This window comes from Frigoribacterium sp. Leaf263 (assembly GCF_001422285.1).
Classification (GTDB): Bacteria; Actinomycetota; Actinomycetes; order Actinomycetales; family Microbacteriaceae; genus Frigoribacterium.
Window position 1 is genome coordinate 974,517 of sequence record NZ_LMMO01000003.1, and the last position, 56,368, is coordinate 1,030,884.

Below are 56,368 nucleotides of genomic sequence, written 5' to 3' on the forward strand. Positions count from 1 at the left end.
CGGCGATCGTAGGAGGCCCGCGCCTCGGGAGTGCCGATCTGCTCCCACGCGAGCTGCAGCGCCCGGAACGCCGAGGCCGTGCCGCCGAGGTCGGGGTGGGTCTCGCGGGCCAGACGACGGTACGCGCGGCGCAGGTCGTCGTCCGATGCGGACGAGGGGACGCCGAGGACCTCGTACGGGGTCGAGGAGGCGGGGCTGGGCGTCACGACGACGAGGATACCGGCGGCGGGCTGAGTGTCGGGAGGGTGGCGTCAGCGCATGGCGGGCTTCGCCGAACGAGCCGCTCGAGCGACCCGCCAGGCGCGCCACCGCAGGTGGAGCCGGCGGGCGAGCCGCCGCATGGCCAGCGTGATGCGGTGCGCCAGGGGGAACTCCGTGCCGAGGACGGCGACGCCGACGAAGACGATGAGCCAGCCCGGACCCGGCAGCGGGACGAGGATGAGGCCCAGACCGACGACGAGGAGACCGACGACGGCCACGCCGAGCTTGTAGATCCAGCGCAGCCTCGGGAACGCGTCGAGACGGGCGCGCTGCCGACGGTACGAGGCCCGGAACCGCCTACCTCGAACGCGCTCGTCTCGGGCACGGCCGTCGGAGGCGAGGGGGGTCGTCGGGACGATCGGCGCCGGGTCGCCGGATGCGCCCGGCGCGGTGGAGGTCATGCCAGGACACTAGAGGCCGCCCCTGGCAGGCACCGCCGTGGTGACTGCCAAGCGTCTGAGTGCCGGGCCGAGGAGGCGCGGGAGGCGTAGTCAGGACCGATGGACTACACACATCTCGGCCGGACGGGGCTGTCCGTCTCGCGGGCCGTCCTCGGCACGATGAACTTCGGGCCGCAGACCACCGAACCCGACTCGCACGCGATCATGGACCGGGCCCACGAGCTCGGCGTCAACTTCTTCGACACCGCCGACGTCTACGGCTGGGAGAAGGGCGAAGGCGTCACGGAGCGGATCATCGGCCGGTGGTTCGCGCAGGGCGGCGGTCGACGCGACAAGACCGTGCTGGCGACCAAGTTGTACGGCGACATGGGCGATTGGCCCAACGAGGGGCGGCTCAGCGCGCTGCACATCCGACGCGCGCTGGACGCGAGCCTGTCGCGTCTGCAGACCGACCACATCGATCTGTACCAGTTCCACCACGTGGATCGGGAGACGCCCTGGGACGAGATCTGGCAGGCCATGGAGGTCGCGGTCCAACAGGGGAAGGTGCTGTACACCGGCAGCAGCAACTTCGCCGGCTGGCACATCGCCCAGGCGCAGGAGGCCGCCCGCAGCCGTCACTTCACCGGTCTCGCCAGCGAGCAGTCGATCTACAACCTCATCGTGCGGGACGTCGAGCGGGAGACACTGCCGGCCGCCCGTCACTACGGACTCGGCATGATCCCGTGGTCGCCGCTGAACGGCGGACTGCTCGGCGGAGTGATCGAGAAGACCGAGGAGGGGTCGCGCCGACTCGAGGGTCGGAGCGCGGACTACGTGGCCGAGCACCGCGACCAGCTCGTGGCCTACGAGGACCTCGCTCGAGAGCTCGGGCACGCCCCCGGCGAGATCGCTCTCGCGTGGCTGCTGCACCAGCCGGGCGTCACCGGCCCGATCACCGGTCCGCGGACCATGACGCAGCTGGAGTCGGCCGTCGCGGCGGTCGACGTGAGGCTGGACGAGGCCGCGCTGACGCGGCTGGACGAGATCTTCCCCGGGCACCGCACGGCGCCCGAGGACTACGCGTGGTGAGAAGGAGAACCCCATGAGAACCAGAACCATCGGAGACGTCACGGTCAGCGCGATCGGCCTCGGGGCGATGCCCCTGTCGATCGAGGGTCGACCCGACGAGCGTCAGGCCGTATCGACCATCCACGCCGCCCTCGAGCAGGGGATCACCCTGATCGACACGGCGGACGCCTATCACCAGGCGGGTGCCGACGAGGTCGGGCACAACGAGGAGCTCATCGCCCGGGCTCTGGCGAGCTTCCACGCCGACACGTCGGAGGTGCTCGTCGCGACGAAGGGCGGGCACCTGCGCCCGACCGCCGGCGCCTGGACCCAGAACGGCGACCCGGCCTACCTCAAGGAGGCCGCAAGGGCCTCGGCCAAGCGCCTGGGCGTCGACGCGATCGGGCTGTACCAGTTCCACCGCCCTGACCCCGCCGTGCCCTACGCCGACAGCATCGGCGCACTCGCCGAGCTGCTCGACGAGGGCGTCATCCGGATGGCGGGCATCTCGAACGCCACCGTGGATCAGATCCGCGAGGCGAACACCGTCCTCGACGACCGTCTCGTCTCGGTGCAGAACCAGTACTCCCCCGCGTTCCGCTCGAGCGAGGAGGAGCTGGTGCTGTGCGACGAGCTCGGCATCGCGTTCCTGCCGTGGAGCCCGCTCGGCGGCATCACCGACGCGGCGGAGCTCGGATCCAAGCACGCCGTCTTCGCCGAGATCGCGAACGCCCGCCGGGTGACGCCGCAGGTGCTCACCCTCGCCTGGGAGCTCGCGAAGTCGGAGCTCGTCATCCCCATCCCCGGTGCCCGGCGCCCTCAGACGATCATGAACTCCGCCACCGCGCCCACCATCAAGCTCTCGGCCGACGAGATCCAGCGTCTCGACGCCGCCTGACCTCCCGGCCGGTCGACGACCCGTCGGCGACCGGCCGGGTGGCCTCGGAACTCCGAGGCACCCCCGATCGATCCACCGCACGCTCAGAGGAGAACCATGCCCGAATCGCACTTCGACCGCCCCTACGACATCATCGCCGAGGTGCCGTCGTTCGAGCTGACCAGCACCGACGTCGAGGACGGCACCGAGCTCGGCCGCGGCCAGGTCAGCGGACTCATGGGCCCCGGCGGCGACGACGCCAGCCCGCAGCTGAGCTGGAGCGGCGCCCCCGAGGGGACCAGGAGCTACGCCGTCACCGTGTACGACCCGTACGCCCCGACCGGCTCCGGCTTCTGGCACTGGGCGGTCGTGGACCTGCCCGCGAGCACCACCTCGCTCGCGACGGGGGCGGGTGACGACGAGGGCTCGGGCCTGCCCGAGGGCGCCTTCCAGCTGAAGAACGACGGAGGGATGGCCCGGTTCGTCGGAGCCGCCCCGCCCGAGGGACACGGCCCGCACACCTACTTCGTCGCGGTGCACGCCCTCGACGTCGACACGCTCGGGATCGACGCCTCGGCGAGCCCCGCCTACCTGGGTTTCAACCTCCACTTCCACACCATCGCCCGGGCCGTCATCCGAGCGACGTTCGAGGTGCCCGCGGCGTCGTGATCCGAACGGCGCCGTCGACGAGGGCGACGTAGCCCGAGGGGGTGCGGTACCAGACGGCGCGGAGGGCCAGTGGCCCTCCCGCCATCCGGTCGATCAGGCCGTCAGCCCAGACGCCGACGGCGACCCGGTCGGGCACGTCGTCGTCCACCGTCTGCCAGACCAACGCGACCTGCCGGGCCCGCACCCGCAGACCCTGGTGACGCAGCATGTCGACGAACTGGTCCAGCTCGGCCTCCCGAGGGAGCCGCGGGGCGTTGTGCAGCCGGCCTGCCGGAGAGAGCTGCGAGCCCTCAGCGTCGAGGAAGACGACGTGGACGACCTCGCGGTCGCAGGGCTCGTCGCAGAGAGCGTCGGCGTAGGCCGCGGCGGTGTCGGCCTCGGCGTCCGGTGCGAGGTCCGGGAGGCGCAGAAACCGCGGTTCGGGATCGAGCGGAACCCCCGGGCCGGTGAAGCGCACGCCTCAGCCCGCCAGGACGAGTCGGGCGACGTCGGAGGGCGTCCGTCTCATCGGCGGATGGACGATCAGGCCGCCCGGACGCAGACGCGACAGGAGCGCCTTGGCCCAGCGCTGATCGTCGAACGACGCCGACAGGGACTCGTCGTCGTTCTGCCACACCAGCAGGATGGACGACGCCTCGATCCACCCCGCGACCTCGACGATCCGCGTGGCGTAGAGCTCCGCATCGGCCAGGGTCGGCTCGACCGGACATCCGCTCACGGCGATCGGGGGCGCCAGGGGCACGCCGTACTCGTCGAGGAACATCCAGAGGAGGGCGCGCTCGTCGCAGGGGTCGAGACAGAAGTCGTCGACGAAGCGCTCCAGCTCGTCGTCGGTCGGTCGGTGGGCCAGGGCGGGCGGATAGGTCTCGAGTGCTGTCATGGGAACGAGGATGCCGAGGGCCCTCCGGCGGCCGTCGGCTCAGGCCAGGTCGCTGGGGAGAGCGCCGACGTCGACCTCCACGGTGAGGGGAGGACACGGGACCGCCTGTGGACGGTCGTGACGGGTCGACCGGCCGCACCCGCGCCTCCTCGGATCGATACGCTCTCGGTGTGGATGCGGTCAGGGAGTTCTTCGCGGGGGTGGCCCTGCTCGGTCGCGGCCTGCGGCTGTGGGGGACCTCGCCGCGGCTGATGCTGCTGGGCGCCGTGCCCGCTCTCGTCGTGGGGGCGGTCTTCGTCGGCCTGATCATCGCCGTCGGCCTCACCGCCGACGACATCGCGGTCGCCGTCACCCCGTTCGCCGCGGACTGGTCGGACCTCTCGCGGTCGGCGGTCCGTCTCGCCGCGGGTCTCGCGGTCGTCGCCCTCGCGGTGCTGCTGGCCGTCGTGACGTTCACCGCGGTGACGCTGCTGGTCGGCGATCCGTTCTACGAGCGCATCTGGCGCCGCGTCGAGGAGCGCGAGGGCGACGCGCCGGCCGAGATCGAGCGCGGCGTCTGGGCCGGGATCGCCCGGAGCGCCGGCGACTCGCTGCGCCTGCTCGTCGCGACCGCCGGTGTCGGGATCCTCCTCTTCGTCGGCGGATTCGTCCCCCTGCTCGGCCAGACGCTCATCCCCGTCGTGGGCGCGCTCGTCGGCGGCTGGTTCCTGGCCGTCGAGCTGACGGCCTACGCCTTCGACGCGCGCGGACGCACTCTCCGCGACCGGCGCCGCCTGCTCGCGACCCGACGAGCCCGGACCCTCGGGCTCGGAACGGCCACGTACCTCCTGTTCTTCGTGCCCCTGGGCGCCGTGGCGGTCATGCCGGCCGCCGTCGCCGCGGCCACGCTGCTCAGCCGCGACGTGCTCTCGGAGGGAGCCCGCGACTACCATCGCCCGGCATGACGACCCCCGCCTCCCCCACCAACCCGTCCGTCCCGCTGCCCGACGGCCGCGTCGTCCCCGCGCTCGGACAGGGCACGTGGCGGCTCGGCGACGATCCCCGGCGACGCGAGTCCGAGATCGCCGCGCTGCGGGCGGGCCTCGACGCCGGTCTCACCCTGATCGACACGGCCGAGATGTACGGGCAGGGCGCCTCGGAACGCCTCGTCGGCGAGGCCATCGAGGGTCGCCGCGACGAGGTCTTCGTCGTCGGCAAGGTGCTGCCCGACAACGCCTCGCGGCGCGGCACCGTCGAGGCCTGCCACGCCAGCCTCGAACGCCTGGGTCTCGAGCGCCTCGATCTGTACCTGCTGCACTGGCGCGGCCGGCACCCGCTGACCGACACCGTCGAGGGGATGGAGGAGCTGGTCGCCGAGGGCGCGATCGGGGGCTGGGGCGTCAGCAACTTCGACCTCGAGGACATGACCGAGCTCGTCGGACCAGCCGGCGGCGTCAACGTGCAGACGAACCAGATCCTCTACAACCTCGCGCGCCGCGGGCCGGAGTTCGAGCTGCTGCCCTGGGCGCGCGACCGGGGCATGCCGCTCATGTCGTACTCGCCCGTCGACGGCGGCGAGCTGCTCGACCATCCCGTGCTGCGCACGGTCGCCGCCGAGATGGGCGCGACGCCCGCGCAGGTCGCCCTCGCCTGGGTGCTCCGACTCGCGCCGGACATGCTGGCGGCGGTCAAGGCGGCGACGACCGAGCATGCGCTCGAGAACGCCGCCGCCCTCGCCATCGACCTGGACGACCGCGCCGTCGTCCAGCTGGAGCGTGCGTTCCCCGCGCCGACGGGACCGGAGCCGCTCGAGATGCGCTGAGCCGCGCCTCCTCGGCATCCCTCCCGGCCGGGCCCGGCCAGGGCGTCCGCGGGAGTCGAGGAGGCGCGGGTCGACTCAGTCGCCCGCGTACGCCTTCTCGAGATCCGCGACCACGAGCCGGGTCATGCCCATCATCGCGGCCAGGGCGCGCGCCGCGCCCGCCGGATCGTCTCCGCCGATGGTCGACTGCATGACCGAGGGCACGATCTGCCACCAGAAGCCCCAGCGGTCGCGCACCCAGCCGCACCGCCCCTCCTGACCGCCGTCGGCGACCAGGGCGTCCCAGTGACGGTCGAGCTCGTCCTGCCCGCCCACCGGGACGGAGAGCGACACGGCCTCGTTCGGGGTGAATCCGGGCCCGCCGTTGAGCGCCTGGAACGGCTGACCGCCGAGCTCGAACTCGACGACCAGGGCCTGACCCGCGAGGGTCGGATCGGGCAGGTCGTCGGGATAGCGCGACACGTTCGTCACGCGCGAGTCGGCGAAGAGCGACGTGTAGAACGCGGCCGCCGTCTCGGCCTGGCCGTCGAACCACAGGACGGGGGTGATGCGGGGCACGGGGCCTCCTCGGGTCGTCGAGCGCGGCGTCGTCGTCGTCGCGAGCCCCAGGCTAGCCCCGCCCGGACCGGAGGGACAGGGCGCCCGGATCGCCGGACGGGACCGCGGCTCAGGCCAGGAACGCCTCGATCGGGCCGCGGACGAAGTAGACCAGGAACCCGGCGGCGACGATCCACAGCAGGGGGCTGATCCCCCGGGCCCGACCCGAGAGCGCCCGGACGAGCACCCAGCTGATGAAGCCGGCGCCGATGCCGTTGGCGATGGAGTAGGTCAGCGGCATGACGATGATCGTCAGGAAGACGGGCAGGGCGACGGAGAAGTCGGTCCAGTCGATGTCCTTGATCTGCGACACCATCAGGGCGCCGACGATGACCAGCGCCGCCGAGGCCACCTCGAGGGGCACGACCTGCGTCAGCGGCGTGAAGAACATCGCGAGGATGAACAGGACGCCGGTGACGATCGAGGCGAAGCCCGTGCGGGCGCCCTCGCCGATGCCCGACGCCGACTCGACGAAGACGGTGTTCGACGACGAGCTCGTCGCGCCGCCGGCGACCGCGCCGATCCCCTCGACCACGAGCGCCGACCGCAGACGCGGGAACGTGCCCTTCTCGTCGGCCACGTCGGAGGCCTTCGCGAGCCCCGTCATGGTGCCCATCGCGTCGAAGAAGTTCGTGAACACCAGGGTGAAGACGAGCATCACGGCCGACAGCACCCCGATGCGCGCGAACGCCCCGAAGCTGACGTCTCCGATCAGAGACAGGTCGGGCAGGGCGACGACCTGGGTCGGCAGCACCGGCGCGTTGAGGTTCCATTTGTCGGCGTCCTGACCGAGCGACGGGCCGACGCGGAAGATGGATTCGAGCACGATCGAGATGACGGTCGTGCCGACGATGCCGATCAGGATGGCGCCCTTGACGCGGCGGGCCATGAGGACGGCGATGGCGATGAGGCCGATCACGAAGGTCAGGGTCGGGAGACTCGCGATCGACCCCGCGTCGCCGAGCTGGACCGGGGGCGACGCCGAGCCGCTCGGGCGGACGAAGCCCGAGTCGACCAGGCCGATGAACGCGATGAACAGACCGATGCCGACCGTGATGGCCGTCTTGAGCGCCGCGGGAACGGCGTTGAAGATCAGTCCGCGCAGCCCGGTCACGGCGAGGATCGTGATGACGAGGCCGTTGATCACGACGAGCCCCATCGCCTCGGGCCACGTGACGTCGTTCACCACGTTGACGGCGAGGAAGGAGTTGATGCCGAGGCCCGCGGCGAACGCGAACGGGAGGCGCGCGACGGCTCCGAAGAGGATCGTCATCACACCGGCGGTCAGAGCCGTGACCGCTGCGACCTGATCGTTCTGCAGCCAGCCGCCCGTGACGTCCTGGGCGGCCTGGTCGGCGCTGAAACCGCCGAGGATGAGCGGGTTGAGGATCACGATGTACGCCATCGTGACGAAGGTCACGATGCCGCCGCGGAACTCCCGGGCCCACGACGAGCCCCGGGCCGTGATCTCGAAGTAGCGGTCGAGTCGACCGTCGGGCCGGGTCGGGGACGTGGCGGGGCCGGTGGGCGCGGACGTGGTCATGAGGCGACTCCGAGGTGAGGGGCGTAGCCCGGCGGCCGCGGGCAGACGCCCAGCTTACGGCCGCGCGGAGTGGTCGACGGGCGCGGTCGTCGCGGCGGCCGTGTCCGCCGCGGCGACGACGGCGGCGACCACGTCGGTCGCCGACAGCGCCGCCGCGAGGGTCACCTCGAGCCGCTCGCCGTCGACCTCGATCCAGGTCCGCAGCAGATCGGCCGACCGCCCCGGCCCCGGTGTCGAGACCGCCAGGGCCTCCAGCCCGTCGAGCTCGGTCTCGACCCACCGCGTGTGGACGGCGAACCGCCCCCCGTCGGCGGTGAAGGCCGGTTCGTCGATCAGCAGACGGTGGAAGGGCGCCGTCGTCGCCGGCCCCTCGACCGTGAGAGCCGAGAGCGCCCGACGCGCCCTCCGGAGGGCCTCGTCGCGATCGCGACCGCTCACCGTGAGGGTCAGGAGGAGCGGGTCGCGCCCGATCGGCGCCGTGCCCTCGACGCCGACGCCGGGATCGATGCGGACGCCGGGCCCGCCCGGCAGCGACAGGGCCGTCACGGCGGTCGGGGTCGGGAGGAACCCGCGACCCGGATCCTCCGCGATGACCCGGAAGGTCAGGGCGTGGGAGATCGCCTCGGGCAGGTCGTCGACCTCGAGGGGACGACCGTCGGCGACGAGGAGCTGCTGCCGGACGAGATCGACCCCGGTCGACTGCTCGGTCGCCGCGTGCTCGACGGCGAGAGCCGTGCCGAACTCGAGGAACGACACCGCGCCCGCCTGCGACACGAGGAACTCGACCGTCCCGGCGCCGCGGTAGGCCACGGCGACGGCGAGGGAGCGCGCGGTCGCCACCACCTCGTCCCGCTGCTCGTCGGTGAGGAACGGCGCCGGCGACTCGGCGACGAGCTTCTGGTGCCGTCGCTGGACGGAGCAGTCGCGGACGTCGACGACGACGACGCCGCCCCGTCCGTCGCCGAGCACCTGGGCCTCGACGTGGCGGGGCCGGTCGAGGTACTGCTCGACGAAGCACTCGCCGCGCCCGAAGACGGCCGCGGCCTCGCGGACGGCCGAGTCGAGGAAGTCGGCGACCTCGTCGAGGCGGCGGGCGACGCGCAGGCCCACCCCTCCCCCGCCGTGGGCGGCCTTCAGCGCGATGGGCATGCCGTGGCGCTGCGCGAAGACGACGGCGTCGGACGCCCGCTCGATCGGGCCCGCCGTGCCGACGACCAGCGCCGCCCCGACCGAGTCCGCCAGGGCGCGGGTGGCGATCTTGTCGCCGAGCGTCTCCATCGACTCGGGGGTCGGTCCGATCCAGGTCAGCCCCGCGGCGACGACGCGACGGGCGAACTCGGCGTTCTCGGAGAGCGGCCCGCACCCCGGATGCACGGCGTCCGCCCCGCTGCGGCGCGCGATGTCGAGGAGGGCGCCCATGTCGAGGTACGCGTCGACCTCGCCGCTGGACGGGAGGGCCCACGCCTCGTCGGCGGATCCGACGTGCAGGGCGTCGGCGTCGTCCGCGGCGTGGACGGCGACGGATCCGAGGTCGAGCTCGGCGCAGGCGCCGATGATGCGGACGGCGATGAGACCGCGCTCGGCGACGAGGACCTTCCTCATGCCTCGTCACCCCTCTCGGGGACGGCGGCGGGGGTCGGCGTCGCCACCGGACGCCCGGAGGCCGTTCGCGCACGGAGGTCCGGCCCCGGCACGGCGCGGAACCGCACGCGCGCCCCGACGGGCACCTGCGCGGCCCGGTCGAGCTGATCGCCGACGACGCAGGCGACGACCGGGTAGCCGCCCGTCACCGGGTGATCGGCCATGAACAGGACGGGCTGCCCGTCGGGCGGGACCTGCACGGCACCGGAGACCGTGGCCTCGCTGTCGAGCTCGCGCGCGACGGCGCGCTCGAGCGGGACGGCGCCCTCGAGACGCAGACCGATGCGATTCGATCGCGGCGTCACGGTCCACTCCTGCTCGGTCAGCCGGGCGAGGGCCTCCTCGGTGAACCAGTCGTCGCGGGGCCCGAGGACGACGTCGAGGAACGTCACCTCGTCGGGCGCGGAGACGGTCCGCTGCACGTGCGGGCCGGCGGCGGCGACGGACTCCGACCAGCCCCGCGCCACGACGAGCTCGTCGCCCGCCCGCAGACGCTCGGGGCCGAGCCCCGCCAGGACGTCGCCCGACGCGCTGTCGAGGACGGGATCGACCAGCCAGCCGCCGCGGACCGCGAGATACGAGTACACGCCCCGAGGAGGCGCGCCCACCTCGAGTACGTCGCCGTCGTCGAGCGCGAAGGGGGTCCCGACGACGAGGTCGCGCCGTTCGCCGCCGTGATCGACCGTGATCGGCACGGGGGCGCCCGCGATCGCGACCACGAGGTCGCCGCGCGCCGCCGCCACCAGACCGCCGTAGGCGAGCTCGAGCGCCGCCGACCCCGTCGACGAGCCGACCAGCCGGTTCGCCTCGCGGAGGGCGCGGTGGTCCATGGCGCCCGACCGCGAGACGCCGAGACCCGAGCGGCCGGGACGGCCCAGGTCTTCGATGATGCTGAACGGCCCCGGCTCGGACACGACGAGCGCCCGGGTGGGCGAGACGGCCGGGTCCGCGGCGTGCTCGACCGTGGCGGCCCGGAGCCGGACGGGAGCCGTCGTCGGCTGGCCGACCCGCGCCTCCTCGGTCCGGTCGTCGCCGTGCGGCGTGCTGACGGACTCGGGCGTGACGGCGCCCGCGTGCTCGGCGACGGCGACGAAGCGCACGCGCATCCCGGGCTGGAGCAGGGCGGGGACCCGCTCGGAGAGATCCCACATGGGGACCGTCGTGCGACCGACGAGCTGCCAGCCGCCCGGGCTCTCGCGCGGGTAGACGCCCGAGAAGCCCGCCGCGAGGGCCACGGCCCCGGCCGGGACGCTCGTGCGGGGGACGTCGCGACGGGGCACGTCGAGCGCCGGGTCGCCGCCCGACAGATAGGCGAAGCCGGGCGCGAAGCCCGTGAACGCGACCGTGTGCACGGCCGAGGTGTGTCGGCGGACGACCTCGTCGACGCTCAGGCCCGTGAGACGCGCGACCTCGTCGAGATCCGCCCCGTCGTAGTGCACCGGGATCTCGACGAGGCGACCGCTCGTGGCGGCGTCGCGGGACTTCGGCAGCGACCGGATGACCGCCAGCAGCGACCGGACGGGCAGAAGACTCGGGAGGAACCGCACCGCGACGGTGCGGGCGGCGGGCACGACGTCGAGGAGACCCGCGACCGGCTGGGCGAGGAGGGCGCCGAACACCGCGAGCGACTCGTCGAGACCACCCGTCTCGATCAGGATGCCGTCGGTGCCGAGCGGCAGGACCCGCAGATGCGCGATCGCCGACTCGAGATCGACCCCGTGGTCGTCGGTCACGTCGCCGAGCCCCCCGACGGAGGCGAGACGAGCCCGCTGGCGGCCGACGGGGCCCTCGGGGGCTCGCCCTGCTCGGTCGCCGCCACCTGACGCGGCGTCGCCACGAACGAGCGGACGGCGACGCCGGCCGACTCGAGGCCGCTCCGCAGGCCTGCGGCGATGGCCGCTGCGCCGGGGGTGTCGCCGTGGACGCAGACCGACTCGGCGTGGAGCTCGAGGTCGGTGCCGTCGACGGCGCGCATGCGCCCCGTCTCGACGAGTCGCAGCACGCGGTCGACGATCTCGGCGGGGTCGTGCAGCACGGCACCCGGCCGCGTGCGCGGCACGAGTCGGCCGTCGGGTGCGTAGGCGCGATCGGCGAAGGCCTCGGCGATGGTCGCGAGACCCGCCTCGGACGCCCGACGGAGCACCGCCGACCCGGCCGGACCGACGAGCACGAGCGCCGGGTCGACCCGCGTGACGGCCTCGATGACCGCGTGCGCGTGCCGACGGCCCCGCTCGTCGTCGACCGCCGTGACCGTGTACAGGGCGCCGTGCGGCTTGACGTAGCGGACCGCCGCCCCGACCGACGCCGCGACCCCGGTCAGGGCGCCGATCTGGTAGACGACGTCGCCGATCAGCTCGGCCTCGGAGGCGTCGACGAAGCGGCGCCCGAACCCCGCGAGATCGCGATACGAGACGTGGGCCCCGATCGCGACGCCCCGGCGGTGCGCCGCGTCGACCGTCGCGGTCATCGTGAGGGGGTCGCCTGCGTGGAAACCGCACGCGACGTTCGCACTCGTCACTGCGGCGAGCAGGGCGTCGTCGTCGCCGAGTGTCCAGCGACCGAACCCCTCGCCGAGGTCGGCGTTCAGATCGATGCTCGTCATGCGGGGCCTTCCGGGCTGCTCGGGGCGATGCGTCGGGTGCGCAGAGGGGTCGTTCCCCACCGTAGCGGGGCGGGCGCGACGACCGCTGGGTGCGAGCCGGTCAGGAGGCGCGGCGCACGAGCAGGGCCCGGGTCACCAGCGGCCACTGCAGGGGCAGCCGCGCGATCGCGATCGCCGTCCGGGCCGAGGAGGCGCGCTCGCTGCGGACGGACCGCGTCGCCATCGACACGTTGGCCGGGAACACCGCCACGAACAGCGCCGCCGCGAGGCCGCCGCCCAGACGACGGGTGGGGCGGGACGCGAGGAGGGCCGCGACGACGACCTCGGCGAGCCCGGAGACGATCGTGTAGGAGCGGGCGGAGCCGGGGAGCGACCGCGGCACGATCGAGTCGAACACCGCCGGGCGCACGAGGTGCAGGACCCCGCTGACGCCGAGGGCCCCGGCGAGCGCCCGGGCCGTGGTGCGGGCTCGGGCGGCGTCGGGGTGGGTCGACCCGGGGGCGGGGCGGAGGGGGTCCGGGGTGCGGGAGAAGCGGCGGGTCATGGTCCCCATGGTGCTCGCCCGCGCCTCCTCGGCCGGTCAGCGGAGTCGGCGTGGCCCGAGTCGGGGGCCCTGCGGTCCGGCTCGCGAGAGGGGGGCGGTCAGACGGCGCGACTGACGCCGCGGCTCATGATCGCCGTGGTCAGGGCGTCGACGGTCTCGCGGGGCGCGGCGGGGTTCGCGACGAGGACGTAGTCGACGTCGCCGAGGTCGGGCAGCGAGAAGCGGCGGCTGACCTTGACGAGGTCGGAGGGGATGAGCGAGAAGGGGAACGCGGCGACGCCCATGCCGGCGCGGACGGCGGCCAGCATGCCGTTCACGTCGCGGGTGTTGCAGGTGATGCGCCAGGTGCGGCCGGCGGACTCGAGGGCGTCGATGGCGAGCTGGCGGCTGAGGCTCGGCGCCTGGTACGCGATGAGGGGAACGGGCTGGCCGGTCTCGATCTGCAGCTTCTCCTGCGCCATCCAGACCATGGAGTCGCCGGCGACGCGGGTGCCCTCGGCGCTCTCGCCCGCGGTCTGCTTGACGAAGATGAGGTCGAGATGCCCGGCGGCGAGCCGTCTGCGGAGCGGGGCGCTCTGGTTGACGGTGAGCTCGAGGTTGATCTGCGGGTGGAGCTGACGGAAGTGGCGGAGGATGCGGGGCAGCTGCGTGATGGCGAGGTCGTCGGCGGCGCCGAAGCGCAGACGCCCGCTCATGGCGGAGCCGCTGAAGTAGCTCTCGGCGGCGCTGTGCGCGGCGAGGATGGTCCGCGCGAAGCCGGCCATGGCGTCGCCGTTGTCGGTGAGCCTGACCTCGCGGGTGTCGCGGGTGACGAGCGTGCGACCGGCGGCCTTCTCGAGCCGGCCGATGTGCTGACTGACGGTGGGCTGGCTGATGCCGAGCCGGAGCCCCGCGTTCGTGAAGCTGCGCGTCTCGGCGACGGCGAGGAACGTGGCGAGCAGCGCGGGGTCGAACATCGGGATCCTCTCGTCGTCGCACATTGCGATATCGGATGACACTGATTGCGACCATAGCGGGTCCGAATGACGATCGGGCCCGTACCGTCGTGAGGGATGTCAGTCCCGCCTCGCACGATCGCCCCGCCGCCCGCCACCGAACCCGTCCCCGTCATGACCCGGCGTCCGCCGTGGCGCCACACGTTCATCGCGCTCAGCGTCCCGAACTTCCGTCTCTGGACGGCGGGCAACGTCGTGGCCATGACCGCCGGGTGGATGCAGCGGATCGCGCAGGACTGGCTCGTGCTCGAACTGACCGGCAGCGCGACGGCCGTCGGCGTCACGGTGGCGCTGCAGTTCGCCCCGATGCTGTTCTTGGGACTGCTGGGCGGGGTGATCGTCGATCGGTTCTCGAAGCGGGCGCTGATGATCGCGACCCAGAGCGTCTTCGCCGTCTTGAGTCTCGGGCTGGCGGCCCTGACGCTCTCGGGCGTCGTGCTGCCCTGGCACGTGTTCGCGATCGCGTTCGCCACCGGTCTCGTCACCGTCATCGACAACCCCGCCCGGCAGGTGATCGTGTCGGAGCTCGTGGGGCACCGGTACCTGCGGAACGCCATCAGCGTGAACTCGAGCGTGTTCCAGCTCGGCGGCATGATCGGACCGGCCGTGAGCGGGGTGCTGCTGCTGGCGGTCGGCGCCGGGTGGGCGTTCGTCGTCAACGGGGTCGCCTGCCTGCTGGTGGTCGTCATGCTCGGTCTGCTGAGGACGGCGCAGATGACCCGCACGGCGCCGGGCCCGCGCAGTCGCGGTCAGCTGCGGGCGGGCCTCGCCTACGCCCGGGCGAAGCCGACGATCCTGGTGCCGGTCGTGCTCGTCGCCTCGTACGCCGTGTTCGGCCTCACCATGCCGGTGCTGCTGGCCTCGTTCGCCGACGACGTCTACGACGTGGGGGCGGGCGGCTACGGGCTCTTCAACTCGATGATCGCGGTCGGCGCCCTCACGGGGGCCCTGCTGTCGACCCGACGGGCGACCATCCGGCTGCGGACGATCGTGCTCGGTCTGCTGGCGACGGGCGTGCTGCAGGCGGTCGCCGGCTCGATGCCGTCGGTCGGGCTGTTCGCCGTCACCCTCGTCGCCGTCGGCTTCGCGTCGCTGCTGTTCCTCACGGCGGCGAACCAGCTCGTGCAGCTGTCGAGCAACATCGCCATCCGCGGGCGGGTCATGTCGCTCTACGTGCTCGTGCTGCTCGGCGGCCAGGCGATCGGCGGGCCGCTGATGGGCCTCGTCGTCGAGTCGTCCGGCACGCATGCGGCGATGGTGCTCTCGGGCGGGGTGCCGGCGCTCGTCGCGGCGATCACGGCGCTGGTGCTCGCCCGCCGCGGGCAGCTGACCCTGCAGATGCGCGTCCGCAGGTTCGTGCCGGTGGTCGAGATCGCGCACCGCTAGCCCGACGCGTCGGGCCCGACGGGTGCCCGCGGCGGTGGACGACCACGGCTCGGTCAGACGGCCGGCGAGCGCCGGGTGCCGCCGAAGGCCAGCGCGACATCGAGCCGCCAGGAGGTCGGCTCGCCCGACACGTGGGTCGTGCCCACGAAGCGCAGCAGGTCGCCGGCCCGCAGGCTGAGCACGCCATGGACGTCGTCGCTGCCCTCGAGCCAGAACGCGATGTCGTGCTCGTCGAGCAGGTCGTCGTCGACGGTCGCCCCGAAGGAGGCGCCGTCGAACTTCAGGGGCACGTCACGGAAGCGGAGCCGCGGGGGCGACTCCGTCCAGTCGGCGACGGCGGGCACTCGCTCGGCCACGATGACGGCGTCGATGACCCCGTCGTCGTCGAGCGTCACGCTCGAGGCCTGCAGGTCGACCCCGAGGTCGTCGTCGTCGATGCGAAACCGATTCTCCACACCCTCACGGTACCGAGGTGCGGAGCCCGGCGGAACGGGCTCGCCCGACCGGCCGCGGAATGGGTGGGGCGTGCCCGTGGTTCGCCCGGGCATGAACAAGCGCATCGGGTTCCTGTCGTTCGGTCATTACCAGGACGTCCCCGGCTCGGCGACCCCGACCGCCCGGGAGGCGCTGGTCCAGTCCATCGAGCTGGCCGAGGCCGCCGAGGAGATCGGCATCGACGTGGCGGCGGTGCGCGTGCACCACTACGTGCGTCAGCTGGCGAGCCCGTTCCCGCTGCTCGCGGCGATGGCGGCCCGCACGAGCAGGATCGAGCTCGGCACCGGTGTCATCGACATGCGCTACGAGAACCCCCTCTCGATGGCCGAGCAGGCTGCGGCCGCCGACCTGATCAGCGCCGGGCGGCTGCAGCTCGGAGTCAGCCGGGGGTCGCCCGAGCCCGCACTCCGAGGCTGGGAGGCCTTCGGGCACCTGCCGGCCGACGGCGAGAGCGACGCCGACCTGGCGCGCCGTCACACCGAGGAGTTCCGCGCCGCCATCGCCGGAGCCGACGTCGCCCGCTCCGACCCGAAGATGACCGGCTGGTCGCACGGGCTCCCGATCGAGCCGCAGTCCCCCGGTCTCGGCGACCGCATCTGGTGGGGCTCCGGCACCCGCGCCACCGCCGCCTGGACCGGCGAGCAGGGCATGAACCTCATGAGCAGCACCCTGCTCACCGAGGACACCGGGGTGCCCTTCGACGAGCTGCAGGCCGAGCAGATCGCCGTCTACCGCCGGGCGTGGGCCGACGCCGGGCACGACCGCGAGCCGCGGGTCTCGATCAGCCGCAGCGTCATCCCCATCACCACGGACGAGGACCGCCGCTACTTCGGCGTGCGCGCCCAGGCCGACGGCGGCGACCAGGTGGGCCTGCTCGACGGCGTGCAGTCGCGCTTCGGCAAGAGCTACATCGGCGAGCCCGACGTCATCGCCGCGCAACTGGCCGCGGACGCCGCCGTGCAGGCGGCCGACACGGTGCTGCTGACCGTGCCGAACCAGCTCGGCGTCGAGTACAACGCCCGTCTGCTGCAGACGGTGGCGGAGCACGTCGCCCCCGCGTTCGGCTGGGAGGCGGACCTGACGCGCACCGCCTGACCCGCGCCTCCTCGGCGGGTCGACGGGTCACGACCTGCGGCACCCCGTCGAGGCGCACGGCATGTCGTGACACCCCGGGGCCGCGGCCGACGGGTAGACAGTGAGTCATGTTCACCGACATGCCCGAGACCGCCCTCTGGGAGCACCGCAGCACCCAGACCGAGCCCGACGACTTCGACGCGTTCTGGGCCGCCACCCTCGACGAGACGCGGACCCACCCGCTCGACGTGCGGATCGAGGCCGTCGAGACCGGCCTCGCCACCGTGGACGTCTACGACGTGACCTTCGCCGGCTGGGCCGGTCAGCCCGTCCGCGCCTGGCTGCGCGTGCCCACCGGGGCGACCGGGCCGCTGCCGGCCGTCGTGCAGTTCGTGGGCTACGGCGGCGGACGCGGAGCCGCCGTCGAGAACCTCTTCTGGTCGGCCGCGGGCTACGCGCACCTGCAGATGGACACGCGGGGCCAGGGCTCCGGCTGGAGCCGCGGCGACACCCCCGACCCCGACGGCTCGGGCCCCGCCCACCCCGGCGTCATGACCCGCGGCATCGACAGCCGCGAGACCTACTACTACCGGCGCGTGTTCACCGACGCCGTGCGCGCCGTCGAGGCCGCCCGCTCGCTCGAGGCCGTCGACGCCTCCCGCGTCGCGGTCGTCGGCGGCAGCCAGGGCGGCGGCATCGCCCTCGCCGTATCGGCCCTCGTGCCCGACCTCGCCGCCGTGGCGGCGTACGTGCCGTTCCTCTGCGACTTCCGCCGGGCGAGCGTGATCACCGACGCCGACCCGTACAAGGAGATCGGACGGTACCTGGCCGTCCACCGGCACCGCGCCTCCTCGGTGCACGAGGTCCTCACGTACTTCGACGGGGTCAACTTCGCCCGCCGCGGCACCGCGCCCGCCGTCTTCACCACGGCGCTGATGGACCCTGTGTGCCCGCCGTCGACGGTGTTCGGCGCCTTCCACGCCTACGCCGGACCGAAGGACATCACCATCTGGCCGTACAACGGGCACGAGGGCGGCGGCGTCGAGGACGATCTGCTGGCGCTCGCCGCGTTCCGCCGCGCGTTCGCCTGAGCGGCGCACCGCACCGGACGCCCGAGCCGCACGCCGAGCCGGTCGCCTGAGCGGCACGCCGCGCCGGTCGCCCGCGGGGTCGCCCGGCCTCGGGCGGGAACACGGAGCGGCCCGGTCTGGTTGGCTCCGGGCATGAAGTCGATCGTGTACACCGAGACCGGACCCGCCACCACCGTGCTGCAGCTCGTCGACCGCGAGGTGCCCGAACCCGCCGCCGGCGAGGTGCGGGTGCGCGTCGTGTGGTCGGGCGTCAACCCCACCGACTGGAAGTCGCGTGCCGGTGGTGAGCCCGGCGAGAGCCTGCCCTTCGACGAGGTGACCCCGAACCAGGACGGCTCGGGCATCGTCGACGCCGTGGGCGAGGGCGTCACGGGACTCGCGGTCGGCAACCGCGTCTGGACCTACCTCTCGGCCTATCAGCGACCCACCGGCACCGCGCAGGAGTTCACCGTGCTGCCCGCCCGCCTGGTCGTGCCGCTGCCCGACGGCGTCGGACTCGACGTCGGCGCATCGCTCGGCGTGCCCGCCATGACCGCGCACCGCGCCCTCACCGTCCGGGAGGACGGCCCCCGCCGCCTCGCGCCCGGCAGCCTCGAGGGCGTCACCGTGCTCGTCGCCGGAGGCGCGGGAGCCGTCGGGCACGCCGCCATCCAGCTCGCCCGCTGGGCCGGCGCCACCGTCATCACCACCATCAGCTCGGACGCCAAGGCGGCCCTGGCCACCGCGGCCGGCGCCCACCACGTCGTCAACTACCGCACGGGCGACGCCGCGGCCGAGATCCGCGAGATCGCCCCCGACGGGGTCGACGTCGTCGTCGAGGTCGCCATCTCGCAGAACGCCGACCTGCTCGCCGAGGTCGTCGCCCACCGCGCATCGGTCGCCATCTACGCCGACGACGGAGGCGACTCGACCACGATCCCCATCCGCGCCAACATGATCACGAACACGCGGTTCCAGTTCGTCCTGCTCTACACGGTCGGCACCGAGGCGCTCGACGCCGCCGTCGAGGACGTCTCCGCGGCGCTCCGCGACGGCGCGCTGCCCGTCGGCGAGGCCGCCGGTCTCGCGCTCCACACGTTCCCGCTCGCCGAGACGGCCGCCGCGCACGAGGCCGTCGAGGGCGACGTCGTCGGCAAGGTGCTCATCGAGGTGTCGGCCGAGTAGTCGGAGATCGACCGGGAGGAGGCGCGGTGCGGGGAGTCCGGCACCGCGCCTCCTGCCCGTGGAGGGCGCGGTTAGGCTCGGCGGGTGACCGACGCCGCCTCGCGACCCGTGCCTCCCGCCCCCGTCAGCGCCGTGCAGGCCCTGGCTCTCGAGCAGGGGGCGCCTCCGCCGCTCGAGGAGGTGCGCCATGGGGTCTGGTCTCTGGCGTTCCCGTTCGGAGACGGCGACTACTCGCTCGGCTACCTCATCGAGGGCTCCGACGGCGCGCTGACCCTCATCGACCCCGGATGGGACGACGACGCCAACCTCGACCGCCTCGACGCCGCCCTGGCCGACGTCGGTCACGCGATGGAGGACATCTCGCTCGTCGCGGTCACCCACCTGCACGCCGATCACCTGGGCGGCGCCGATCGCGTGCGCCGCGCCTCCGGAGCCCGCCTCGCGCTGCACGCGGCCGAGCAGCGGGCCCTCGACCGCCGGGCCGCCGAGGCCCTCGAGGCCGACGCCGACATCGCCCGCTGGGGCGCACCCGCCGACGACGAGGAGGCGCTGGTCGCCGCCTGGGGATCGGGCCGCCGACTCCCCCACGTCACCGCCGACCTGCTCCTCGCCGACGGGGACGAGCTCCCGCTCGCGGGCCGCCGCCTGCGGGCCGTCCACACGCCGGGTCACACCGCCGGGCACCTCTGCTTCGTCGAGCCCGAGCAGCGGCTGATCTTCACGGGCGATCACGTGCTGCCGCGCATCAACCCCGGCATCGGGCTCGGCGGTCGGACCGACGCGAACCCGCTGACCGACTACCTCGCGTCACTCGACCGGGTCATGGCGCTCGACGTCGCCGGGGCCGACGCGCTCGAGGTCTGCCCGGGCCACGAGTACCGCTTCGTGGGGCTCGTCGAGCGGGCGCGGGCGCTCGTGGACCACCGCGCCGACCGGACCGCCGACGCCGTCGCGGCTCTCGACGCCCTGGCCGCCCTCGCCTCTTCCACGTCGAAGGCGCAGCGCTCGACCGTCTGGCAGGTCGCCGAGCGCATGTCGTGGACGGGCGGGATCGCCTCCCTGCACGGCTACCGCCTCGGCTCCGCCCTGGCCCAGACCGAATGGCACGTGCAGGCCCTCGGCCGGGCCGGCGAACTCCGACCGTCCTCGTAGGCGAGGGGCCTACCGTCGCCCCCGGCGCCGGATCCGGCGCCGCGAACGCCACGACCTGGAGCGACATCCCATGAGCAGCACCGCCCCCTCCCGTCCTCGCACCGCCCTCGTCCTCGGCGGCGGCGGCATCACCGGCATCGCCTGGGAGCTCGGCGTCCTGTCGCGTCTGCTCGAGGCCGGAGTGCCGGTCGACGAGGCCGACCTGGTCGTCGGCACCTCGGCCGGCTCCGTCGTCGGCACGATGGTGCGGCTCGGACGCGTCGACGACGGACTCCGCGAGCAGTACGAGGCGGTCACCGAGCTGCCCACCGGCTCCATCGACCCCGAGGCGTTCCAGCAGACGCTCGGCCAGGCCCTCCTGGGCGTGACGGACCAGCAGGAGGCGCGGGCCCGGATCGGCGCCCTCGCCCGTCGGACGCCGGTCGCCGGCGTAGAGCCCGCCCTCGTCAGCACCATGCGCGAGCGGTTCGGCGACGTCGCCTGGCCGGACGCCGGGTTCACGGTCTGCACCGTCGACGCGACCGACGGGACGTTCCGGCCCCTCGACGCGGACTCGGGCGTCGACCTCCACCGGGCGGTCGCCGCGAGCTGCTCCGTGCCCGTCGTCTGGCCAACCGTCGAGATCGACGGCCGCCCGACGATGGACGGCGGCGTGCGGTCGGGCACGAACGCCGACCTCGCCGACGACTGCGACCGAGTTCTCGTGCTGTCGTGCGGCCCCGAGCTCGCGGTCTCGCCGCTCGGACCGACGCTGCCGCAGGTGGTCGAGGCGCGACGGACAGCCGGGCGCGAGGTGCTGGTCGTCGAGGCCGACGCCGACGCCCTGGCCGCGTTCGGCGCCGACGTCCTCTCGAGCGCCACCCGTCGACCCGCCGCCGAGGCCGGTCGACGTCAGGCCGAGGCCGTGCTCGACGAGGTCCGCGCGTTCTGGACGGGTTCGGCCGCCTGACCCGCGCCTCCTCACCCGTCCGCGTCCACAGGGCGGGAGGCGGCGGGGCCGGTACCCTCGGGAAGTGACCACCGCCTCCTCCCCCCTCCGCATCGCGCTCGTGTCGCTGCACACCTCCCCCGGCGCCGAGCCGGGCTCCGGCGACGTCGGCGGGATGAACGTGGTCGTCCGCAACCAGGCGGAGGCGCTCGGGGCCGCCGGACACCACGTCGACATCGTGACGAGGCGCTCGTCCCCCGATCAACCGGACCGCGTCGAGCTCTCGCCCGGCGTCACGCTGACCTTCATCTCGGCCGGACCCGCCGAACCCGTCGCCAAGGGTCGCCACGAGCTGTTCGTGGACGAGTTCCGCGACCGCCTCGCCGACCTCGGCCCGTGGGACGTCGTGCACTCCCACCACTGGTTCTCGGGCATGGCCGCCCTGCCGGTCGCCCGCGCGCTGGGGGTGCCGCACGTGCAGAGCTTCCACTCGATCGCGGCGGCGGACTCCACGCCCCTGTCGCACGGCGAACGCGCCGAATCGCCTGGTCGACTCGCCGGCGAGCGGCACCTCGCGGTCGAGTCGGACGCCGTCGTCGCCATCAGCCACGCCGAGGCCGAGACGGTCGTCACCCGCCTGGGAGGTCGCCCCGACCGGGTCGCGGTCGTGCTGCCCGGGGTCGACGCCGAGCTCTTCCACCCCGCCCAGACGACCGCCGAGGAGGCGCGGGTCGACGAGCCCCGCCCCTACGTCGTCGTCGCCGGACGACTCGAGCCGCTCAAGGCCCCCGACCTCGCCATCCGGGCCATCGCCGCCGTCGACCCCGCCGTCCGGCCCGATCTCGTGATCGCCGGCGGCGCCTCGACCGAGTTCCAGGGCTACGAGGACGACCTGCTCGCCCTGGTCGACGAGCTCGACCTCACCGTGCACCTCGTCGGCCCGCGCACCCGACGGGGTCTCGCCTCGCTGCTCCGCGGGGCGCGTCTCGTGCTCGTCCCGTCCCACTCCGAGACCTACGGCCTGATCGCGCTCGAGGCGGCCGCCAGCGGCGTCCCCGTGATCGCCGCCGCCTCGGGGGGCCTGCGCGAGAGCGTCGTCGACGGCGTCACGGGCGTCGTCCTCGACTCGCGCGACCCGCTCGTCTGGGCCGACACGGTGACCGGCATCCTCCGCGACCGCGACCGGGCCGATCGACTCTCGCGCGCCTCCCGCGTCCGCGCGCTCGACCACCCGTGGGCCCTGTCGGCGGCCGAGCTCGCCGACGTGTACTGCCGCGTCGCCGGCAGCACCGACTGCTCGGAGCTCGCCGCAGCCGGCGGCCGCCGCTGAGGCCGGCAGGCTCAGACGCATCGCGATCATCCGGCTGTCGGGCGGGTCCCCGTCATCGGCGGCGCGTCAGCGCCGACCCGCCCTCGACGACGCGAACCCGCCGCAGCCCGCTCGGGTGCTCGCCGACCGGGATGTCAGCGGCCCGGCCTATGCTCGACGACGACCAGACGACCCCTTCCACCGGAGGCCCTCATGCCCGACGACACCCTGCTGACCGAGCTCGCCGAGCAGGAGGAGCGCCTGGTCTTCCGCCGCTTCACGACCGACACGGCTCTCGACCTCGGGGCGTTCCTGCTCGCCGAGGCCCGTCGCCGCGGTCTCGCCGTCACGGTCACCGTGCGGAAGGGCCGCCAGCGGGTGTTCCACGCGGCGCTGCCCGGCACCTCGCTCGACAACGACGAGTGGCTCGACCGCAAGGCCCGTGTCGTCGAGCGCTACGGTCAGAGCTCGTTCCGCGTCGGCGAGTCGTTCCGGGTGGCGGGCGGCACGTTCGACGAGAAGTCGCGGCTCGACACCGACCTCTACGCCGCGCACGGCGGGATGTTCCCGGTGACCGTCGTCGGCGTCGGCGTCGTGGGCGCGGTCGGGGTGTCGGGGCTGCCGCAGGCCGACGACCACGCCCTCGTCGTCGAGGTGCTCGACGACTTCCTGGCGCACGGCTACGACTCCTGACCCGGTGATGGCGCCTCAGGAGCCCGATGCGTCGGGGCCCGTGCCGTCGGCGTCCGTGCCGTCGGCGGACGACGAGCGTGCGGCCGAGGCGCTCCGGACCCTGATCGCCGACACGACCCGCGATCTCGCCGCCCGAGGGGCCCGCACCGAGGCACTCGCCCGCTACCGCCCCTCGCGACGCATCGTCGTCGTGAAGACCGCGGAGTCGCTCGAACCCGTGGGTCGGGCCTGGCGGCTCGGCGTGCTGCTGCTCGAGACCGACGGGCGCGTGCACGAGACGGGCCGCATCACCCGGGCCCTCGAGCCGACCCGCTCGCAGAACCTCTCCGCCTCGGTCGAGAAGCGCAAGGCCGAGCGACGGGCCGCCGCCCGGGGCCGCTTCGCCGAAGGCGAGGTCGTCGACTACGCGTACCTGCCGATCGATCTGTCGACCGAGGCTCTCGTGGCCGGCGACCAGCGCCTCCTCGTGGCGGACGGCCGGGCGCTCGTCCGCTGGGGCACCACGGCCGCCGAGGTCCGCGAGGCGGCCGCCTATCTCGCCGACCGGGGCGACCTGCTCTAGTCGCCCGCGCCTCCTCGGCCTCCGCCCAGGGTGCCCCCGGGCAGCGGGTTATCCTCGAACTCCGGCGAGCCCGCCGGACCGGACTCCGACCGAGAGGACCCCTGTGCGCCGCGTCGCCATCGCCGCCTCGGTCGTCTTCTGCGCCGCGGTCGTCGCTCTGATCGTCGCTCTCGTCCTGGTCGTCTCGTCGCTCGCCTCGCCCCGCGACGAGACGGCTCGCCCCGTCGACCCTCCGGTGACCTGCCCGGCCGTCGACCCCGTCATGGTGGGTGACATCCCGGTGCCCGCCGGGCCGGTCGCGGGCTACTGCCAGGACCGCCTGATCAACGCGGCGTGGATCATGCAGGCCGCTCGCGCCCAGGGCATCGGAAAGCACACGCAGGCGATCGGGGTGATGACCGCGATGGGCGAGTCGAGCCTCCGCAACATCGACCACGGCGACGCGGTCGGCCCGGACAGCCGCGGACTCTTCCAGCAACGCGACAACGGCGCCTGGGGCACCTACGCCGAGCGCATGGACCCGTACACGGCGGCCACCCGGTTCTTCTCGAAGCTCGTGGCGATCCCGGGCTGGAAGGAGCTCACGCCGACCCAGGCGGCCCACGCCGTGCAGATCAACGACGACCCCGACCACTACGCGCGCTGGTTCCCCGAGGCGGAGCAGGTCGTGGCCGCTCTGTCGGGCGACGCCCCCTCCTCCTGATCGAGCCTCCTCCTCCGCGATCGGCTCGTGTGGTCGGCAGATGCGCGTCAGACGCGCTCGAAGAGCATCTCCCGACCACTCCACACCGCTCGGCGGGGACGAGGAGGCGCGGCTCACCAGCCGAGGGTGCCGGGCGGTCCCTTGAACGGGCCGACGATCGCGTCGGTGATCCAGCCGCCGTAGAAGTCGCCCTCCTGAGCCCGCACGGTCTCGCCGTCGATCTCGATCGAGTCGACGCGGCCGGGGTAGAGGGCCACGTGATCGACGAGCTGCTCGTAGCCCGCCCAGGGCGACGGGTAGAACCACCCGGCTCGGGGCGACCGCTCCGCGCCGCCGCGGAGGTCGACGTAGCCGGCGGAGCCCTTGAACTCGCACAGGCTCGACCCGTCGCCTCGGGTCAGGGCGCCCTCGACGAACGCGTCGCGGGGCAGGTAGTAGACCGGCGGGTGACTCGTCTCGAGCACTCGGAACGAACGCGTCGCGTCCGCCACGACCTGACCGCCGAGCCGCACGACGATGCGTTCGCCCCGGGCCTCCACGCGCGGGGGTCTGGGGTAGTCCCAGACGGACTCCTGTCCGGGGCCGGGCGTTTCACGGGCGGGGGTTCGGACGCTGCGTCTCATGTCGCCATCGTGCACCCGCGGGTCGGCGGGCACGGGGGTGACGCTCAGGCGCGGACGACGGCGGGTGCCCCGCGGAGCGTCGCCGACAGGTCGCCGAGCGCGACGGCGCCGTCCGAGGTGCCGTGGGCGGACGCGACGAGCAGCTCGAGGGCGGCCCGAGCCGTCGACGGCGACACGTCGACGTGCTGCGCGACGCTCAAGGCGAGATCCTCGAGGTCACGGGCCAGGAGGTCGACCCCCGCGGCGCCCGGGTCGTCGGCGAGCCCACCCCCGGGGACCCTAAGAGCGAGCAGGTCGACGAGCCGTCGCGCCTCGGCCGCCGTCGTGGCCGCCGTCGGTCGGAGCACCAGAGGCACGCGTGGCCCGGCCCCGTTCACGAGGGCCGCGCGGCGCAGCCCCTCGACGAGCCCGGTGGCGACGTCGCGCACCCGCAGACCGTCGTGCACCGACGGGAGGTTCCAGGCGCTCGCCAGCTCGGGTCGGCCGAGGAGCTGTGCAGCCACGGAGGCGCAGGCCATGAAGGCCGATCGGGTGTCGGTCACGCTGACCATCCTCGCATCGAGGCCGCCCTGCGACGACCCGCCACCCGACCCGCCCGACGTCTCGATCGCGATTATTTGCCGTACTGGCAACACCGCTTGCCGGAGAGGATCTTCACGGGCACGCTGGCTCCAGGAGGTCATCACCATGACGCACGGCACCACGAGCAGCACCGACCACTCCCGACCGGCCGACGGGCGCGAGCACGGGCACGAGCACGGGCCCGAGCACGAGCACGAGCACGACGCCGTCGTGATCGGCGGCGGGGCCGCCGGTCTCAGCGCCGCCCTGACGCTCGCCCGGGCCCGCCGCGACGTCGTCGTCGTCGACGCGGGCGAGCCCCGCAACGCGCCGGCCGAGGGCGTGCACGGGTTCCTCGGCCTCGACGGCGTCTCGCCGCTCGAGCTCGTCCGCCGGGGACGCGCCGAGGTCGAGTCGTACGGCGGGGTCGTCGTCGACGGCACGGCCACGGACGTCCGCCGGACCGGACGAGGAGGCGCGCCCGGCTTCGCCGTCGAGGTCACCACGCCGGGCGGCCGGCACCGCACGCTCCGCGCCCGCCGCCTCGTCGTCGCCACCGGTCTCGTCGACGAGCTGCCTCCGGTGGACGGACTCGCCGATCGCTGGGGCCGCGACGTCGTCCACTGCCCCTACTGCCACGGCTGGGAGGTTCGCGACCGCGCCATCGGCGTGCTCGGCACCGGGCCGATGAGCATCCACCAGACCCTGCTCTTCCGCCAGTGGACCGACGACGTCACGCTCTTCACGAACGACCGGCTCTCCCCCGGCCCCGACGACCTCGCGCGACTCGAGGCCCGGGGCGTCCGGGTGGTCGAGGGGCCCGTCGCCTCCGTCCGGGTCGACGACGACCACCTCACCGGGGTCGTCCTCGCCGACGGCACGACCGTGGCGGTCGGCGCCGTGGCCGTCGCCACGAGCGTCGCCGCCCGAGGCGGCGTGCTCGCGACGCTCGGGCTGGAGGCCGAGGCGCACCCGTCGGGCATGGGCACGGTCGTGGCGGCCGACCCCGTCACCGGGCAGAGCGCCGAGCCCGGCGTCTGGCTCGCCGGGAACCTCGTCAACCCGGGTCACCAGGTCGTCATGGCCGCCGCCTCCGGGGTCATGGCCGGCGCGGCCCTGAACATGGACCTCGTGACGGCCGAGACCGCGGCAGCCGTGGAGGCCGTCGCGACCTGGCGCGCCGACGCGTCGCATCGACACGGCTCGGCACCGCTGGGCGCGAGCCCCGAGGGGGACCTCGACGAGAGCCCCGACGAGAACTCCGCTTCCGAAGCGTTCGACGCCGCGTACTGGGAGGACCGCTACGGCTCGGAGGGCTGGGCCTGGAGCGGGGACCCCAACGCCGTTCTCGTGGACGAGACCGCGGCACTCACCCCGGGCCGCGCCCTCGACATCGGGAGCGGCGAGGGCGGCGACGCGATCTGGCTGGCCCGGCGGGGCTGGTCCGTCACGGGCACCGACATCGCCGCGAACGCCCTGAACAAGGCACGGGCGCGAGCCGAGCAGACGGACGGCGAGGCCGCCGACCGGATCACGTGGGAGCAGCACGACATCACCGAGTGGACGCCGCCCCGCGCCTCCTTCGATCTCGTCACGTCGCACTTCATGCATCTCCCCGCGGCCGATCGGGGCCGGGTGTTCCGGGGGCTCGGCGAGGCGGTGGCGCCGGGCGGCAGCATCCTGATCGTCGGGCACGACCTGTCGGATCTCGACTCCGACGCCCACCGTCTGCACCATCCCGAGCTGATGTTCGGGGTGGACGAGCTCGTCGCGCTCTTCGACCCGGAGGAGTGGACGATAGCCACGGCCGAGACCCGGGAACGCGAGACCGCCGCCGGGCACGAGGGCCCGGCGACGGTCCGCGATGTGGTCGTCCGCGCGGTCAGAGCCCTCTGACGCGCAGCCGGATCGCCCGAGCCGAGGGCCGGAGCACGTGCGGGGCCGAGACGTCGGGCCCGCACGCCCGCGAGCCGACGCCGTTCTGCGCCGCGTCGATCCAGAGGTACGTCGCCTCGGGCTCGGGCAGCTCGTGGGGGTGCTCGGCCGCGTCGACCTGCTGCGCGGTGTGGCGACGCAGAGAGAAGCCGGGGCGGCGACCCGAGGTGTCGGGCGTCGCGTCGAGACGCAGCCAGGGGCTCCCGTCGCCGGTCCGCAGCTCGAGGCTGCGGAGGTCGCTGCGGTGGCCGCTCTCCTGCGGCCGGGCGTAGTCGACGGTGAGGTCGTCGACGCTCGACTCGAACCGGCCCACCCGGGCCGCCTCGCGGCTGTCGGGGTACGACTCGAGCGGACCGGTCCCGAACCACGATGCCGAGCCGATATCGAGGGGCAGATCGAAGCGCACGCCGACGCGGGGCCACGAGAGGTCCCAGCCGGCGGTGGGCACGAGATCGAGCGACAGCCACAGCTCGCCGCGCTCGAGGGTCCAGCGCTCGTCGACGGTCACCGACTGGCGGCTGTCGGCGGCGGCCCAGCGGGTGCGCACGGCGACGTGACCCGCCGACGACCGCACCGACTCGACGCGCGAGGTCAGCCGGTGCAGGCCCGCCCGCTTCGCGATCGTCTCGGCGCTCGGCAGCAGCTCGTCGGTCGGCAGATCGGTGCGGTGGCGATCCCGCATCGGGTCCGCGTCGATGTCGCGCGGGGCGTCCCAGTGGCCCCGCTCGTTGTCGGTCGTCGCCCGCCAGAGCTCGAGGCGCGGCCCGGCGACGGGTCGCCCGGCGAGCGAGACGAGACGGCCGTCGACGAACGTCGCGGGGCCGAGCTCGAGGTCGCCCGAGGAGGCGCGGGTCGACGGATCGACACCGGCACCCGGTGCGACCGGCCGCGGGTAGGCGGCGACGTGATGCACGGCGGCCGGGGCGCTGAGGTCGACCTGGGTCGTCGCGAGCACGTGCCCGGCATCGGCCCAGCCGTGGTCGGCGCGGAGGGCGACCTGCACGGTCAGCCACGTCTCGCCCGTCGTCGAGACCTCGAGGTCGGGCAGGGCGAGGGCGACCTGCTCCCCCGCGGCGAGGGCTCGGCCGCGGTCGTCGAGCGCGTCGAGGCGCCCGGACGCGACGACGTCGCCGTCGTGCTCGAGCGACCAGAGCAGCTCGACGTCGGCCGTCGTCGCGGTGTGACGCCGGTTCTCGACCAGCACGGAGGCGCCGGTGATGCCGTCGTCGCCCCGGGGGCCCGCCGCGCGGCTGGCGGTCAGACGGATCGGCGACACGACCTGGGCCCATTCGTGGAGACCGGGGCTCGGCGTGCCGTCCGAGAGCACCATGCCGTCCATGACGAAGTTGCCGTCGTGCACGACCTCGCCGAAGTCGCCGCCGTAGCCGAAGAACTCGACGCCGTCGGCCGTGGTCGTCCGCAGGCCGTGGTCGCGCCACTCCCACACGAACCCGCCGTGCAGGCGCGGGTGCTCGTCGACGAGGCGCTCGTACTCGTCGACCGCCCCGGGGCCGTTGCCCATGGCGTGCACGTACTCGCAGAGGATGAAGGGCTTCGACCGCTGACGGGCCGCCTCGGCGGCCGTGCAGCCGAGCAGCCGGACGGACTCGTCGCCCGCGCCGATCGCCCGGGTCTCGTCGATCCACGAGTACATCCGCGAGTAGACGTCGGTGTACGAGCCGGTGTAGTCGCCCTCGTAGTGGACAGGACGACCCCGGTCACGCGCGTGGGTCCACGCGGCCATCGCCGCGAGGTTCCGACCGGTGCCCGCCTCGTTGCCGAGCGACCACATGACGATGCTCGGGTGGTTCTTGTCGCGCTCGACGGTGCGGACCATGCGGTCGACGTAGGCGTCGTGCCAGTCGGCGTCGTCGCTCGGGTTGCCGACCCACCGCTCGCGTTCGAAGCCGTGCGTCTCGAGGTCGCATTCGAGGACGACCCAGAAGCCCAGCTCGTCGGCGAGGTCGAGCAGGCGCGGGTGGGGCGGGTAGTGCGAGGTGCGGATCGCGTTGACGTTGAACCGCTTCATCAGCTCGAGGTCGCGACGCGCGTACTGCTCGTCGAAGACCCGGCCCTGATCGGCGTGCACCTCGTGGCGGTTCACGCCATGGAAGACGACCCGCCGGCCGTTCACCTCGAACCGGTCGCCCACGATCTGGACGGTGCGGAAGCCGAGTCGCTGCGAGATCGTCTCGGTCGACCCCGCGCTCGTGACGGCGGCGTCGTAGAGCCGCGGCACCTCGGCGCTCCACGGCTCGACGTCGATAAGCTCGATCGGGGCGACATCGGCGGGCGACTCCCACGTCACGTCGACGCCGAGCTCGGGGACGGCGAGGGTGACCGGCCACGCGGCGGAGCCGGCGGTGATCTCGGCGACGATCGTCGCGCCTCCTGCGGTCTCGCTGGCCGTGCCGTGCCATTCGCTGCGCAGCCAGACGTCGTCGATGCCGCCCACGGGCCGGGCCTCGAGGCTGACGCTCCGGAAGACGCCGGGCAGCCACCACTGGTCCTGGTCCTCGACGTAGCTCGCCGCCGACCACTGGTGGACGCGGACGACCACGGTGTTGGCGCCGGGGCGCACGAGGTCGGTGACGTCGTACTCCTGCGCGAGACGGCTGCCGACCCCGACGCCGACGTGGACGCCGTTGACCCATACGACGGCCGTCGACTCGACCCCGTCGAAGCGCAGCAGCACGCGCTCGGCGCCGGCGAACGACGCCGGCAGCTCGAACGTGCGCCGGTGGTCGCCGGTCGGGTTCTCGTCGGGCACGTGGGGCACGTCGGTCGGGAACGGGAACTGCACGTTCGTGTAGATGGGGGCGCCGCGGCGCCCCTCGCCGGTGAGCACCCAGTGCGACGGCAGCGTGATGGTCTCCCAGCCCGAGTCGTCGAAGTCAACCGCCGCGACGTCGTAGGCGCCCTCGCCGGCGGGCAGCACGCCGCGGCCGCCGGGCATGCCGGGGACGCCCGTGAGCAGCCGGAAGGACCACTCGCCGTCGAGCAGGAGCCGCGGGGCGTCGGTGTGCAGCCACGAGCGGGCGGGCGAGCGACGACCGCTGCCGGGGCCGGTGGCCCGCAGATATCCGGCCGGAGGCGCGGCGACGTCAATCGGGGACGCCGGGGTGGACGAGGCGGTGGCGGTGGGGATGACGTCGGTCACTTCACGGACCCTTCGGTGAGGCCGCCGCGCCAGAAGCGCTGCAGCACGATCATGGCGATGACGAGCGGGATGATCGACAGCAGGACGCCGCCGGTCGTCAGTTGGTAGAACTCGGGCAGACGGTCGGTCTGGCTCAGCCAGTTGTTGAGTCCGAGCGTGACGGGGAACTTGTCGACGTCGCTCAGCATGACCAGCGGCAGGAAGTAGTTGTTCCAGATGCCGACGAGCTGGAACAGGAACACGGTCACGAGCGCCGGGGTGAGGATGCGGAGCCCCAGCGTGTGGAAGATGCGCAGCTCGCTCGCCCCGTCGAGGCGCGCGGCCTCCATCAGCGAGGTGTCCACCGTGGCCTGCGCGTAGATGCGGCAGAGGAAGAGCCCGAACGGCGACACGAGCGACGGCAGCAGGACGCTCCAGTACGTGTTCGCGAGCCCCATCTGGCTGAAGAGCAGGAACAGCGGCAGCGCGGTCGCGGTGCCCGGCACGAGGACGCCGCCGAGGATCGTGCCGAAGACGAGGTTGCGACCGCGGAACTCGTACTTGGCGAGGGCGTAGCCGCCGGCCGCGGCGAAGTACGTCGCGACGAGGGCGCCGACGCCGGCGTAGAGCACCGAGTTGCCGAGCCAGCGGACGAAGACGCCGTCGCCGTAGGTGAGCACCTGCCCGAGGTTGTCCCAGAGCGCGAACGACGGGGCGAACCAGAACCCGAAGGTGCCGAACAGGTCGCCGGTGGTCTTGGTCGCGGCGACCACGACCCAGTAGACCGGGATCAGGAAGTACAGCGCGACGACCACCAGGACGGCGGTCACGATGATGGTGGAGGCGCGGCTGCGGCCGGCGGAGCGGTCCGGCCCGGCTCCCCGCGAGCGTCGGACGGAGGCCCGGCCCGCGCCGCGCCTCCCGCTCTGCCCGGCGGTGACGATCGACTCGGTCTCGGTGGCGTGCTCGGCGACCGTGGCGCGGGGGCTCATGCGGACTTCCTGTTCGTGATGGTGAGGAACACGATCGACAGCGTGAACGCGACGAGCGCGATCAGCACGGACTGCGCAGCGGCGACGTTGTAGTCGTTGTAGGCGAAGGCGGTCGTGTAGGCGCTGAGATTCGGCGTGTACTGGCTGTCGATGGCCGGTGCGACGCGCTGCAGCACCTGCGCCTCGGCGAACAGCTGGAGGGTGCCGATGATCGAGAAGACCGCGGTCAGGAGGAGCGCGGGCCGGATCAGCGGCAGCTGGATGCTCGTCGCGACCCGGAGCGGCGTCGCCCCGTCGACCTTCGCCGCCTCGTAGAGCTCGACCGGGATCGACTTCAGCTGGGCGATGATGATCAGCATGTTGTAGCCGGTGTAGCTCCAGGTGACGATGTTCGCGATCGACCAGAGGACCGTGTTCGGCCCGAGGAAGTCGGGCGAGACGCCGAACGTCTCGGCCACGTCGATGATCGGGCTGAGACCCGGCACGTAGAGGAACGACCAGAGGATGGTCGCGATGACGCCCGGCACCCCGTACGGCAGGAAGTACGCGGCGCGGAACAGCCCCGGCCACTTCGCCGACGCCGACTCGAGCAGCAGGGCCAGCACCGTGCAGAGGATGAGCATGAGCGGCACCTGCACGATGCCGAACAGGAACATGCGACCGATCGAGGCGGTGAAGTTGGGGTCGCCGAGCACCTGCGCGTAGTTCGAGAACCCCGCGAACTGCGTCACGACGCCGGTCTCGCCGAAGAGCCCGCCGCGCCTCACCTGCGTGAAGCTCGACACGAGGGCCATGAGGATCGGCACGAGGAAGGTCAGCAGGAACAGCGCGAGGAACGGGAACAGCAGCACCCACGGGGCGCGTTTCGTGGCGGCCGACGAGGCGCCCCTCGCTCGTCGCGACCCGTCCGAGTCGCGCCCTCGACCGGGCGCGGTGGCCCGGGTCGCCGCCGCGGTCTCGGGGCGCGTCTCCATCCCGGCGCTCATGCGTCGGCCTTGCGGATCGAGAGGCCCTTGTTCTTCATGACCGTGATGATGTCCTTCTCGGCCTGCACCACCGCGTCGACGAGGGTTCCGCCCGAGGCCTTGCCGCGGAATCCGTCGCTGAGGATGTTGAACGACTGCTGCGTGACGGGCCACCAGCTCCAGTCCTGGTTCTGGCTGGACTCCTTCGTGGCGGGCACGAACACCTCCTGGTTGTAGTTCTGGCCGCTGAAGAACTCGCTGGGCTTCTCGCGGAGGTCGCCCACGACGTCGCGCGCCGGCGACCAGCCGATGCCGCAGTACTCGATCAGCGCGTTGACGCCCTCGGGGGTCGTCGTCATCCAGACGGCGAAGTCGAGGGCCTCCTTCGGGTGCTGGCTGTTGGCCAGGATCGCCGCCGTCGACCCGCCGAGGAACGACGACGCGTAGCCGCCCTCCCAGGTCGGCAGGGGCGCGGCACGCCACTTGCCCGAGGCGCCGCTGACGCCCTCGATGAGGGCGTCGCCCCACGAGCCCGTCGCGACCGACGCGATCTTCCCGTCGGCCGCGGCCGAGAACCAGGCGGGCGTGTACGCGCCGTAGGCGGTCGTGACGATCCCGTCGTCGATCGCCTCGTCGAAGAACGCCGCGACCTTCATCGTCGCCTCGTCGGTCATGTCGATGACCCAGCCGTCGTCCTCCGCGCGGAACCACGAGGCCCCGGCCTGGGTGGCGTACGCGGCGAACGGCGACGCGTCGGCGAGCGGGAACGAGTCCATCAGCACGCCCGCGCCCTTCAGCTCGGCCCCGACGGCGGCCCAGTCGTCCCAGGTGGCGGGAACGGAGGCGCCGACCCGGTCGAAGACGGCCGGCTGGTAGAACATGCCCATGGGGCCGCTGTCCTGCGGGACGGCGTAGACGCCGCCCGTGTAGCTGACCTGGTTCCAGAGGGTGGGGTCGTAGAGCTCGCGGTACCGGTCGATCCCGTAGCGCGAGAGGTCGACGACGCCGTTCGCCAGCAGGAACTCGGGCAGCGACCGCAGCTCGACCTGCGCGATGTCGGGTCCGGCGCCCGCCGCCAGCGCCGAGTACAGCTTCTGATAGCCGCCGGCGTTGCCACCCGGGATGAAGACCGTGTCGACCTGGACGCGGTCCTGGCTGCGGTTGTACAGGTCGGTCACCTGGTCGAGGCCCTTGAGCCAGGCCCAGTACTCGAGGCGGACGCGGCCGGTGGCCGGCGGGATGGTCGGCAGCGTGTTGACCGAGGTCGTGCCGGGCGTGGCGCACCCCGCGAGCAGCGCGGCGGCGCCGGCGCTCAGGCCGAAGCCGAGCAGTTGACGTCGACTGAGAGGGCTCATCGTGACTCACTTCATCGTGGACGGGACCCGCCGAACCTAACACAATTCCGAGTGCTCACTCGGATTTGACCCGAGGAGGTGCGGGTCGGCCGTAGAGTTCCCGTCATGACCGCAGATCCCGCCCCCGCCGAGACCGACGCGCCCGCCGCCCCGCGCAGCGCCCGGGGACCTCGCGGCCCGTACGCGAAGTCGACGGAGCGGCGTGCGGCGATCGTCGACGCCGCCTTCGAGGTGTTCTCGACGCGGGGCTACCGCGGCGGCTCGCTCCAGGAGGTCGCCGACCGGGTCGGCGTCAGCCAGACCGGACTGCTGCACTACTTCCCGTCGAAGCGCGCCCTGCTGCGCGCCGTCCTCGAGCGCCGTGACGCGATGACGAGCGGCATCCCGCTCGACGCCGCCCCCGATCAGGACTTCCGGGAGGGGGTGCTCCGCCAGGCGCGCTACAACGAGACCGTGCCCGGGCTGATCGCCCTGTACGCCGTGCTCGCCGGCGAGGCCGCGACGGAGGACGCACCCGTGCGCGGCTATGTGGCGGCCCGGTTCGAGGGCCTCCGGGCCGAGTACGCGGAGGGGTTCCGCGATCTCGAGTCGAGAGGCCGCCTCCGGCCCGGTGTCGACCCGGCCCGGGCCGCCGCCGGTCTCGTCGCCCTGTGGGACGGCATCCAGCTGCAGTGGCTGATCGACCCGAGCAGCGTCGACGTCGAGCAGCAGCTGCGCGACCACTTCGATTCGCTGGTGCTGCCCGACTGAGCCGTGCCGCGCCTCCTCGGCCGTCGCCGCCGGAGGCGACTACTTCGAGCGCGTCAGCTGCGAGCGGAGCGCCGCGCGGTCGCGCCAGGCGCCGGTCGACCAGAGCGCGAGGAGGACGAGGAGGGGCTGGCCGATCAGGCGGACGGCCCGCTTCGTGTCGGTGTCGAGACCGAACGCGTCGGTGTGCGTGACGAGCTGCGAGATGTTGCCGGGGAAGATCGCGACGAAGAACGCGGCGACGACCCAGCCCACCGCCACGCGCTTCTTTCCGAGCACGAGGAGCGCCCCGCCGAGCGTGATCTCGACGACCCCGGACGCGAGCACGACCGCGTCGTCGTCGAAGGGCAGCCACTCGGGCACCTGCGCCTGGAAGTCGTCGCGGGCGAAGCTCAGGTGGCTGACGCCCGCGAGCACGAGGACGGCTCCGAGGGCGAGACGGCCGATCAGGCGCGGGACGGACGTGGGGCGGGGGCGCGGGGCTCGACGGGACATCCCGTCAGTCTGCTCCTCCCCCGGCCCCCGGCCGCCCCGTGTCGCTGCACGTCCGTGCAGCGCGGCGACCGTCACTCGGGCAGCGCGGCCTGCCCTTCGCGCTCGTCGCCCGCGACGCCGGCCCGCAGCCCCTCGCCGCGGAAGAACGCCGGCCGCAGTCGCGCGTTGACGAGCATCACCACGACGCCGGCCACGAGGATCAGCACGCCCAGCACGAAGACCAGGCCGACGCCGCCGATCTGCGAGCCGCTGCCGTACTCCGGATCCATGCTGTCGATCAGCGTGGTGACGAAGAGGACGGCGAGGATGATCCCGCCGACGCCCGGCGCGACGATCTGGAAGAACAGGTTGCGCGCGCCCGTCCGCCACTGGCGACGGAAGTACCAGACGCAGGCGAAGGCCGTGAGCCCGTAGTAGAAGCAGATCATCATGCCGAGGGTCGTGATGGTGTCCCAGAGCACGTCCTCGCTGATGAACCGCATCACGGCGTAGAACACGCTCGCGACGACCGCCGAGGCGAGGGTGGCGTAGCCGGGCGTGAAGAACCGGGGCGAGACGCGGGCGAACTTCGGCGAGAGGGCTCCGTAGTGCCCCATCGCCAGCAGGGTGCGGGCGGGCGAGACGAAGGTCGACTGCAGCGAGGCCGCGGAGCTGCTGAGCACGGCGAGCGACATGAGGATCGCCAGCGGACCGAGCACGGGGCCGGCCAGGGCCGAGAAGGCGTTGCCCTGGATGTCCGGATTGCCGAGACCGACGCCGTCGGCCCCGAGACCGGCGAACGACATGGAGGCGAGCGACACGAGCAGGTAGACGAGCACGATGATGACGACCGTCAGCGTCGCTGCACGGCCCGGGGTGGTGCGCGAGCCGCTGGTCTCCTCCGACATCGTCAGCGTGACGTCCCAGCCCCAGAAGATGAAGATCGACAGCGACAGTCCCGCGGCGAAGGCCGAGAAGGTCGGCACGCTGAACGGGTTGAACCAGTCGAGGGAGATCCCCGTCGCGTCGAACGCCGATCCGCCGCCCACCCGGACGAACGCGACGACGGCGAAGCCGATCAGCACGATCAGCTGGAAGCCGACGAGCCAGTACTGGACCTTCTGCGTCGTCTGCATGTCGCGGTACGAGATGATCGTGGCCCCCGCCATGAACGCCAGACAGGTCACGACGTTGACGACCGGATCGGCGGCCAGGTCGGCCAGCGCGGGGTTGCCGAAGAGCTGACCGAGCAGCAGGTAGAAGAAGTCGACGGCGATGCCGGCCAGATTGCTCAGCACCACGATCGTGGCGACGACGAGCCCCCAGCCGGCCATCCAGCCGATCCACGGCCCGAAGGCGCGGACGCCCCAGGTGAACGACGTGCCGCTGTCGGGCATGGCGCTGTTGAGCTCGCGATAGCCGAACGCCACGAGGAGCATCGGGATGAAGCCGACGAGGAAGATCGCGGGCAGGTGCGTGCCGACCTGCGCGATGGTGGGCCCGAGGGCCCCGGTCAGCGTGTAGGCGGGCGCGATGCACGAGATGCCGATGACGACCGCGCCGATCAGGCCGACGCTGCCGGCGCTCAGACCCTTCGAGGAGATCGCCCCGTCGGCGGTCACTCCGGACTTCTTGAGGATGCTCATGGGGTGGTCCCTTCGTGCACGACCCCGTCGGATCCGGGGTCGGGTCGGGTGCTGCGGGGATCGTGGTCACGAGGAACCACCACGAGGGGGACGGGCACGCCGCGCACGATCTTCGCGGCGACGCTCCCGAGGAACAGCCGGTGGGGCTGCGCCAGACGACTCGACCCGACGAAGACGAGCTCGTCGGCGGTCCAGGTCAGATCGCGGATCGCGTCGCCGATGCGCGGGCCCGCGGCGATCTCGACGGTGACGTCGACGCGATCGGGCACGGTGCGGAGTGCCACGTCGCGGAGCCCCTCGGCGTGCTCGCGGGCGACGGCGTGCCGGTCGTCGGCGCGATCACGGGTGTCGACCGAACCGGTGCCGTCGGCGACGTCGAGGGGGACGAGCGACACGAGTCGGAGCGGGAGCCGCGCGGCCGAGGCCACGGCGATGGCCGAGTCGACGACCGCCCGGGCGCCGGCGCGCGTGCCGACGGCGGCCGTGATCGTCCCGAAGCGGTGCACCCCGCGGCCGGCGAGACCCGCCGGGGCGATGGCCACGGGCACCGGCGCCGAGTGCACGAGCACCCCGCCGACGCTGCCGAGGTGCAGACGGCCGAAGGCGCCCTCCTTGCCGGCGCCGATGACGATGGCGTCGGCGCCGAGATCCCCGGCAGCCGTCACGAGACCCTCGGCGAAGGTCTCGGCCCGGACGACGTGCGCGGTCGACGCGACGGACTCCGGGAGCCCGGCCCGCGCCTCCTTCAGCCACCCCTCGGCGAGATCGTCGAGATGTCGCTCGTACGACGGACCGACGGGCACGAGGGAGGCGCGCCCCTCGTCGTGCAGGACGAGCACGAGATCGAGACGCAGACCGAGCGTCGCCGCGAGGGCGGCGCCGAGGGCCAGGGCGTCTCGCCCGGCGGGGGTGTCGAGGTAGCCGACGATGACGGATCTCACGGGGTGGCGCCTTCCGGATCGGGTGGGACGGGGCGGTGCGCGAGCGGGTGCGGGCGGGGTGCGGGCGGGGTGCGGGGCGGAGCGGGTGGTGCGGACCGCGGCGCGGTCAGGCCCGGTGGTCGGCGACGATCTCGGCCGCGACGTCGTGGCCGACGCGGATGGCCCCGTCGACGTGCTGGAACCCCTCCGCCGCGATGTCGCTCGACGAGAAGCGGATCGGGCCGACGGGCACGCGCTGGTCGTGCCCCCAGCGCGAGAGCCCGCCGAGGTCGAAGCTCGTGGCGTAGGCGCCGCCGGTCCACTCCTCGGAGACCCAGTCGCTCTCGTAGTAGACGGCCGGAGAGAGGGCCTCCTCGCCGTAGTACGACGCCAGCGACCCGAGGATCTCGTGGCGTCGCTCGTCGGCCGGCAGGGCCAGCAGACGGTCGGCCTTCTCGTCGCTGACGAACCCCACGAGGGTGCCGCGCGGGTCGTCGTGGTTCGAGTTGTCGTACGCCTCGTGCACCACCTGATAGGGGCTGAACGCGGTGCCCGACAGACCCGACTCGCGCCAGAACGGCGTCTCGTAGACCGCGTGCACCTTGATGACGAGACCGAGCGAGACGTGCTGGTGCCACTGCAGTCGCTTCGCCGGCAGGGCGGGGACGTAGTCGATCCGCGAGTACAGGTTCGGCGGCACCGCGACGACGGCGTAGCGGGCCTCGACGCGCAGCGAGGGGGTGGTGGCGACGACGCCGGCGTCGGACCACTCGAGCCGGTCGACGGGCTGCCCGAGACGGACGTCGCCTCCGAGGGACGCGGCCAGCGCGAGGGGCACGCCCTGGAGCCCGCCGACGACCCGCTTGTCGAGGATGAAGTCGGCGTCGACGAGGTTGCTGAAGCTTCCGGCGCTCGAGGCCATCTGGAGGGCCTGCAGCAGGGAGAACGCGTGGGCGGGCTTCGTGAGCATCGCGTCGGCGATGAACAGCGCGATGTTGTCGCGCGCCTCGACGTCGTCGGTCTGCTGCTCGAGCCAGCCGGCGAACGACACGTGGTCGTACTCGTGGGCCCGGGGATGCGACCACGGCGCCGCGACGTCGATCTCGGCGACGAGGGCGTCCATCACCTCGATGAGGCGCTCGATCTCGGACTGCGTGACGTCGGAGGCTGGGAAGATGTCGCCCGTGAAGCGCGAGGCCGTCCCGTCGGGTGAGACGTAGACGCTATCGCCGTCGCGCCAGCGCGAGTAGGTGGGGAGCCCGAGGTCGTCGAGGGTGGCGATGAGCGCCGTCTGGTCGGGAGAGACCCACTGCCCGCCGAGCTCGAGCATCGCCCCGTCGATCGTCTCCGTCCGGAGGCGTCCGCCGACGCGATCGCGGGCCTCGAGCACCGTGACGGTCAGGCCGGCGGCGCGGAGGTCGGTGGCGGCGGTGAGCCCGGAGGCTCCGGCGCCGATGACGACGACGTCGCTGATGAGGGTCTCGGTCATGATGCGTGCTCCGTCGGTGGTGGTGTGGTCGGTGGGCGTGGTCGGGGAACGGGCGGCGGGTGGGGCGCGTCGGTGCGCGTCAGACCCGGCGGGGCGAGGCGTGCGCGCTCATCACGTGCTTCACCCGCGTGTAGTCGTCGACGCCGTGGGCGCTGAGGTCCTTCCCGTAGCCCGAGCGCTTGAACCCGCCGTGGGGCATCTCGGCCGCCAGCGGGATGTGCGTGTTGATCCAGACGCAGCCGAAGTCGAGGTCGCGGGCGAAGCGCTCGGCCGTGGTGTGGCTGTCGGTCCACACGCTCGAGGCGAGAGCGTAGGGCACGCCGTTGGCGAGCTCGAGCGCCTCGTCGGCGGTGCGGAACGACTGCACCGTGACGACGGGGCCGAAGACCTCGCTCTGCACGACGTCGTCGTCCTGGCGGACCCCGGTCACGACGGTCGGCGCGAAGAAGAGACCGGCGTCGCCCACGCGGACGCCGCCCGTCGCGACGGTGGCGTGAGCGGGCAGCGCGTCGATGACGCCGCTGACCGCGGCGAAGTGCCGCGCGTTGTTCAGCGGCCCGTACGAGGCGTCGTCGCCCGCGTCGGGGCCCGTCGTCGTCGCCTCGGCGGCGCGGACGAGCGCCTCGACGAGGGCGTCGTGCAGGGATTCGTGGACGATGACCCGGGTGACGGCCGTGCAGTCCTGACCCGCGTTGAAGAACGCCGCCTCGGCGAGCGCCGGGCCGACGACGTCGACGTCCACGTCGTCGAAGACGACCGCCGGGGCCTTGCCGCCGAGCTCGAGGTGCACGCGGGCGACCCGGTTCGCGGCCGAGGACGCCACGGCGACGCCGGCCCGGACCGAACCGGTGATCGCGACGAGACCCGGGACGGGGTGCTCCACGAGGGTGCGGCCGGTCGACGCGTCGCCCAGGACGACGTTGAGGACGCCGTCGGGCAGGATCCCCCGGGTCAGGCGAGCGAGCACGAGGGTCGACTCGGGTGTCGTGTCGCTCGGCTTCAGCACGATGGTGTTCCCGGCAGCGAGCGCCGGGCCGATCTTCCAGAGGGCCATCATCAGCGGGTAGTTCCAGGGCGTGACCTGGGCGACGACGCCGATGGGCTCCCGTCGCACGGTCGAGGTCAGACCGTCGAGGTACTCCCCCGACGCGATCCCGTCGAGCCGGCGGGCCGCGCCGGCGAAGAACCGGAGCTGGTCGGCCCCGACGGCGACCTCCTCGGCGGCGATGATCGCCTTGGGCTGGCCCGTGTTGCGGTGCTGGGCGTCGACGAGCTCGTCGCTGTGCTGCTCGAGCGCGTCGGCCAGGGCGAGCAGAGCCGCCTGGCGGACGGACGGCGTGCTGCGCCCCCAGCCCGCGAAGGCCCGTCGGGCCGCGTCGACGGCCCGGTCGACGTCGACGCCGTCGGAGATCGGCGAGACGGCGACGATCTCGTCGGTGACGGGTGAGACGAGATCGAGGGTCTCGACGCCGTGGGCGTCGACGAGCTCTCCGTCGATGAAGTTCTGCAGCGTCGGCATGGTGTCCTCTCGGGGTGGAGCGGCGGGCGGGTCGGCGGGGCGGGTCGGGTTCGCGGGCGTGCGCAGCCCGCTCTCAGCCGGTCGGCACGAGCGCGTACGTGGTGTCGAGGTACTCGTGGATGCCCTCGCGTCCGCCCTCGCGGCCGACCCCGGACTGCTTGACGCCGCCGAAGGGCGCCGCGGCGTTCGAGACGAGGCCGGTGTTGACGCCCAGCATGCCGGTCCGCAGGCGCCCGAGCAGGCGGTGCGCCGAGGCGAGGTCGGTCGTGAACAGGTAGGCGACGAGACCGTACGGGGTGTCGTTGGCGAGGGCGACCGCGTCGTCCTCGTCCGAGAAGGTCGTGATCGGGGCGACGGGGCCGAAGACCTCGTCGTGCAGGACGGCGGCGTCGCGGGGGACGTCTGCGAGCACGGTCGGGGCGAAGAACGATCCGGGGCCGTCGAGGGCAGTCCCCCCGACGACGACGCGGGCTCCGCGTCGGACCGCGTCGTCGACGAAGGCCGCGCACGATGCCACGGCGCGGTCGTGGATGAGCGGGCCGATGTCGACGCCGTCGTCGGTGCCCCGCCCGACGACGAGCGCCGAGACCCGCTCGGCGAGACGCCGGGTGAACTCGTCGGCGATCGACTCGTGCACGAGCAGCCGGTTGGCGGCCGTGCAGGCCTGCCCCGTGTTGCGGAACTTCGCGAGCATCGCGCCGTCGACCGCGGCGTCGAGGTCGGCGTCGGCCAGGACGATGAAGGGGGCGTTGCCGCCGAGCTCCATCGAGGTGCGCAGCACGTTCTCGGCGGCCTGGGCGAGCAGGACGCGGCCGACCGCGGTCGACCCGGTGAACGAGAGCTTCCGGAGGCGCGGGTCGGCCAGCAGCGGAGCGGTGACGCCCTTCGAGTCGGTCGTCGTCAGGACGGTCAGCACGCCGTCGGGCAGACCCGCCTCGGCGAGCAGCTCGGCGAACCGGATCGTCGTCAGCGGGGTCAGGTCGGCGGGCTTGATCACGACCGTGCAGCCCGCGGCGAGCGCCGGGGCGATCTTGCGGGTCGCCATGGCGAGCGGGAAGTTCCACGGCGTGATGAGGTAGCTGGGGCCCACGGGGCGGTGGGTGACGACCATGGTGCCCGTGCCCTCGGGGTTGGGGCCGAAGCGTCCGTCGATGCGGACCGCCTCCTCGGAGAACCAGCGGAGGAACTCGCCGCCGTAGGTCACCTCTCCCCGGGCCTCCGCGAGCGGCTTGCCCATCTCCTGCGACATCAGGAGGGCGAACTCGTCGCGGCGCTCCATGAGCAGGTCGAAGGCTCGGCGGAGGATCTCGCCGCGCGCTCGTGGAGGGGTCGCGGCCCAGGCGTCCGCGGCGGCGACGGCCCGGTCGAGGGCGCGGACGGCGTCGGCCGGCGTCTGGTCGGGGACCCGGGCGAGTTCGTCTCCCGTGGCGGGGTCGTGGACGGCGAAGGTCGCCGCGCCTCCTGCGAGGGTGCTCATCGGTTCGCCGCCAGTGCCTCGGCGACGACGTCGAGGCCGTCCTGGAGCAGGTCGTCGCCGATGGTGAGCGGCGGGAGGAACCGGATGACGTTGCCGTGGGTGCCGCAGGTGAGCACGATGACGCCGTTGGCGTGGCAGTGGGCGACGACGCGGCCGGTGAGCCCCGGGTCGGGTTCGCCGCTGAGGGGGTCGACGAGCTCGACGGCGATCATGGCGCCTCGGCCGCGGACGTCGCCGAGGCGCGGGTCGGAGGCCTGCAGGCGGTGCAGTCGGTCGAGCAGCAGCTCGCCGATGCGCTCGGCCCGCTCGACGAGGCCGTCGTTCTCGAACGAGTCGATGGCGGCGAGGGCGGCGGCGCAGGCGAGGGGGTTGCCGCCGTAGGTGCCGCCGAGGCCGCCGACGTGCGGGGCGTCCATCATCTCGGCGCGGCCGGTGACGGCCGACAGCGGGAGACCGCCCGCGATGCCCTTGGCGGTGACGACCAGGTCGGGGACGATCCCCTCGTGCTCGCTGGCGAACATCCGGCCCGTGCGGGCGAAGCCGGTCTGGACCTCGTCGGCGATGAAGACGACGTCGTTCGCGCGGCACCAGTCGACGAGGGCGGGGAGGAACCCCTCGGCGGGGACGATGAAGCCGCCCTCGCCCTGGATGGGCTCGATGACGACCGCGGCGAGCGAGCCGGCGCCGATCTGCTTCTCGATCTGCGAGATGGCCCGGGCCGCCGCCTCGGGGCCGCTCAGCCCGCCGTCGCGATACGGGTACGACAGGGGCGCCCGGTAGATCTCGGGGGCGAAGGGGCCGAAGCCGGTCTTGTAGGGCATCGCCTTGGCGGTGAGCGCCATCGTGAGGTTGGTGCGGCCGTGGTAGGCGTGGTCGAAGGCGACGACGGCGGTCTTCCCGGTGTACGAGCGGGCGATCTTGATCGCGTTCTCGACGGCCTCGGCGCCGGTGTTGAACAGGGCGGTGCGCTTGTCGTGATCGCCGGGGGTGATGCGGTTCAGGGCCTCGCAGACCGCGACGTAGCCGTCGTACGCGGTGATCATGAAGCACGAGTGGGTGAAGCGCTGCACCTGCTCGACGACGGCGTCGACCACGGCGGGGGCGGAGTTGCCGACGCCGGTGACGGCGATGCCCGAGCCGAGGTCGATGAGGGTGTTGCCGTCGACGTCGGTGAGGACTCCCCCGCCGGCCGCCTCGGTGAAGACCGGGAGGCTGACGCCGACGCCGGCGGCCACGGCCTGCCGTTTGCGCTCCATGAGCTCGCGGCTGCGCGGGCCGGGGATCTCGGTGACGAGGCGCCGGCGCTGCTCGAGGCCGGGCCCGCCGCGCGGCGTGGTGACGGTGGTGGTGCTCATGCGGTGCTCCATTCGACTTGCGGCGACTCTAGGGAGGCGGGGCGCGCCTCCTGAACTGCCGATCCGTCGCAATTCGCCGTCCGAGCTGCCGGATCGGCACACCGGAGCGCTAACGTCGGGGCATGCGACCGACCGTGCGGGCCCTCGTCCGCGAGCAGGCCCTCGGGCTGCGACTGCTGGACCCGACCACCCGTCTCGACCTGCCCCTCTCGTGGGTGCACAGCTCGGACCTGCTCGACCCGTCGCCGTTCGTCGCCGAGTCGACGATGCTGCTGACCACCGGCACCCAGTTCGACGACGCCGCCGGGCCGCCCGACTACGACGCGTACGTCGAGCGCCTCGTCGTCGCGGGCGTGGTGGCCCTCGGCTTCGGCACCGAGGTGCGGCACCGCGGCACGCCCGTCGAGCTCGTCGTGGCCGCCTCGGCCCGTGGGGTGCCCGTCGTCGAGGTGCCGTACCGCACCCCGTTCATCGCCGTCGTCCGCTGGGCCGCCGACCTCATCGCCCAGGAGGCGCGGGCCAGGGATCTCTGGACGCTGCGGGCCCAGCGCGCCGTCTCGGTCGCGGCGATCGGCGAGGGCGGGCTCGAGGCGGTGCTGCGGGTGCTCGCCGAGCAGCTCTCGGGCGCGGTGCTGCTCTTCGGGTCGGACGGCGCTCGCCGGCACGCGGCGGCGCCCGACCGGAGCGGCCCCGCGCCGGAGGGGCCGCCCGCCGGAGCGATCGCGCCCGACGACCCGCGACGGGTCGACGACGAGGCCGTGCGCCTCCTGCGCCGGGGGGCGCGCGCGAGCAGCACGGTCGTGGGGCCCACCTCGGTGACGACGCTGCAGACGCTCGGCCGCCGCGACGAGCTGCGCGGCGTGCTCGCCGTCGTCACGAGCCGTGATCTCGACCTCGCGGCCCGGGCCGTCGTGACGAGCGTCGTGGCCCTCGCCGAGACCACCCTCGACCGCGACGCCGCCCGACTGCGCGGTCAGCGCGAGCTGTGGGCGCAGGTGTGGGCGCTGCTCGTGTCGGGACGCGTCGACGTCGCTCGGGCCATCACCCGCTCCGTGGGCGTCGGACTCGCGGACGGCCCCTCCGTCGTGGCCCTGATCGCGCCTCCCGAGCGCTCTGCCGCCCTCGCGATCGACGCCGTCGAGCGCGTCGCCGCCGGGCGCTCCGACGTCTTCGTCGCACCGCTCGGCGATCAGCTCGTCGTGCTGGCGACCCCCGGGGCCATCGACCTCGTCGCCCTGGCCGCGGCGCACGGCCTCCGGGTGGGCGTCTCGGACGTGGTCGGACACGACCGGCTGGCCGGGGCGCTCGGTCAGGCGCGACGGGCCCTCGCCCTCGCGCAGGCCGGGGCCGGCGCCTCCGGGGACGAGGAGGCGGTGGTCCCCTGGTCGCGCGTCGCCGCAGGCGGTCTCGTGGCCGCCCTCTGGACGGACGAGGCCGCGCGACTGGCGGACACGCGCCTGGCCCCCGTGCGCGCCCTCGACGACGGCGACGAGCTGCTCGCGTGCAGCCGCGTCTGGCTCGAGCACAACGGCGCCTGGGAGCCCGCCGCGCGGCAGCTCGGCCTGCACCGCCACAGCCTCCGCGCGAGGGTCGCGAAGGTCGAGCGCACGCTCGGCCTGTCGCTCGACGGATTCGCCGATCGGGCGGAACTCTGGGCGCTGCTGCAGGCGACCGGGTAGGAAAGTCTGATGAGCCTTGCATCGACACTCCTCCGCGTGACCATCGGCGGCCTCTTCGTGGGCCACGGCCTGCAGAAGCTGACGGGCGCCTTCGACGGCCCCGGGCTGGAGGGCACCGAGCAGATGATGGCCGGGACGGGCATGCACCCCGCCGCCCGCAACGCGCGTCTCGTCGCGATCTCCGAGACGGCCGGCGGAGCGGCTCTCGCGCTCGGCGCCGCGACCCCGCTCGCCGCGGCCAGCGTCGTCGCTACGATGGTCACGGCCGTCCGCAAGGTGCACGGCTCCAAGGGCCCCTGGAACACCTCCGGCGGTTTCGAGTACAACGCCGTGCTGATCGCCGCGGCCGCCGCCGTCGCCGCGGGCCCCGGCGGCCCCTCCGTCGACCAGGCCTTCGGCAGGAAGACCTGGGGCACGCCGGGTGCGCTGTTCGCCCTCGTCGCCGGGACGATCGGATCGTTCGTCGTGGTCGAGCTCGGCCGACGCGCCGCGCCCGACGCCTGACCCCGCCCCGCGGGACCGCCGAGGAGGCGCGGCGCGGCCCCCGACGGCGCCGCGGCTCTGTCGGTGGCGTCTGACAGCATGACGGCATGACCTCGACGAGCACCACGACCGACATCGACGCCGAAGCCCTCGAACTTCTCCGGGCGCTGACGGGTCGCGACGACGCGGTGTTCCACGACGGTCAGCTCGAGGCCATCAGGGCCCTCGTGGCCGACCGTCGCCGGGCCCTGGTCGTCCAGCGCACCGGATGGGGCAAGTCGGCGGTCTACTTCATCGCGACCCTGCTGCTGCGCCGTCGGGGCACGGGCCCGACGCTGCTCGTCTCTCCCCTGCTCGCGCTCATGCGCGATCAGGTCGCCGCCGCCGCGCGAGCCGGGGTCCGGGCCGTGGCGGTCAACTCCGCGAACGCGCACGAGTGGTCCGACGTGCAGCAGCAGCTCGTCGACGACGAGATCGACGTGCTGCTCGTCTCGCCCGAGCGACTCAACAACCCGCGCTTCCGCGACGAGCAGCTGCCGGTGCTCATCGCCCGCCTCGGCATGCTCGTCGTCGACGAGGCCCACTGCATCTCCGACTGGGGCCACGACTTCCGCCCCGACTACCGGCGACTCGCCGATCTCATCCGCACCCTGCCCGCGGGGGTGCCCGTCCTCGCGACGACCGCGACGGCCAACGCCCGCGTCGTCGCCGACGTCGCCGAGCAGCTCGCGGTGGGGCCGGGCGACGACGTCCTGACCATCCGCGGCTCGCTGGCCCGCGCCTCCCTCCGGCTCGGCGTGCTGCAGCTGCCGACGTCGCGCGACCGGCTCGGCTGGCTCCTCAGCCACCTGGCCGACCTTCCGGGCAGCGGCATCATCTACACGCTCACCATCTCGGCGGCCGACGACACCGCCCGCCTGCTGCGCGAGGCCGGCCACGACGTCCGCTCGTACTCGGGCCGCACCGACCCCGAAGAGCGCGAGCAGCTCGAGCAGCGGCTGAAAGACAACGATCTCAAGGCGCTCGTCGCGACGAGTGCCCTCGGCATGGGGTTCGACAAGCCGGATCTCGGCTTCGTCATCCACCTCGGCGCCCCCTCGTCGCCCGTGGCGTACTACCAGCAGATCGGTCGCGCCGGTCGCGCGACCGACAACGCCGACGTGCTCCTGCTGCCCGGCACGGAGGACGCCGAGATCTGGCAGTACTTCGCCACGGCCTCGATGCCGTCCGAGGCACGGGCCTCGGCCGTGCTCGCCGAGCTGAGCGAGACGCCGCTGTCGACACCGGCCCTCGAGGCCCGGGTCGACGTCAAGCGCACCCCGCTCGAGCTGATGCTCAAGGTGCTCGACGTCGACGGGGCCGTGCGGCGCGTGCAGGGCGGCTGGGTGAGCACGGGGCGACCCTGGGTCTACGACGCCGAGCGCTACGACCGCATCGCCACCGCTCGGGTGGCCGAGCAGCAGTCGATGCTCGACTACCAGCACGCCACCACCTGCCGCATGCAGATGCTCCAGGTCGACCTCGACGATCCCGACGCGAAGCCGTGCGGTCGGTGCGACGTCTGCGCCGGCGCCTGGTACCCCACCGGCGTCGACGGCGCCGCCGCGTCGTCCGCCTCGACCTCGCTCGACCGCGTCGGGGTCGAGATCGACCCTCGCGCGCAGTGGCCGACCGGCGCCGATCGCGCCGGCGTGCCCGTCAAGGGGAAGATCGCCGACGGCGAGCGCCTCGAGCAGGGTCGCGCTCTCGCCCGCCTGACCGACCTCGGCTGGGGCACGACGCTCCGCGAGGTGTTCGCCGTGTCGGCACCCGACGCTCCCCTCTCGAAGAACCTGCTCGACGGGGTGGTCCGCGTGCTCCGCGACTGGCCCTGGGCCGAACGCCCCGTCGGCGTGGTCGCCCTGCCGTCGACGTCGAGGCCCCTGCTGGTCGGATCGCTCGCCGAGGCGATCAGCACGGTCGGGCGGCTCCCCCTGCTCGGAACGCTGACGGCGACCCGGCCCTCGACCGGTCGGGGCCAGGGCGGCAACAGCGTCTACCGCCTGGCCGACGTGTGGCAGTCGTTCGAGGTCGGACCCGAGCTCGCCGCGGCGCTCGCCACGGTCGAGGGGCCCGTGCTGCTCGTCGACGACCTCGTCGACAGCCGCTGGACGATCACCGTCGCCGGTCGTGAGCTGCGGCGGGCCGGCGCCTCGGCGGTGCTGCCGTTCGCCCTGGCCGTCGTCGGCTAGCCGCGACTCGCGACTCGCGACGCCCGACGCCCGGCTTCCAACACCCGGTTCCCGGCTCCCGGCGCCCCGATTCAGCGGCCGAAGCGCATGCCGTCGCGGGTGAGGCTGCTGAAGCGCATCGACAGCACGTCGCGCGGGTAGTTCTGGTGCATCCGCCACGGTGCCCGGACCCCCTGACGGGGCAGGAGGTGCCGACCCCGGGCGACGTAGCCGCTCGAGAGGTCGATGAGCGGCATCGTCCGCCCCTCCCGGGTCGGCGACGACGGCGCGGCCCACCGCCACCCCCGCCGGTCCATGTGCCGGAGCAGCCGCGAGAGGTACCGCCCGACGAGATCGATCTTCAGGGTCCACGAGGCGTTCGTGTACCCGATCGCGAACGCGAAGTTCGGCACGTCGGCCAGCATGAACCCCTTGTACGTCAGCTTCGTCGCCGGGTCGACCGGCGCCCCGTCGACCGACAGCCGCATGCCGCCGAACAGCAGCAGGTTGAGCCCCGTCGCCGTGACGACGACGTCGGCGGGCACGACCCGCGCCTCCTGCCCGTCCCGCCCCTCGACCCTCACGCCCTCCGGCACGAAACGCTCGACGCCGTCGGTGACGATCGACGCCGTTCCGGCCCGCAGCGCCGCGAACAGGGCTCCGTCGGGGGTGACGCACAGGCGCTGATCCCAGGGGTCGTACGACGGTTGGAAGTGCCGGTCGACGTCGAACCCCTCGGGCAGCCGCCGTTCGACGCCCGATCGGAGGAACGCCTTCATGCGGGCGGGCGATCGCCGACTCGCCTGATAGCTGAGCAGGGCCATGCCGATGCTCCGCCACCGGGTCAGCGCGTCGTCGATCCCCACCGGGAGCAGCCGCCGCCAGAGACGGGGCCGACGACGGCGGGACGGCAGCGACAGCACGTACGTCAGCGAGCGCTGCAGCATCGTGACGTGCTCGGCCCGCTCGGCGAGGGCCGGGACGAGCGTGATCGCGGTCGCGCCCGAGCCGATGACGACGACGCGTCGTCCGGTCACGTCGAGGTCGTCGGGCCAGTGCTGAGGGTGGACCACCCGGCCGGTGAAGTCGTCCTGCCCGGTGAAGACGGGGGTGTAGCCCTCGTCGTAGCGGTAGTAGCCCGAGCACGCGACGAGGACGCCGCAGGTCACGGTGACCCGGCGGGGCGCGGCCGGGCCGGGACGGTCGGTGGCGTCGACGGTCGCCGCGCGGTCGTCGACGCGCGCCTCCGCTTCCGCCCGGTCGGCGGCCTCGACGTCGACGGTGACCGTCCAGAGCGCCTCGGCGCTCGACCAGTCGGCCGACACCACCCGGTGCCCGTAGCGGACGACGTCGGCGACGCCGGACTCGTCGGCCGTGTCGCGCACGTAGTCGCGGATCGCCTCGCCCGGGGCGATCGAGCGGCGATCGCGCCAGGGCCGGTCGGCGTAGCCCAGGGTGAACATGTCGCTGTCGGAGCGGACGCCCGGGTAGCGGAAGAGGTCCCAGGTGCCGCCCATCGCGTGACGCGCCTCGACGACGGCGAGGGTCCGCCCGGGGAAGTCGCGCAGCAGTCGCGCCGCCATGCCGACCCCCGACAGGCCCGCGCCGACCACGAGCACGTCGACGTGCTCGGGCAGCGGGTCGCCCGCCGCGGTAGCGCGGGCCGAGGAGGCGGGTGTCGAGGAGGCGCGGGTCGTCCCGGTCACGGCACCAGCACGATCCGGATCGGGTCGCCCTCCTTGCGCTCGAGCATCTCGACCGCCCGGGCCGCGTCGGCCAGGGGGACGGTGGCGCTGACGGATCGCGAGAAGTCGAGTCGGCCCTGACCGGCGAGCGCCACGAGCGTGGTCACGTCGGCGGGCTCCGAGCCGTAGTGTCCGAGCACCTGCTGCTGCAGATAGCTGAAGCGCGTACCGTCGGCGACGGTGAGGGGCGCGTCGGTGAGGCCGACGAGCGTGAGTCGTCCGCGGTATCCGAGGCAGGCGATGGCCTGCTCGCGGACGGCGGGCACCCCGGCGAAGTCGAAGGCGCGGGCGAGCCCCGCACCTTGGGTGGCCCGGCCCAGCTGCTCGGCGAAGGTCGGGTCGGCCGGGTCGAGGACGAGGTCGGCGCCGAAGGCGAGTGCTCGTTCGCGGGCCCGGGGCAGCGGGTCGACGGCGATGATCGGGGCCGCCCCGACGAGCGAGAGCAGCTGCACGGCGTGGGCGCCGAGTCCGCCGACGCCCCAGACGCCGACGGCGGTGCCGGGGCGGGTGCCGGCCGTGGTGGTGATCGCCGCCCATGGCGTCGAGACGGCGTCGGGGATGAAGCAGGCCTGCTCGAACGGCAGGTCGGCCGGCAGGGGGACGACGGTGTCGGCTCGCGCGACGGCGTGCTCGGCCCACCCCCCGTCGTAGTCGACGCCGCGGGTGAGCACGCGGCCGTCGTCCTCCTGACCGGCCTGCAGCAGCACGCGGTCGCCGACCGCGAGGTGGGCGACCCCGTCGCCGACCTGGTCGATGGTGCCCGCGACCTCATGGCCGAGGGTGACGGTGTCGCCCGGCAGGTGCAGCGGGGTCAGCGACCCCTGGATGAGATGGACGTCCGACAGGCAGACTCCGGCGGCGGCCACAGCGATGCGGACCTCTCCCGGTCCGGCGTCGGGGGTGGGGACCTCGACGACCTCGAAGCGGCGGGTGGTGACGGTCAGACGTCCGGCGAGCATGGTGGATCCGTTCTGCGGGCGGCGCTCTCGCGATCGTCGGTGATCCGAGGGCCCGCACCGCGCCTCCGGGGCGACGGTACGCCCGGTCCCCTGGCCGTGCCCCACGCACGGCCAGGGGACGTCTCAGCGTCGGGCGTCGGCCTCGACGGCGGCGGCGGAGGGCGCCTCGCCCGCCGCGGCGGCGTCAGCGACCGCGGGCCGGGAGGCGCCGTGCCCGTCGGCGCCGTGCCCGTCGGCGTTCATCGTCGCCTCGTCGAACGGCGCCCCGCCCGAGAGGACGGTCTCGACGCGGTCCTTATCGATCTGCTTCGTCCAGGTGCCGACGAGCACGGTGGCGACGGCGTTGCCGGTGAAGTTCGTGAGCGCGCGGGCCTCGGACATGAACCGGTCGATGCCCACTATGACGCCGACGCCGTCGACGAGGTCGGGACGATGAGCCTGGAGCCCGCCGGCGAGGGTCGCGATGCCGGCGCCGGTGACCCCGGCGGCGCCCTTCGACGCGATCATCATGAACAGCAGCAGCGAGATCTGCTCGCCGACGCTGAGGGGCGTGCCCATCGCGTTGGCGATGAACAGCGACGCCATCGTCAGGTAGATCGCCGTGCCGTCGAGGTTGAACGAGTAGCCCGTGGGCACGGTGATGCCGACGACCGGCTTCGAGACGCCCAGGTGCTCCATCTTGGCGATGAGGCGGGGCAGCGCGACCTCGCTCGACGACGTCGAGACGATCAGCAGGTACTCGCGTCCGAGGTACTTCATCAGACGGAAGATGTTCACGCCGGTGACGAGCTTCAGGAGCGTGCCGAGCACGACCGCGACGAACAGGATGCAGGTGATGTAGAAGGCGATCATCAGGGTGCCGAGGGCGACGATGGCGGCGACGCCGGTCTCGCCCACCACGGCGGCGATGGCCCCGAAGGCGCCGATCGGCGCGACCCACATGATCATGGCGAGGATGCGGAAGACCAGCACCTGCAGATTGCGGACCCCCTCGAGGATCGTCGCGCCGCGCGAGCCCATCCGCTGCAGGGCGAATCCGACGAGCAGGGCGACGAACAGCGTCTGGAGGATCGACCCCGACGTCAGCGACGAGACGAGCGTCTCGGGGATGATCCCGAGCAGGAATCCGGCCGTGCCGCCGGCCTCCTCCGACGCGGGGGCCTCGTACCCGGTCGAGCCGACCATGAGCCCCTCGCCCGGGTGCACCAGGTTGCCGACGACGAGGCCGATCGCCAGGGCGAAGGTCGACATCGCGATGAAGTAGCCGAGCGCCAGCCCGCCGACCTTGCCGACGGTCGCCGCCTTGGCGATCGAGCCGACGCCGAGCACGATCGTGCAGAAGATGACGGGGGCGATCATCATCGAGATGAGCGACACGAAGGCCGTGCCGATCGGCTTGAGCTGCACGGCGACGTCGGGGGCCACGAGGCCGACGAGGATGCCGGCCGCGACGGCGACGATCACCGCGATGTAGAGCCAGTGCGACCGGTCGATGCGGCGCCTGGTGCGGACGCCGCCCGTCGTCGTCGTGTCACCGGCGGCGGGCGTGCTGCCGCCCTTGTGCGTCCTAGCCATGGGGACTTCCTCGTTCTCATGTCCGGCGACGTCGTCGTCGACGGTCTGCGGAGTGCGTCCGGCGAGCATCGCCTGCGGCGGCGCGACCGTCGAGGTTCTGGTCATACTGGTCATGCGCAGCGCAGCGAGGAGCGACCCGATGACCCGACGCCACCCCCGGTGGAGCATCGCCGCGCGCCTCTTCGCGCTGCAGGTGGTCGTGATCGTGCTGATCGCGGCCCTCGCCGCCGTCTGGACGATCCGCACCGCGCGCACCGACGCGGACTCCTCGGCGGCCCGCGCGTGCCTCGCCCTCGCCACCGGCGTCGCCGACAACCCGTTCGTGCGGGACGCCCTGACGACGACCGACCCGAGCGCGCTGCTGCAGCCCTATGCCCTCGACCTGATGCGCGACACCTCGACCGACTTCGTCACCATCATGACGACCGACCGCACCCGCCTCACCCACCCCGACCCGGCCGAGATCGGCCGCCCCTTCGTCGGCACGATCGACCCCGCGCTCGAGGGCCGGTCGTTCACCGAGACCTACACGGGGACGCTCGGCCCCTCGGTGCGCGCCGTCGTGCCGGTCCGCTCGGCGGACGGCGAGATCGTGGCCCTCGTCTCCGCGGGCGTGACCGTCTCGGCCATCGCCGACACGCTCGAGGAGCGTCTGGCCCTCGTGCTCGTCGCGGCCGCGACCACCGTGCTGCTCGGCGCCGTCGCCTCATGGCTGCTCAGCCGCTACCTCCGGCGCGTCACCCGCGGCCGCGGCCCCGAGGAGCTGGGGCGCCTCTTCGACTACTACGAGGGGGTCCTGCACTCGGTGCGCGAGGGGCTCCTGCTCGTCGACGACCGCGGGCGCCTGACGCTCTACAACGACCAGGCCGCCGAACTCCTCGGGCTGCCGCCGGGCGGGGTCGACCGGCCGATGCCCCTCGACGGGCTGGAGCTGCCGGACTCCCTCGCGCGCCTCCTCGTGGAGGGTCGACGGGCGGACGACGAGGTGCACGTCACCGACGACCGCGTGCTGGTCGTCAACCAGCAGCCCACCGGAGCAGAGAGCCCGGGAGGCGCGGGTCGCCCGGGCCCCGACCGCACGCTCGGGACGGTCACCACCCTCCGCGACCGCACCGAGCTGACCCACCTCGCCGGCGAGGTGGAGAGCATGCGGACCCTCGCCGACGCCCTGCGGTCGCAGACCCACGAATTCTCGAACCGGCTGCACACGATCGTGTCGCTGATCGAGCTCGGACGCACCGACGAGGCGATGGCCTTCGCCGCCACCGGGCTCGACGTCGACCAGCGTCTCGCGGACAGCCTGATCCACTCCGTCGAGGAGCCGGCCCTCGCCGCGCTGCTGCTCGGCAAGACGGCCCAGTCGCGGGAACGCGGCGTCGACCTCGTGATCGACGTCGACCCGGGGCTCGGCGGCCTCGAGGTCGAGCCGCGCGACCTCGTCACCGTGCTGGGCAACCTCCTCGACAACGCCCTCGACGCCGCGGAGGCCACCGTGCGGGTGACCGCCTGGCGGGACGCGGATGGCGTCGTCTTCGAGGTCGCCGACGACGGACCGGGGCTCGGCGACGTCGAGCAGGCCTTCCGCCGCGGCTTCAGCACCAAGGAGGCCGGAAGCACCGGTCGCGGGGTCGGCCTCGCCCTCGTCCGCCAGGCGGTGTCGCGCGCCGGCGGAGGCATCACGGTGACCACGGGCGACGACGGGACCGTCTTCTCGGTGCGCTTCGCCGGCGCGGTGGACGCGGCCCCGCAGCCCCGGGCGGACCTCGGCGGGGGGCGGCGATGACCCGCGCCTCCTCGGGTCCGCCTCCGTCCGACGACGGCTCCGGCGACGGTCCCGGCTCCCGCGACCGCTTCGGCGACGGGGCGCCCGGCGCCGACGTCGTGCGGGTGCTCGTGGTCGACGACGAACCGCTGACCGCCGAGGCGCACGCCGCCTACGTCGCCCGGGTCGACGGCTTCGCGCTGGCAGGCGTCGCGCACGACGGCCGGGCGGCGCTCGCCCGCCTCCGCGACGACCCGTCGATCGACCTCGTGCTGCTCGACATGAACCTGCCCGACACCCACGGGATCGCGCTCTGCCGCGCCCTGCGAACCGCGGGGTCGACCGTCGACGTGATCGCCGTGACGGCCGTCCGCGACGTGCAGGTCGTGCGGGCGGCCGTCTCGCTCGGCATCGTGCAGTACCTGATCAAGCCGTTCACGTACGCCGCCTTCGCCGACCGTCTCGGGGCGTACCGCACGTTCCGCGCGTCGCTGACCGTCGGCGACGGTCTCGTGACCCAGGGCGACGTCGACGCCGGGCTGGCGACCCTCCGGACGGCGACCCCGCCGACCCTCGGGAAGGGCCTCTCGCCCGCCACGCTCGATCGGGTCGTCGCGGTGGTGCGCGGTCGGCCCGACCCGTGGACGGCGGAGGCGCTGGCCGGGTCGGCGGGGGTCTCCCGCGTGACGGCGCGCCGCTACCTCGAGCACCTCGAGTCGGCGGGACTCGTGCGGCGGGAGCAGCTCTACGGCTCCCCCGGGCGGCCCGAGAGCACCTACCGGTGGCTCAGCGCACGGTGAACGAGTGCTCGTCCCAGCCCTCGGCGCCGTTCGGGGCGGGCGGCAGCTCGCGGTCGGACTGGGTGACGCCGTCGGCGCCGGTCGCGCGCACCCGCACGGTGTGATCACCCGAGGTGGCGTCCCACCGGTGCACCCACTGCACCCAGGTGTCGGCAGAGACGGACTCGGCCAGCTCGGCCGCGACCCAGTCGCCGTCGTCGATGCGCACCTCGACGCCCTGGACGCCCGTGTGGGGGTGCCAGGCCACCCCGGCGATCGGCACCCGACCCGGGTCGACCGTGGCGCCCGCCTTCGGGGTGTCGATGCGCGACTCGAGCTTCACCGGCCCGAGGGCGTCCCAGCCGCGGGGGGTCCAGTAGCCCTCGGTCACGGCGAAGCGGGTGACCTCGAGGTCGACGACCCACTTCGTGGCCGAGACGTAGCCGAACAGTCCGGGGACGACCATGCGGACCGGGAACCCGTGCTGCTGCGGCAGCGGCTCGCCGTTCATGCCCACGGCCAGCAGGGCGTCGGTGCCGTCGTCGACCAGCACGGAGAGCGGCGTGCCGGCGGTGAACCCGTCGCTGCTCGTCGACAGCACCATGTCGGCGCCGCTCTGCGGGCCGGCCCGTCGCAGCAGTTCGCGGATCGGGTACCCGAGCCAGAGGGCGGTGCCGATCAGGTCGCCGCCGACCTCGTTCGAGACGCAGCTGAGGGTCGCGTGGTGCTCTTCGAGGGGCAGGGCGAGCAGCTCGTCGAACGTGATGACGACCTCGCGGTCGACGAGACCGTGGATGCGCAGACTCCACTCGGCCGGGTCGATCGAGGGGACCTGCAGGGCGGTGTCGATGCGGTAGAAGTCGGCGTTCGGCGTCACGTACGGCGTGATGCCGTCGATGTCGAGGGAGGCGCCGGCGGGCACCGCGGGCGCGGCCTGGGCCGGGGCGGGCAGGGTCAGGGCGTCGCGGAGGGCCCCGACGTTCGCCCGCGTGGCGTTGACGATGCGGGTGCCCGTGCCGACGACCACCGACGCCGCGCCCACGGCGATCGCCATGATCAGGAAGCCCCGGCGCTCGAGACCCGGGGTGCGCAGCGGCGGGGCCGGCACGGCGGCCGAGGCCCGCTGCGGCTCGGTGGACGCGACCCAGCGACGCAGCCGGGCCTGCAGGGCGGTCAGGACGACCAGTGCCACGACGGTCCCGACGGCCGTCGGAGCCCCGTCGAGCGACGAGCTGTCGGCCCGCGTCAGCACGGCCACGAGGGCGACGACCCCGCCGATGCCGAAGACGACCTTGCCGCCGGGCGGCCTGCGCCATTCGAGGAGGCCGGCACCCGCCGTGATGACGACGAGCAGCACGCCCATCAGCACGAAGAGCGCGACCTTGTCGCCCGTGCCGAACACCGACACCATGAGGTTCTTGACCGCCGCGGGGGCGAGGTCGATGGCCGCCGAGCCGACGCCGAACAGGGGGCTGCCGCCGGCGCCCGTCACCCAGGCGGCCGCCTCGGCGGACGCGAGGAACGCGGCGACCGCGACGACTCCCGAGAGGGCCGCCCACGC

50 protein-coding genes and 1 pseudogene (2 of these 51 only partly in view) are annotated in these 56,368 nt (G+C 73.5%); 22 read left to right on the top strand and 29 right to left on the bottom strand.

The window, feature by feature from the left end; all coding sequences use genetic code 11:
• Both ASF17_RS08530 and ASF17_RS15260 read right to left on the bottom strand, forming a co-directional pair.
• Nucleotides 1-206, bottom strand: partial view of a J domain-containing protein gene (locus ASF17_RS08530; RefSeq protein WP_055797814.1) — the 5' end (the start) only. The gene continues 736 nt to the left of window position 1, outside the view; the window shows 206 of its 942 coding nt (coding positions 1-206); it begins with the start codon at nucleotides 204-206; its stop codon lies beyond the left edge, outside the window.
• Between the two features lie 45 nt (nucleotides 207-251).
• Entirely contained in the window at nucleotides 252-662 is a 411-nt protein-coding gene (locus tag ASF17_RS15260; protein ID WP_082475166.1) for a PGPGW domain-containing protein, read from the bottom strand.
• Nucleotides 663-761: 99 nt separating this feature from the next.
• Between ASF17_RS15260 and ASF17_RS08540 the strand changes: the two genes are divergently transcribed.
• From ASF17_RS08540 to ASF17_RS08550, 3 genes are all read left to right on the top strand, one after another.
• Nucleotides 762-1,733 carry an aldo/keto reductase gene (locus ASF17_RS08540; protein ID WP_055797816.1) on the top strand — a complete coding sequence of 324 codons (972 nt, stop codon included), beginning with the start codon at nucleotides 762-764 and terminating at the stop codon, nucleotides 1,731-1,733.
• Nucleotides 1,734-1,746: 13 nt separating this feature from the next.
• Nucleotides 1,747-2,610: an aldo/keto reductase gene (locus tag ASF17_RS08545; RefSeq protein ID WP_055797819.1), complete on the top strand. Its 864-nt coding sequence runs from the start codon at nucleotides 1,747-1,749 to the stop codon at nucleotides 2,608-2,610.
• Between the two features lie 96 nt (nucleotides 2,611-2,706).
• Nucleotides 2,707-3,258 carry a YbhB/YbcL family Raf kinase inhibitor-like protein gene (locus ASF17_RS08550; protein WP_055797822.1) on the top strand — a complete coding sequence of 184 codons (552 nt, stop codon included), beginning with the start codon at nucleotides 2,707-2,709 and terminating at the stop codon, nucleotides 3,256-3,258.
• Here the strand turns inward: ASF17_RS08550 and ASF17_RS08555 are convergent.
• Together ASF17_RS08555 and ASF17_RS08560 are read right to left on the bottom strand one after the other, a co-directional pair.
• Nucleotides 3,221-3,715 (bottom strand): hypothetical protein, encoded by a 495-nt coding sequence (locus tag ASF17_RS08555; protein WP_055797826.1) that lies wholly within the window; start codon nucleotides 3,713-3,715, stop codon nucleotides 3,221-3,223. The two genes, ASF17_RS08550 and ASF17_RS08555, sit on opposite strands and share 38 nt — an antisense overlap.
• Nucleotides 3,716-3,718: 3 nt before the next feature.
• On the bottom strand, nucleotides 3,719-4,138 hold the full coding sequence (locus ASF17_RS08560; RefSeq protein WP_055797829.1) for a hypothetical protein: 420 nt from the start codon (nucleotides 4,136-4,138) through the stop codon (nucleotides 3,719-3,721).
• A gap of 170 nt (nucleotides 4,139-4,308) precedes the next feature.
• On the opposite strand from ASF17_RS08560, the gene ASF17_RS08565 reads away from it, so the two are divergent.
• Complete coding sequence (locus tag ASF17_RS08565) at nucleotides 4,309-5,082, top strand: EI24 domain-containing protein (protein WP_055798561.1); 774 nt, start codon at nucleotides 4,309-4,311, stop codon at nucleotides 5,080-5,082.
• Nucleotides 5,079-5,939, top strand: coding sequence for an aldo/keto reductase (locus ASF17_RS08570; RefSeq protein WP_055797832.1), 861 nt, complete (start codon nucleotides 5,079-5,081; stop codon nucleotides 5,937-5,939). Before ASF17_RS08565 ends, ASF17_RS08570 begins: the two co-directional genes overlap by 4 nt.
• A 75-nt stretch (nucleotides 5,940-6,014) precedes the next feature.
• On the opposite strand, the gene ASF17_RS08575 is transcribed toward ASF17_RS08570, so the two are convergent.
• The 7 genes from ASF17_RS08575 to ASF17_RS08605 form a co-directional block, all read right to left on the bottom strand.
• Complete coding sequence (locus ASF17_RS08575) at nucleotides 6,015-6,497, bottom strand: VOC family protein (protein ID WP_055797836.1); 483 nt, start codon at nucleotides 6,495-6,497, stop codon at nucleotides 6,015-6,017.
• Between the two features lie 109 nt (nucleotides 6,498-6,606).
• Nucleotides 6,607-8,079: an NCS2 family permease gene (locus ASF17_RS08580; protein ID WP_055797839.1), complete on the bottom strand. Its 1,473-nt coding sequence runs from the start codon at nucleotides 8,077-8,079 to the stop codon at nucleotides 6,607-6,609.
• A gap of 54 nt (nucleotides 8,080-8,133) precedes the next feature.
• The gene (locus tag ASF17_RS08585) at nucleotides 8,134-9,681 is read right to left on the bottom strand and encodes an ATP-binding protein (RefSeq protein ID WP_055797842.1); all 1,548 of its coding nucleotides are present in this window, start codon (nucleotides 9,679-9,681) and stop codon (nucleotides 8,134-8,136) included.
• Complete coding sequence (locus ASF17_RS08590) at nucleotides 9,678-11,453, bottom strand: urea amidolyase family protein (RefSeq protein ID WP_235476454.1); 1,776 nt, start codon at nucleotides 11,451-11,453, stop codon at nucleotides 9,678-9,680. Before ASF17_RS08590 ends, ASF17_RS08585 begins: the two co-directional genes overlap by 4 nt.
• Nucleotides 11,450-12,322, bottom strand: coding sequence for a LamB/YcsF family protein (locus tag ASF17_RS08595; protein WP_082475168.1), 873 nt, complete (start codon nucleotides 12,320-12,322; stop codon nucleotides 11,450-11,452). Before ASF17_RS08595 ends, ASF17_RS08590 begins: the two co-directional genes overlap by 4 nt.
• 100 nt (nucleotides 12,323-12,422) lie before the next feature.
• Nucleotides 12,423-12,866, bottom strand: a complete 444-nt coding sequence (locus ASF17_RS08600) for a DoxX family protein (protein ID WP_055798564.1) — start codon at nucleotides 12,864-12,866, stop codon at nucleotides 12,423-12,425.
• 98 nt (nucleotides 12,867-12,964) lie between these two features.
• Nucleotides 12,965-13,822, bottom strand: coding sequence for a LysR substrate-binding domain-containing protein (locus ASF17_RS08605; RefSeq protein ID WP_055798568.1), 858 nt, complete (start codon nucleotides 13,820-13,822; stop codon nucleotides 12,965-12,967).
• Nucleotides 13,823-13,918: 96 nt separating this feature from the next.
• On the opposite strand from ASF17_RS08605, the gene ASF17_RS08610 reads away from it, so the two are divergent.
• Nucleotides 13,919-15,247 (top strand): MFS transporter, encoded by a 1,329-nt coding sequence (locus ASF17_RS08610; RefSeq protein ID WP_055797845.1) that lies wholly within the window; start codon nucleotides 13,919-13,921, stop codon nucleotides 15,245-15,247.
• A 53-nt stretch (nucleotides 15,248-15,300) separates the two neighbouring features.
• On the opposite strand, the gene ASF17_RS08615 is transcribed toward ASF17_RS08610, so the two are convergent.
• Complete coding sequence (locus ASF17_RS08615) at nucleotides 15,301-15,702, bottom strand: hypothetical protein (protein ID WP_055797849.1); 402 nt, start codon at nucleotides 15,700-15,702, stop codon at nucleotides 15,301-15,303.
• Between the two features lie 91 nt (nucleotides 15,703-15,793).
• Here ASF17_RS08615 and ASF17_RS08620 point away from each other — a divergent pair, with 91 nt between their 5' ends.
• The 9 genes from ASF17_RS08620 to ASF17_RS08660 all read left to right on the top strand — a co-directional run bounded on the left by ASF17_RS08620 (nucleotide 15,794) and on the right by ASF17_RS08660 (nucleotide 24,418).
• A complete protein-coding gene (locus ASF17_RS08620; RefSeq protein ID WP_055797852.1) occupies nucleotides 15,794-16,837 on the top strand; it encodes an LLM class flavin-dependent oxidoreductase in 1,044 nt (347 codons plus the stop codon).
• Nucleotides 16,838-16,944: 107 nt separating this feature from the next.
• Complete coding sequence (locus ASF17_RS08625) at nucleotides 16,945-17,907, top strand: acetylxylan esterase (RefSeq protein ID WP_055797855.1); 963 nt, start codon at nucleotides 16,945-16,947, stop codon at nucleotides 17,905-17,907.
• 132 nt (nucleotides 17,908-18,039) lie between these two features.
• Nucleotides 18,040-19,071 (top strand): NADPH:quinone reductase, encoded by a 1,032-nt coding sequence (locus ASF17_RS08630; RefSeq protein ID WP_055797860.1) that lies wholly within the window; start codon nucleotides 18,040-18,042, stop codon nucleotides 19,069-19,071.
• A gap of 84 nt (nucleotides 19,072-19,155) precedes the next feature.
• Complete coding sequence (locus tag ASF17_RS08635) at nucleotides 19,156-20,223, top strand: MBL fold metallo-hydrolase (protein ID WP_055797863.1); 1,068 nt, start codon at nucleotides 19,156-19,158, stop codon at nucleotides 20,221-20,223.
• A 70-nt stretch (nucleotides 20,224-20,293) separates the two neighbouring features.
• Complete coding sequence (locus ASF17_RS08640) at nucleotides 20,294-21,172, top strand: patatin-like phospholipase family protein (RefSeq protein ID WP_055797868.1); 879 nt, start codon at nucleotides 20,294-20,296, stop codon at nucleotides 21,170-21,172.
• Nucleotides 21,173-21,236: 64 nt separating this feature from the next.
• The gene (locus tag ASF17_RS08645) at nucleotides 21,237-22,481 is read left to right on the top strand and encodes a glycosyltransferase (RefSeq protein ID WP_055797871.1); all 1,245 of its coding nucleotides are present in this window, start codon (nucleotides 21,237-21,239) and stop codon (nucleotides 22,479-22,481) included.
• Nucleotides 22,482-22,673: 192 nt separating this feature from the next.
• A complete protein-coding gene (locus tag ASF17_RS08650) occupies nucleotides 22,674-23,153 on the top strand; it encodes a heme-degrading domain-containing protein (RefSeq protein ID WP_055797875.1) in 480 nt (159 codons plus the stop codon).
• A gap of 7 nt (nucleotides 23,154-23,160) precedes the next feature.
• Nucleotides 23,161-23,715, top strand: a complete 555-nt coding sequence (locus ASF17_RS08655) for a hypothetical protein (RefSeq protein ID WP_055797878.1) — start codon at nucleotides 23,161-23,163, stop codon at nucleotides 23,713-23,715.
• A 103-nt stretch (nucleotides 23,716-23,818) separates the two neighbouring features.
• Nucleotides 23,819-24,418, top strand: a complete 600-nt coding sequence (locus tag ASF17_RS08660) for a hypothetical protein (RefSeq protein ID WP_055797881.1) — start codon at nucleotides 23,819-23,821, stop codon at nucleotides 24,416-24,418.
• 113 nt (nucleotides 24,419-24,531) lie between these two features.
• Here ASF17_RS08660 and ASF17_RS08665 read toward each other — a convergent pair whose 3' ends face one another.
• Both ASF17_RS08665 and ASF17_RS08670 read right to left on the bottom strand, forming a co-directional pair.
• Nucleotides 24,532-25,041, bottom strand: a complete 510-nt coding sequence (locus tag ASF17_RS08665) for a DUF427 domain-containing protein (RefSeq protein WP_055798571.1) — start codon at nucleotides 25,039-25,041, stop codon at nucleotides 24,532-24,534.
• A gap of 44 nt (nucleotides 25,042-25,085) precedes the next feature.
• On the bottom strand, nucleotides 25,086-25,583 hold the full coding sequence (locus ASF17_RS08670) for a hypothetical protein (protein ID WP_156357345.1): 498 nt from the start codon (nucleotides 25,581-25,583) through the stop codon (nucleotides 25,086-25,088).
• A 145-nt stretch (nucleotides 25,584-25,728) separates the two neighbouring features.
• Between ASF17_RS08670 and ASF17_RS08675 the strand changes: the two genes are divergently transcribed.
• Nucleotides 25,729-27,498: a bifunctional NAD(P)/FAD-dependent oxidoreductase/class I SAM-dependent methyltransferase gene (locus ASF17_RS08675; RefSeq protein WP_082475169.1), complete on the top strand. Its 1,770-nt coding sequence runs from the start codon at nucleotides 25,729-25,731 to the stop codon at nucleotides 27,496-27,498.
• Here ASF17_RS08675 and ASF17_RS08680 read toward each other — a convergent pair.
• From ASF17_RS08680 to ASF17_RS08695, 4 genes are read right to left on the bottom strand one after another with little or no spacing between them, the layout of a single operon-like run.
• Entirely contained in the window at nucleotides 27,485-30,646 is a 3,162-nt protein-coding gene (locus ASF17_RS08680) for a glycoside hydrolase family 2 TIM barrel-domain containing protein (protein WP_055798578.1), read from the bottom strand. The two genes, ASF17_RS08675 and ASF17_RS08680, sit on opposite strands and share 14 nt — an antisense overlap.
• A gap of 47 nt (nucleotides 30,647-30,693) precedes the next feature.
• The gene (locus ASF17_RS08685; protein ID WP_082475170.1) at nucleotides 30,694-31,668 is read right to left on the bottom strand and encodes a carbohydrate ABC transporter permease; all 975 of its coding nucleotides are present in this window, start codon (nucleotides 31,666-31,668) and stop codon (nucleotides 30,694-30,696) included.
• Complete coding sequence (locus ASF17_RS08690) at nucleotides 31,665-32,654, bottom strand: carbohydrate ABC transporter permease (RefSeq protein WP_082475171.1); 990 nt, start codon at nucleotides 32,652-32,654, stop codon at nucleotides 31,665-31,667. The genes ASF17_RS08685 and ASF17_RS08690 overlap by 4 nt, the downstream gene beginning before the upstream one ends.
• Complete coding sequence (locus ASF17_RS08695) at nucleotides 32,651-33,988, bottom strand: ABC transporter substrate-binding protein (RefSeq protein WP_055797890.1); 1,338 nt, start codon at nucleotides 33,986-33,988, stop codon at nucleotides 32,651-32,653. Before ASF17_RS08695 ends, ASF17_RS08690 begins: the two co-directional genes overlap by 4 nt.
• Before the next feature lie 105 nt (nucleotides 33,989-34,093).
• Here ASF17_RS08695 and ASF17_RS08700 point away from each other — a divergent pair, with 105 nt between their 5' ends.
• Nucleotides 34,094-34,738, top strand: coding sequence for a TetR/AcrR family transcriptional regulator (locus tag ASF17_RS08700; protein ID WP_055797892.1), 645 nt, complete (start codon nucleotides 34,094-34,096; stop codon nucleotides 34,736-34,738).
• 39 nt (nucleotides 34,739-34,777) lie between these two features.
• On the opposite strand, the gene ASF17_RS08705 is transcribed toward ASF17_RS08700, so the two are convergent.
• The 7 genes and pseudogenes from ASF17_RS08705 to gabT form a co-directional block, all read right to left on the bottom strand.
• On the bottom strand, nucleotides 34,778-35,230 hold the full coding sequence (locus ASF17_RS08705; protein ID WP_055797896.1) for a DoxX family protein: 453 nt from the start codon (nucleotides 35,228-35,230) through the stop codon (nucleotides 34,778-34,780).
• Between the two features lie 71 nt (nucleotides 35,231-35,301).
• The gene (locus ASF17_RS08710; protein WP_055797901.1) at nucleotides 35,302-36,855 is read right to left on the bottom strand and encodes an APC family permease; all 1,554 of its coding nucleotides are present in this window, start codon (nucleotides 36,853-36,855) and stop codon (nucleotides 35,302-35,304) included.
• Complete coding sequence (locus ASF17_RS08715) at nucleotides 36,852-37,796, bottom strand: universal stress protein (protein ID WP_055797904.1); 945 nt, start codon at nucleotides 37,794-37,796, stop codon at nucleotides 36,852-36,854. The genes ASF17_RS08710 and ASF17_RS08715 overlap by 4 nt, the downstream gene beginning before the upstream one ends.
• A gap of 106 nt (nucleotides 37,797-37,902) precedes the next feature.
• Nucleotides 37,903-39,270, bottom strand: a pseudogene (locus ASF17_RS08720) (flavin monoamine oxidase family protein); the annotation flags it as partial.
• A 73-nt stretch (nucleotides 39,271-39,343) separates the two neighbouring features.
• Nucleotides 39,344-40,783 carry an aminobutyraldehyde dehydrogenase gene (locus tag ASF17_RS08725; protein WP_055797909.1) on the bottom strand — a complete coding sequence of 480 codons (1,440 nt, stop codon included), beginning with the start codon at nucleotides 40,781-40,783 and terminating at the stop codon, nucleotides 39,344-39,346.
• A gap of 73 nt (nucleotides 40,784-40,856) precedes the next feature.
• Nucleotides 40,857-42,260 carry an NAD-dependent succinate-semialdehyde dehydrogenase gene (locus ASF17_RS08730; RefSeq protein ID WP_055797911.1) on the bottom strand — a complete coding sequence of 468 codons (1,404 nt, stop codon included), beginning with the start codon at nucleotides 42,258-42,260 and terminating at the stop codon, nucleotides 40,857-40,859.
• Entirely contained in the window at nucleotides 42,257-43,615 is a 1,359-nt protein-coding gene (gene gabT, locus ASF17_RS08735; protein WP_082475172.1) for a 4-aminobutyrate--2-oxoglutarate transaminase, read from the bottom strand. The genes ASF17_RS08730 and gabT overlap by 4 nt, the downstream gene beginning before the upstream one ends.
• A 122-nt stretch (nucleotides 43,616-43,737) precedes the next feature.
• Between gabT and ASF17_RS08740 the strand changes: the two genes are divergently transcribed.
• The 3 genes from ASF17_RS08740 (at nucleotide 43,738) to ASF17_RS08750 (ending at nucleotide 48,008) form a co-directional block, all read left to right on the top strand.
• Nucleotides 43,738-45,294 carry a PucR family transcriptional regulator gene (locus tag ASF17_RS08740; protein ID WP_055797918.1) on the top strand — a complete coding sequence of 519 codons (1,557 nt, stop codon included), beginning with the start codon at nucleotides 43,738-43,740 and terminating at the stop codon, nucleotides 45,292-45,294.
• A gap of 9 nt (nucleotides 45,295-45,303) precedes the next feature.
• Complete coding sequence (locus ASF17_RS08745) at nucleotides 45,304-45,798, top strand: DoxX family protein (protein ID WP_082475173.1); 495 nt, start codon at nucleotides 45,304-45,306, stop codon at nucleotides 45,796-45,798.
• Between the two features lie 86 nt (nucleotides 45,799-45,884).
• Nucleotides 45,885-48,008 carry a RecQ family ATP-dependent DNA helicase gene (locus tag ASF17_RS08750; protein WP_055797921.1) on the top strand — a complete coding sequence of 708 codons (2,124 nt, stop codon included), beginning with the start codon at nucleotides 45,885-45,887 and terminating at the stop codon, nucleotides 48,006-48,008.
• A 71-nt stretch (nucleotides 48,009-48,079) separates the two neighbouring features.
• Here ASF17_RS08750 and ASF17_RS08755 read toward each other — a convergent pair whose 3' ends face one another.
• From ASF17_RS08755 to ASF17_RS08765, 3 genes are all read right to left on the bottom strand, one after another.
• Nucleotides 48,080-49,693, bottom strand: coding sequence for a flavin-containing monooxygenase (locus tag ASF17_RS08755; RefSeq protein WP_235476455.1), 1,614 nt, complete (start codon nucleotides 49,691-49,693; stop codon nucleotides 48,080-48,082).
• The gene (locus tag ASF17_RS08760) at nucleotides 49,690-50,691 is read right to left on the bottom strand and encodes a zinc-binding dehydrogenase (protein WP_055797925.1); all 1,002 of its coding nucleotides are present in this window, start codon (nucleotides 50,689-50,691) and stop codon (nucleotides 49,690-49,692) included. Before ASF17_RS08760 ends, ASF17_RS08755 begins: the two co-directional genes overlap by 4 nt.
• Before the next feature lie 123 nt (nucleotides 50,692-50,814).
• Nucleotides 50,815-52,266: a cation:dicarboxylate symporter family transporter gene (locus ASF17_RS08765; RefSeq protein WP_055798588.1), complete on the bottom strand. Its 1,452-nt coding sequence runs from the start codon at nucleotides 52,264-52,266 to the stop codon at nucleotides 50,815-50,817.
• Nucleotides 52,267-52,405: 139 nt separating this feature from the next.
• Here ASF17_RS08765 and ASF17_RS08770 point away from each other — a divergent pair, with 139 nt between their 5' ends.
• A complete protein-coding gene (locus ASF17_RS08770; protein ID WP_200913450.1) occupies nucleotides 52,406-54,049 on the top strand; it encodes a sensor histidine kinase in 1,644 nt (547 codons plus the stop codon).
• A complete protein-coding gene (locus ASF17_RS08775; RefSeq protein WP_082475174.1) occupies nucleotides 54,046-54,828 on the top strand; it encodes a response regulator in 783 nt (260 codons plus the stop codon). The genes ASF17_RS08770 and ASF17_RS08775 overlap by 4 nt, the downstream gene beginning before the upstream one ends.
• Here the strand turns inward: ASF17_RS08775 and ASF17_RS08780 are convergent.
• Nucleotides 54,815-56,368 carry the 3' portion of a molybdopterin-dependent oxidoreductase gene (locus ASF17_RS08780; RefSeq protein ID WP_326934180.1) on the bottom strand. It continues 66 nt past the right edge of the window, so only the last 1,554 of its 1,620 coding nucleotides appear in the window; its start codon lies off the right edge, out of view; its stop codon occupies nucleotides 54,815-54,817. The two genes, ASF17_RS08775 and ASF17_RS08780, sit on opposite strands and share 14 nt — an antisense overlap.

Bases quoted from the DNA above. Each gene is read 5' to 3' on its own strand.
- ASF17_RS08765 (WP_055798588.1), bottom strand. From the start codon at position 52,266: ATGGCTAGGACGCACAAGGGCGGCAGCACGCCCGCCGCCGGTGACACG.
- ASF17_RS08740 (WP_055797918.1), top strand. From the start codon at position 43,738: ATGCGACCGACCGTGCGGGCCCTCGTCCGCGAGCAGGCCCTCGGGCTG.
- ASF17_RS08685 (WP_082475170.1), bottom strand. From the start codon at position 31,668: ATGAGCCCCCGCGCCACGGTCGCCGAGCACGCCACCGAGACCGAGTCG.
- ASF17_RS08580 (WP_055797839.1), bottom strand. From the start codon at position 8,079: ATGACCACGTCCGCGCCCACCGGCCCCGCCACGTCCCCGACCCGGCCC.
- ASF17_RS08570 (WP_055797832.1), top strand. From the start codon at position 5,079: ATGACGACCCCCGCCTCCCCCACCAACCCGTCCGTCCCGCTGCCCGAC.
- ASF17_RS08730 (WP_055797911.1), bottom strand. From the start codon at position 42,260: ATGAGCACCCTCGCAGGAGGCGCGGCGACCTTCGCCGTCCACGACCCC.
- ASF17_RS08625 (WP_055797855.1), top strand. From the start codon at position 16,945: ATGTTCACCGACATGCCCGAGACCGCCCTCTGGGAGCACCGCAGCACC.
- ASF17_RS08760 (WP_055797925.1), bottom strand. From the start codon at position 50,691: ATGCTCGCCGGACGTCTGACCGTCACCACCCGCCGCTTCGAGGTCGTC.
- ASF17_RS08690 (WP_082475171.1), bottom strand. From the start codon at position 32,654: ATGAGCGCCGGGATGGAGACGCGCCCCGAGACCGCGGCGGCGACCCGG.
- ASF17_RS08665 (WP_055798571.1), bottom strand. From the start codon at position 25,041: ATGAGACGCAGCGTCCGAACCCCCGCCCGTGAAACGCCCGGCCCCGGA.
- ASF17_RS08560 (WP_055797829.1), bottom strand. From the start codon at position 4,138: ATGACAGCACTCGAGACCTATCCGCCCGCCCTGGCCCACCGACCGACC.
- ASF17_RS08725 (WP_055797909.1), bottom strand. From the start codon at position 40,783: ATGCCGACGCTGCAGAACTTCATCGACGGAGAGCTCGTCGACGCCCAC.
- ASF17_RS08585 (WP_055797842.1), bottom strand. From the start codon at position 9,681: ATGAGGAAGGTCCTCGTCGCCGAGCGCGGTCTCATCGCCGTCCGCATC.
- ASF17_RS08745 (WP_082475173.1), top strand. From the start codon at position 45,304: ATGAGCCTTGCATCGACACTCCTCCGCGTGACCATCGGCGGCCTCTTC.
- ASF17_RS08695 (WP_055797890.1), bottom strand. From the start codon at position 33,988: ATGAGCCCTCTCAGTCGACGTCAACTGCTCGGCTTCGGCCTGAGCGCC.
- ASF17_RS15260 (WP_082475166.1), bottom strand. From the start codon at position 662: ATGACCTCCACCGCGCCGGGCGCATCCGGCGACCCGGCGCCGATCGTC.
- ASF17_RS08545 (WP_055797819.1), top strand. From the start codon at position 1,747: ATGAGAACCAGAACCATCGGAGACGTCACGGTCAGCGCGATCGGCCTC.
- ASF17_RS08700 (WP_055797892.1), top strand. From the start codon at position 34,094: ATGACCGCAGATCCCGCCCCCGCCGAGACCGACGCGCCCGCCGCCCCG.
- ASF17_RS08775 (WP_082475174.1), top strand. From the start codon at position 54,046: ATGACCCGCGCCTCCTCGGGTCCGCCTCCGTCCGACGACGGCTCCGGC.
- ASF17_RS08540 (WP_055797816.1), top strand. From the start codon at position 762: ATGGACTACACACATCTCGGCCGGACGGGGCTGTCCGTCTCGCGGGCC.
- ASF17_RS08605 (WP_055798568.1), bottom strand. From the start codon at position 13,822: ATGTTCGACCCCGCGCTGCTCGCCACGTTCCTCGCCGTCGCCGAGACG.
- ASF17_RS08650 (WP_055797875.1), top strand. From the start codon at position 22,674: ATGCCCGACGACACCCTGCTGACCGAGCTCGCCGAGCAGGAGGAGCGC.
- ASF17_RS08640 (WP_055797868.1), top strand. From the start codon at position 20,294: ATGAGCAGCACCGCCCCCTCCCGTCCTCGCACCGCCCTCGTCCTCGGC.
- ASF17_RS08600 (WP_055798564.1), bottom strand. From the start codon at position 12,866: ATGACCCGCCGCTTCTCCCGCACCCCGGACCCCCTCCGCCCCGCCCCC.
- ASF17_RS08705 (WP_055797896.1), bottom strand. From the start codon at position 35,230: ATGTCCCGTCGAGCCCCGCGCCCCCGCCCCACGTCCGTCCCGCGCCTG.
- ASF17_RS08675 (WP_082475169.1), top strand. From the start codon at position 25,729: ATGACGCACGGCACCACGAGCAGCACCGACCACTCCCGACCGGCCGAC.
- ASF17_RS08770 (WP_200913450.1), top strand. From the start codon at position 52,406: ATGACCCGACGCCACCCCCGGTGGAGCATCGCCGCGCGCCTCTTCGCG.
- ASF17_RS08655 (WP_055797878.1), top strand. From the start codon at position 23,161: ATGGCGCCTCAGGAGCCCGATGCGTCGGGGCCCGTGCCGTCGGCGTCC.
- ASF17_RS08710 (WP_055797901.1), bottom strand. From the start codon at position 36,855: ATGAGCATCCTCAAGAAGTCCGGAGTGACCGCCGACGGGGCGATCTCC.
- ASF17_RS08630 (WP_055797860.1), top strand. From the start codon at position 18,040: ATGAAGTCGATCGTGTACACCGAGACCGGACCCGCCACCACCGTGCTG.
- ASF17_RS08550 (WP_055797822.1), top strand. From the start codon at position 2,707: ATGCCCGAATCGCACTTCGACCGCCCCTACGACATCATCGCCGAGGTG.
- ASF17_RS08750 (WP_055797921.1), top strand. From the start codon at position 45,885: ATGACCTCGACGAGCACCACGACCGACATCGACGCCGAAGCCCTCGAA.
- ASF17_RS08595 (WP_082475168.1), bottom strand. From the start codon at position 12,322: ATGACGAGCATCGATCTGAACGCCGACCTCGGCGAGGGGTTCGGTCGC.
- ASF17_RS08610 (WP_055797845.1), top strand. From the start codon at position 13,919: ATGTCAGTCCCGCCTCGCACGATCGCCCCGCCGCCCGCCACCGAACCC.
- ASF17_RS08620 (WP_055797852.1), top strand. From the start codon at position 15,794: ATGAACAAGCGCATCGGGTTCCTGTCGTTCGGTCATTACCAGGACGTC.
- gabT (WP_082475172.1), bottom strand. From the start codon at position 43,615: ATGAGCACCACCACCGTCACCACGCCGCGCGGCGGGCCCGGCCTCGAG.